This is a genomic window from Paraburkholderia sp. SECH2, assembly GCF_030464795.1.
GTDB lineage: Bacteria > Pseudomonadota > Gammaproteobacteria > Burkholderiales > Burkholderiaceae > Paraburkholderia > Paraburkholderia aspalathi.
The window spans coordinates 1-45,152 of sequence record NZ_JALPRH010000042.1 but is presented as its reverse complement, the minus strand read 5'-3'; the positions used below and the strand labels follow the sequence as shown (position 1 = coordinate 45,152).

Genomic DNA, 45,152 nt, shown 5'->3' with positions numbered 1-45,152 from the left:
TCGACGCGGGTAGTGCCGCGATCCAGGTCGGCTACGAAAGCGCCTCGCAGTTCAGCCGCGAGTACAGCCGTCTGTTCGGCGCGCCTCCCCAGCAGGACGTGAGGCGGCTGCGGCTGTCGTGATGCGCACGTAACGGCGACAGCTTTAATACGGTCTACGGAGTCGCGATATTGCCGCTTTCAGGCACGTGATCCCATGCCTGCTCGATTGCCTGGAGCGCGCTCAACACGATCGACCGGTTCAGCGCTGCTGCAAGCACCCCATCGCGCTCCGAATACGCCTCGCAAAGTCGCTGATGATCGGCGCATGAGCGCTGCAAACGTCCCGGCAACGACGTACTCAAACGACGCAACCGGTTGGTGCGCATGCGCATCGAGTCCAGCACTTCCTTGAAAATGCCGTTACCGCACACCCGGAGTTCCTCGTCGCGAAACGCGACGTTCGCCCAGAAATAGCCGTCTACATCGCCTCGCGCGGCAACTTCGGCGAGACGGCGATGAGCGTCCCAGAGCGATTGGATGTCGGCGTCGGTCGCGTGTTCGACAATCGCGGCCGACACCTGTGCGTAAAGAATCGCGCGCAATTGATAGATCTCGCGCACGTCCTTCAGCTTGACTGCCGACACGCGCGGGCGGTGGCGCGGCGACCAGTCGACCAGTCCTTCGCGGCTCAACACGAACAGCGCCTCGCGCACCGGTGTGCGACTGACGTTGAACCGTTTCGCGAGATCGACAGAGTTCAGATCGTCGCCGGGCAACAGTCGCCCCTCGATGATTCCGCGCGCCACCCAGTCGACGATCTCCGTGACCGGCGGCGATTCGGTGCCCTCTTCTATCCTGCTTCTGTCGACATTCTGGCTCATCACAACTCCTCATTCGATCGGGATGGCTGCCGCGCCACCAAACCAACTCTACCAAACGGTGCCGACTCGCCCCCTGCCTCAAGGACGGCAGGTCTTTCTCATCTCCATCAAAGTGAGCACAGTTGGCGTACGTTTTGCCAAAATCCAGCGTAATATTTGACTAGACCGCCAAAAGTGTCGACACTAAGGTCCCGACACAATGCCATAAAAAGCCACGGAGACGCCATGTTCATGGACGGAGACTTCATATCGGCACGTCGCCGGCTGCTGCGATCGGCGGGCGCGCTGGCGGCGCTATCGATCATGCCGCTGCGCGTCGCCAGCGCGGCAAACGAGGACGGCAATGAGGCCGCGAAAGGCGCCGATATCACCGGCCAGCTCGCGCGTTACATGGTGTCGACGCGCGATACGCCGCTGCCCGAGGCGGCGATGGTCGCCTGCAAGCAGCGCATCCTCGATACGTTCGGCGCAATGGTTTCTGGCGCGCGGATGCGGCCCGGCATGATGGCCTCGAACTACGTGCGCGAATTGGGTGGCGAACCGCAGGCATCGGTGATCGGCTCGTCGTTTCGCACGACGACCGTCAACGCAGCGCTGGCCAACGCCATGTGCGCACACTCCGACGAAACCGATGACTTCGAGCCGGTGACAAAGGCGCATCCCGGCAGTTCGGTGGTGCCGGCGGCCCTCGCGGTCGGCGAACATCAGGCACAAAGCGGCGAGGCAATGATCCGTGCTGTCGCACTCGGATACGATCTCGCCTGTCGGCTGTTGATGGCACTCGGGCCCGATCTCGTGAGAGGCTCGCATCGGAGTGCCGAGGGCACCGCTTCGACGTTCGGCTCGCTCGGTGCAGCGGCATCGATGGCGAGGCTCGACGAAACCCAGATGCGCTATGCACTTTCCTACTCGGCGCAACAGGTGTCGGGACTATGGAGCTGGGTCAAGGACAAGGACCACATCGAAAAGGCCTTCGATTTTGCCGGCATGGGTGCGCGCAACGGCGTGACGGCAGTCGGCATGGTTCGGTCGGGTATGACCGGCGTCTACGATGTGCTTGATGGCACGCACAACCTGTTCATCGCGCTATCGACGAAGCCGAACCCGCAAGCCATGCTCGACGGACTCGGCACCCGCTTCTACGTGACCGAAACGGCCATCAAGACTTACTCGGTCGGTTATCCGATCCAGTCGCCCCTCGACGCGTTGCTGAGCCTGCGCAAGCAGTACGGCCTGACGCCGGATAACGTGCGCAGCATCGTCGTCCGGATTCCGTCGGACGCGGAAGGCATCGTCGGCGACAGTGCGATGCCCGACGTCAACTGTCAGCACCTGGTGGCGCTCGCACTGGTCAAAGGCGCGGTGTCGTTTCGCGACAGTCACGATGTCGCGTTGATGCACGATCCAGTGATCGTCGCGCAGCGCGCGAAAGTCACCGTGCAACCTGACCAGTCGTTGATGGACCCCGCCGCGCCGCGCGGCGCCAAAGTAGAAGTCACGCTGACGGATGGCCGCACCGTAGACCACTTCACGCGCTTTCCGCCCGGCACGAAGGAGAACCCGCTGTCCACCGAGGCCGTCAACGCGAAAGCGCGCGATCTGATGGCGCCCGTACTCGGCGCGGCGAAAACCGCCAGGCTGATCGAGAGAATTAACCACCTGGAGACGCTTAAGGACATTCGCGAACTCAGGCCGTTGATCACGACATGACGTGTCCTTGCGCGAGCTCATCCAACATCCAACAAGCCTTGAAGGTGAAAACTGCCGTCCAGGCTATCGAATATCGAACCTGAAGGAGACAATTTTCATGTCTACGATCGACCGGCGTCATTTTCTGAAAACAGGTGCTGTGGGCGCCTTGGCATCGGCGGCCGCCAGCAAGGTGGTATTCGCTCAAGCGCCAGACGCAGCCAGTGCGCCCCCCGTGCCTGCGCCCACCAACGGCGACGCCGCACACCCGCCGAAAGTCACGCGCATCCTCGCGGAGTTTATTGTCAAGACTGGTTATCAGGACTTGCCCGCTCAGGTCCGTAAGGAGGGCGTGCGGACATTGATGAACTGGGTCGGAGTCGCTGTCGGTGGTTCGCATGACGAAACCGTGGATCGCGCAGTGGCGGCGCTCACACCGTTTTCCGGGGCGCCGCAGGCAAACCTGCTTGGCCGTACCGAGCGCTTCGACATCATGAACGCGGCGTTTATCAACGGCGTCAGCAGTCACATTTTCGATTACGACGATACCCATCTGAAGACGATTATTCATCCGGCTGGTCCAGTCGTATCCGCCATTCTGGCGTACTCACAGTATCGTCCAGTGTCGGGCAAAGACTTTCTGAATGCGCTCGTGCTCGGCGTGGAAACGGAATTGCGCATCGGCAATGCCGTATATCCGAACCACTACGATGTCGGCTGGCATATCACGGGCACGTGCGGTGTATTCGGTGCGGCGGCGGCGACCGGCAAACTCATGGGCTTGAGCGTTCAGCAAATGATCTGGGCACTGGGCCTCGCCGCGTCGCAGCCGGTCGGGCTGCGGGAATCTTTCGGCTCGATGAACAAGAGCTTCAACCCAGGACGCGCGGCCACCGATGGTATTTTCGCCGCGCTGCTGGCAGGCAAGGATTACACCAGTTCGGACGGCATGATCGAAGCGAAACGGGGATGGGCGAACACCATCAGCACCAAACAGGACTACCGCGAAATCACCGAGGGCTTAGGCTCCCATTACGAGTCGACGTTAAACACTTACAAGCCTTTTGCGTGCGGCATCGTGATCCACCCGGCGATCGACGCAGCAATCCAGCTTCGCAATCAATACCATCTGAAAGCTGAGCAGATCGACCGTATCGATTTGCGCGTGAATCCTCTCGTCATCGAACTAACCGGCAAGAAGACCCCGCAGATCGGCCTCGAGGGCAAGTTCAGCATCTATCACGCAGTGGCGATTGCCGTGATCGACGGAGCAGCGGGTGAAAAGCAGTTCAGCGACGCGAAAGTACGTGACCCGATGACGGTGGCACTGCGAGAGAAGGTAAATACCATCATCGACCCGGCGGTCAAACCGGAGCAGGTTGACATGACCATCACGCTAAAGGATGGGCGCAAGCTGCATAAATTCATCCAGCACGCGATCGGCAGCACCGAAGTGCCGATGACCGATCAGCAACTCGAGAAGAAATTCTCGGATCTGACCGAAGGCATTCTCTCGCCGGATCGAACACGCAAGCTGATCGACACGTGCTGGCAAGTCGAGCAGCTGAACAGCGCCGGCGAAATCGCCCTGTCCGCGCTACCGCAGTAACTGAAAAGGCAGCCAAAAGCGCTCAGCGACGCCAAATCCTTGGCACTCGTCGGGCGCCCGTTTCACCGCTCATCAAACCGCCGCACGATATCGCCCATCAGATTGCGCAACCAAACGTTGCCCTCGTCCTGATCGAAATGCTCGTGCCAATGCATCGTGACGGCCGCCATCGGCAACGTAACCGGCAACTCGTAGAGCTGAAACCCGCCATCACGATTGAAAATCTGCGCAAGACGCCGCGGCAGCGTCGCGAACAGATCGGTCACGGCCAGCACGCTCGGCAAGGCCACGAAATGCGGTAGCTCCAACGCAATATGCCGGCCCACACCTTGCGCACGAAACGCATCGTCGAGTGCATAGTGGCTGTGCTCGACCGACGTGATCTGCACGTGCGACGCGTCCAGAAACGTCTTCATGGCCAGTTCTTTCGTGCGTGGCAGGCCGCGCCGTTTGCGTGTCATGCAAACGTAAGTCTCTTCGAACAGGGCCTGATGACGCGTGCGCGCGGTCAAGGTCGGCAGATTGCCGATTGCAAAATCGAGCCGGCTGGCGCGCAACGCATCTTCGATTTCTTCCACCGGCAGCGGCTCGATGCGCAACTTCACGCGCGGCGCCTGCCGGTGCAACGCCTCGCAAATCGGCGGCAAGTACGCCAACTCGCCCGCATCGGACAGCGATAAGCGAAACGTGCGCGTACTCGCCGCAGGATCGAAATGCTCCGCGTAACGCAGCGCCTCACGCACCGTATCCAGCGCCCGCGCGACGATGCCCGACAGTTCGAGCGCGATCGGCGTGGGCTGCATACCGGCGCGCGTGCGAATAAACAGCGGATCGTCGAACAGGGTTCGCAAACGCCCCAGCGAGTAACTGATTGCCGGCTGCGACAGCGCAAGCCGCTGACCGGCCCGCGTGAGGCTGCGCTCCTCGACGATCGCCTGGAAAACGCGTAGCAGATTGAGGTCGACGTGGTCTAGCGAATTCATCTAGATATCCATGAGATTGATTTTATATTTTATTTTAGATCAATTTGACGCATATCAGTCGCTCAGCGAGACTTTGCTCCATCGACCACCCCACCTACACCACGATGAGCGATTCCTCATATCAGACCGTCGACGCGAGCGCCTTGTATCAGCGCGCGCAGTCCGACCGCGTCGCCCCCTCGCTGTACTACGACCCGGCGGTCTTCGAAACCGAACTCGAGCGCATTTTCTACAAGACGTGGATCTGGGTAGCGCACGAAAGCGAACTGCCGAATCCGGGCGACTTCCGCACCACCACGATCGGCCGTCAGCCGGTGATCGTGGTGCGCGACAAGAGCGGCGCCGTCAACGTGCTGCAGAACCGCTGCCGCCATCGCGGCGCGACGGTCTGCGAACAGCACAAGGGCAATGCGAAAGGCTTCACGTGCCCGTATCACAGCTGGACGTATGGCCTCGACGGCGCATTGCGCGCACTGCCCTATGGCGACGGCTATGAAGGCGTGATCGACAAGACCGAGTTGCCGCTCGCCAGCTTGCGCGTGGGGATCTATCAAGGTCTGATTTTCGCGAGCTTTAATCAGGAGATCGAGCCGCTCGAAGATTTCCTCGGCGGCGCCAAGCCGTGGATCGACCTCTTCATGAAGCAAGGCGCGGGCTATCCTATCAAAGCCAACGGCGAACATCGCTTCCGCTTTAACGGTAACTGGAAGATCCAGCTCGAAAACACCACCGACCTGTATCACTTCCCGGTCGTCCACAAGTCGTGGATGAAATCGATCGACGACGAAACCGCCGCGGCGATCACGAGCTTCATGACAAGCGACGAAGCCTTCTGCCGCTCACTCGGCAACGGCCATAGCCTCGCCGTGCTGGTGCCGGAACTCGTCGATCTCGACAAGGATGACGGCGCGCCCATTCCCGAACGCTTCCAGGAACTCGCCGCCACGCTTGGCGAAAAGCATACGCCCGACGAGGTGCGCCGCATCGTGCGCTCGCTGATGGGCGTCGGGTTCAACCTGAATCTGTTTCCGAACCTTGCACTCTCGATGGCGTTTTTCCGCGTGCTGCGGCCCATCTCCGCAAACGAGACGGAAATCCGTCACGTCGCCCTTGCCATGGACGGCGGCCCCGACGAAGCGAACCGCGTGCGTCTGCGTATTCACGAGCACTTCCAGGGCCCATTCGGTTTCGGCAGCCCGGACGACGCCGAAGCATGGGAACGCGTGCAGCGCGGCTCGCATGCCGGCCCCGATCTGCCGATCCTCGTGAACCGCGGCCTGAATCGCGAGAGCACCGCGCCGAACGGCGAAAAGACCGCCCACGCTACCGACGAAACCGGGATGCGGGAAGCGTACGCGCAATGGCGCACGATGATGGAGCAAGCATGATGGATGACAGGAACACGCTGTTCTCGCAGAAGACCTTTGCCGGCGCGATCGAACTGATCTGGCGGGAAGCCGAACTGCTGGACCGCAAGGACTATCACGCGTGGCTTTCGCTGTGGGACCCGGCAGGCTTCTACGTGGTGCCGATCGATCACGACACCACCGATTTCGCCGCCACGCTGAACTACGCATACGACGATCAGGACATGCGCGAAAAGCGCGTGCAACGCATGACGTCCGGCTATTCGGCCTCGGCGAGCGACGCCGCCCGCACCGTGCGCACGGTCTCGCGTTTCACGCTGTCGAGCGATACGAGCGACGAGGTCGAGGTGAGCTCGGCGCAGGTCATCGTCGCGTACAAACGCGGCAAGTCGACCCTGTTCGCGGCGGATCTCACGCATCGCATCAGTTTCGCGAGCGGCGAGCCACGCATCGTGCAGAAGGTGATCCGCCTGATCGATTCGACCGAGGCGCTCAGCGCGATCGGGTTCCTGCTGTGAACTCTCGAAACGCAAGCGAAGCAAAACAATGCCCACACTAGAGGTTTATCTACCGGCCGGCCACGCAGAAGCGCGTAAAGCGCAACTGATTGCCGGTCTCACTCAGGCCACTGTCGACGCGATCAGCGCACCCGCCGAATCGGTGCGAGTTCTGCTGAGTGAATTGCCGCCGCACGATTTCGGCATCGGCGGCTCGAGCGCAGCGGATCGTGCAGGCAGCCGCGCATCGCTGCTCGTGATCGTCGCGATCCTGATTGCGGGCCGCACGCCCGCGCAAAAGACCGCGCTGATCGCCATGCTCAGTGAAACGAGTGCTGCTGTGCTCGACTCGCCGCTCGACGCCACCCGCGTGATGATCAAAGACATTCCGAATACCGACTTCGGTATCGGCGGCCAGACCGCGAAGTCACTCGGGCGCTAGCGTCCCTTCCCCCCACAAGCGAACCAGCGAGCACGACGATGCCAAACGACACGCTTTCTCCCTCGGCCGTATCAGCCGCCACGCCAGCGGCGCCTGCGACCTCGCGGACACTGCGGCGGATCATCGTCGCCTCCGTGATCGGCAACGCGCTCGAGTGGTATGACTTTTTTCTGTACGGCACGGCCGCGGCCCTGATCTTCGGGCCGTTGTTCTTCCCGCTGCACGGCGACCCGCTGATGGGCACCCTCGCCGCGTTTGCGGGCTTCGCGATCGGCTTCCTGGCGCGGCCGCTAGGCGGCATCGTGTTCGGGCACATCGGCGACCGGCATGGCCGCAAACGCGCGCTCGTCGTGACGCTGATGATGATGGGCGTCGCGACCTTCGGCATTGGCCTGTTGCCGACGTTCTCGCAGATCGGTTTCCTCGCGCCTATCGCGCTCATCTGTTTGCGGGTCGTGCAAGGCATCGCATCCGGCGGCGAATGGGGCGGTGGCGTGCTGCTCATCAGCGAGAGCGCACCGGCGAATCGCCGTGGCTACTACGCATCGTTCAGTCAGTTGGGCGTGGCGGGAGGCTTCGTGCTGTCGGCGGCCGCGTTCTATCTGGTGCAGCGGCTGCCAGTAGAGAGCTTCATGTCGTGGGGCTGGCGCCTGCCGTTTCTCGCTAGCGTGCTGATCTTCGGCGTAGGTGTCTATATTCGCCGAAGCCTGCCCGAGAGCCGCGACTTTACCGCGGCCAAACCGAAGCACATGCCGGTGCTGACCGTGCTGCGCAATCACCCGAAGCAGGTATTGCAGGCCATGGGGCTGCGTATCGCCGAAAACGGCGGCACGTATATCTTCCTTTCGTTCGTGCTGGTGTACGGCAAGACGATCGGTGTGCCGGTCTCGGTGATGCTCGGCGGCGTGATGCTCGCGATGTTGCTCGAACTCGCCACGATCGTGCTGTGGGGGCGGCTATCGGATGTGATCGGCCGGCGGCCGGTGTATATGATCGGCGCGCTCGGCCTCGTCGTGATCGCGTTTCCCGCGTTCTGGCTGATCGATACGCATGAACCGTTGCTGGTGTTCCTCTCGCTCGCATTAGGTTTGCCCTTCTGCCACGCCGCGATGATCGGTACACAGCCCGCGCTGATGGGTGAACTCTTTCCCACCGAGGTCCGCTATTCGGGCATGGCGCTAGGCCATGAAATTGCCTCGGTGTTTTCCGGCGGACTCGCACCTCTCGTCGCTATCGCGCTGTATTCGAAGTTCCATGCGCCCTGGCCAGTCGCGTTGATGCTGATCGGCTTCGGCCTCATCACCGCGATCACACTCGTGACCATTCCGAAGAACATCAACACGGCGCATGACTGAAATGCGATCAGCCGGCGGGAGCGGCCACAATCGGCAGCGTGAAGCTGCATTGAAGCCCGCCCTGCCGCGCCGGTTTGGCCCAGATTTCGCCGCCATGCCGCGTGACGATGTTTTTGCACAGCGACAAACCGATGCCGTTGCCGCCCGCCTTCGACGAAGAAAACCCGTCGAACAGGCGGCCGTGCGCTTCAGCAGGCACGCCCGGGCCGTTGTCGATGACCTGTACGAGCGCGTATTTTCCGCGCAGGCTGGTGACGAGGCGCAATTCACCGCGCCGCGCAGCGGCATTCAGGCATTCAGTCAGCGCCTCGATCGCGTTGAAGGCCAGATTCAGCACCACCTGGCCAATCAGCACGCGCTCGCAATACACCGGCAAGACTTCCGGTGCCTGCTCGATCGTGACCGCAACGCCTGCGTCTCTCGCGCGCAATTCGATGAAGTATGCGACGTCCGCGACGACGTCTCGCAAGTCCGCCTGGGTCTCGCTCGGCTCCCGCTTGACAATGTAATCGCGCACGCTCTTGATGATCACCGCCGCGTGCTCGGCCTGGCGATCAGCGCTGCGCAGGCCCCACAATGCATCGTCGATGGGACCGGGTTGGCCGAGCCGCAGAATCGCGCCCTCGATGAAATTGCGCACCGCGGCGAGCGGCTGACTCAACTCGTGCGCGATGGCGGTCGCCATTTCGCCCATCGCGTTGTAGCGCCCCGCGTATTCCAGCAGCCGTGCCTCGTTACGGCGCGCCTCTTCGATAGCCACTTCGTCCGTGATGTCGCGAAAGTGCAGGAGGCGGCCGTTGAGGTCGTCTTCGATCTCGATTCGTCGGCAGGTGATGCGCAACCAGCCCGGCGTGCCGTCGCGGCGCGTGATGCGATAACGCTGCGGTGGCGAAGGCTGGATGCGCGGTGCGGTGGCGAGCTGTTCGAGCAGCCGGTCGCGATCCGGCTCGCTGCAATAGTCGAGCACGTCGCCCATCGGCGCGCCCTCTTCCAGACCCAGCACACGCCGTCCGGATTCGCTGACGAACTCCACTTCGCCCGCGGGCGTCAGTACGGCCACGCCCTCACCCAGATCCTGCATGAACTCGCGCAGCCGCGACTCATAGCGCCGCAGCGTTTGCTTGAGCGTGTCCTCGACGCTGATGTCGCGAAACTGCACCATCACCACCGCACGCTCCTGCAAAGGCACGTAGGTTGCAATGGCTTCGGACAGCATGTCGGCGCCCGTGCGCGAACGGTAACACCACTCGTAGACCTGCGGACCTTCCGTGATCGCACGGTCCATGGCCCCGACGCCGATCTCGCGCCGATACTTCGGTACCGGCCGGGTCATGTCTTTCGCCTTGAGCGGCAGCATTTCCTCAAGCGTGAAACCGAGCGCCTCGCAAGCTGCCCGATTGGCCCACACGATCGCCTTCGTTTCGGCGTCGTGCAGCAGCACGCACAGCGTCAGCGCGTCGAGCAGGCGGTGGAAATCTTCTTCGGCGGGGAAATTCATCGGGCGAGGCTGCACAAAAGTTCGATCGCGTACGTGGAGGAACATAACACCAGTCGGCATGATTCGCGTCTGAAGATTTCTTTAGATACCCCCGGCGCCGTACCTAAAAACACGTCTTGCGTCCCAATTGAAGCGTTCTTTTTGCATTTCTAGACTGGCTTCACCCTGCACGCGCCGTCGTCGGCGTCTTTGCCCGCGACCGAAACGTGCCTCGTGTTCCAGCCGATAACGAATCAAGGAGATGCCCCCGCCATGTCAGACACCGCCATCGACACTGTTGCCGCCGTCGCAGAAGCCAGCCGCGATGCAGCGCGCTTGCCGCTCGCCGACGTCATCGTCGAAATCGCCGCACGGCGCGAAGAGTTCGATCGCCTCTCGCATGTGCCGCGCGATGTCATCGCCAAACTCAAACGCGCGGGTGTGTATCGCGCGGCAACGCCTAAGCGTTTTGGCGGCGATGCGCTCGCGCCTACCGCGTTTCTTGACATGATCGAACGTATCGCGGTAGCGGACGGCTCAGCCGCCTGGGTCGCGAGCTTCGGCTCGGCGAACGTGTATCTCGCGGCCTTGCCGCTGGCCACTCAGGCGCAGATCTACGCCGACGGTCCCGATCAGGTGTTCGCAGGCGGTCTCTTCCCGGTACAAGCCGCTCAGCCTGCCGACGGCGGCTGGCGCGTGAACGGTACGTGGAAATTCGCGAGCGGCTGCAAGGGCGCGGATTGGCTTGGCGTGGGGATTGGCGCGGCCGGCCCAAGCGCTGGCGCGCCCGGCAAACCGCGCACCGCCGTGTTCCGCCCGCATCAGGTCGAGATCGTCGAGAACTGGGACGTGGTCGGCATGCAAGGCACCGGCAGTCACGACCTGCGCGTTACCGATCAGTTCGTCACCGACGACTGGACCTTCGTGCGGGGCGGCGAACCGTGCGTGGACGAACCGCTGTATCGCTATCCGACCATCGCCTACGCGGCGCAAGTGCTGGCCGTCGTCAACCTCGGCCTCGCACGCGCGGCGCTCAATGTCGCCAACCAGATGGCCGGCGGCCGCAAGACGACAACCGGCGCGCCACAACTCGCCGACCGCGCGTACTACCGGATCGAACTCGCGAAAGCCGAAGCCCAATTGCGTTCGGCCCGCGCATTCTTCTACGACACCACTGACGACGTCTGGCAATCGATCCTCGCCGGCAACCCCGTTACACCCGAGCAGACCAGCCTGCTGCGGCTCGCCGCGACGCAGATCGCTCGCGAAGGCGCCGACGTCGTGCAGCGCGCCTACCGGCTCGGTGGCACGATGGCGATCTATCGCTCGCATCCGCTGCAACGCCTGGTGCGCGACGCGATGGTGGTCACCCAGCACGCGTTCCTCGGCGAAGGTAACTTCGACGGCGCCGGTGCGGTGTTCGTCGGCGTGCCGCCGATTCCGGGCTACCTGTAAGCTATTTTCTGATTTTGTTGATTTTGCCGTTCAAACGATTTCATGGAGAACCACACAATGTCCGATAACCCGAACCTGCCCTTGCGCGTTCTGTTCTGCTGCGGCGTGACGCAGAATTTCTTCGACTTGCCGCGCGAGAAAATCGGCGAAGTCTGGCAGGCTTACGGCAAGATGCTGGCTGCCGTCGAATCGATGGACGGCGTCAACGTGCTCGGCATCATGGACGACGATCGCCTGACCGTCGGCAATGCCGACAACTCGCCGTGGACCTTCTACATCATGGCCGACGTGCGCGACTTCGATACCGCCGTGGCGGTGTGCAATCTGTATCGCACCACGCCGGTCGGCGAATACAACCTGTGGCGGTACGGCAAGATCGAAGCGCGCGTTGGCCGCGCGCTGCAAGTGCCGCCGCAACACGCCAACGCGGCTTGAACGCGCCGGAGCACGATGCGATGAACGAGAACCCGGATACGCTTGCCAAGTTGACCGAACGGCTTGCCGCGCTCGAAGCCGAATCCGCCGTGCGCCGCACGATGGCGCGCTATATGGCGCTCTGCGACGTGCCCTCGGGGGCGCTCGAGGGCGAGACGCTTGCGGCCCTCTTCGCTGCCGACGCGATCTGGGAAGGCATCGGCCCGCAGTACGCGAGCAAGTTCGGCCACCTCACAGGTCACGCGGAAATTCTCGCGATGCTCACGCGCTACTTGCCGCCATCGCCGCATTTCTCGGTCAACGTGCATTTCCTCACGTCGGAAACCATCGAGGTGCGGGGCGCAAGCGCGAAAGGCCGTTGGATCATGCTGCAAGCGTCCGGCTATGTCGACGCGCAAGCTGAGTTGATCTCGGCGCGCCTCGACGTGGATTTCGCACCCGCCGACAATGGCCACGATTGGCTCATCACGCACTTTCGCACCGAACGCCTTTTCGATGCGCCCTGGCAAGTCAACGCAAGGAAACCGAACCCATGAACGAGTTTATCCAGACTTTGTCGTTAGGCGGCACAGGCCCCAGCATCGCGATCAAGGACACGATCGATATCGACGGCTATGCGACCACGGCGGCGAGCCGTGCGTTGGCCGACGCACCACCCGCGCAGCAGCACGCGGAAGTCGTGGAGCGCTTGCTCGATGCCGGCTGGCACATCGTCGGCAAGGCGAATATGCACGAGCTCGCGTTCGGCATGACGGGTATCAACGATTACACCGGCACACCGCAAAATCCCCAGGACGCCTCGCGCATTCCTGGCGGCTCGTCGAGTGGATCGGCGGCGGCCGTTGGTTTGAAGCTTGCGGATGCCGCGCTTGGCACGGACACCGGTGGTTCGATTCGCGGCCCCGCCGCGTGTTGCGGCGTAATCGGTTTGAAGCCGACTTTTGGACGCGTCTCGCGGCGCGGCGTCGCACCGCGTGAATCGACGCTCGATTGCGTCGGGCCGTTCGCGCGCGAGATGCAAATGATCGTCGCCGCGATGCAGGCGATCACCGCCGACTTCGACACGCAGGCGGCCCAAGTTTCAGGAAGCGGCGCGTGGAACGTCGGTATCGTGCAGGTCGACGCAGCGCCGGAAATCCTTAAAGCCGTCACGCGCGCCGCGGACCAAGCCGATTGCACCGCTCGCACGCTGGAACTCGCAGGGCTTGCCGCAGCCTTCGAAGCAGGCCTCGCGATCATCAACGTAGAAACTTTTCATGCGTTCGGCCATCTCGTGGCAAGCGGCAAGCTCGGCGCCGATCTCGACGCACGGCTGCGCGCCGCTGCGAATACAACCGCGGCGCAATGCGAGGCGGCAGAGTCGGTGCGTCGGCAATTCACAGCCGCTGTCGATCACGCGCTTGAAAGCGTGGACGTATTGATTCTGCCCACACTTTCCGCGCTGCCGATCACGCTCGACGAGGCACGCGGCGGCACCTCCGTCATCGCCATGTCGTCGTTGATCCGGCCGTTCAATCTGAGTGGCCATCCGGCACTGAGCTTGCCCTTGCCTATCGATGGCTCGCCGCTCAAGGCCGGCTTGCAGATCGTCGGACGCAAAGGGGCGGATGAGCAGGTGTGCGCGATTGCGGCGCGATTTGAAGCCGCTCTTATCTCGGAGTAAAAAGCAATGCAGAAAAGAGTCGTACTCGTCACCGGCGCCGCGCGTGGTCTTGGCGCCGCGATTGCCACACGCTTTCATGCAGCGGGTTATGCGGTCGCCATCGGCGACATTGCGTTCGATGCCGCACAGGCCCTCGCCCGCGATCTGAGCGCGGACGGCTCGAGCGCCTTCGCACTGAATCTCGACGTCACCTCGAAGAGCGCATTCGAATCCGCACGCGATGCGATCCTGCAACGCTGGGGCCGCATCGACGCGTTGATCAACAACGCGGGCGCATCCAAAGTCGTATCCGTGATGGAGATCACCGCCGAGCAATTCGATCAGGTGATCAACGTGAACCTGCGTAGCGTGCTGTTCGGCTGCCAGGTGTTCGGCCAGTATTTCGCCGACGCCGGCGCGGGCCGCATCGTCAATATCGCCTCGCTGGCGGGACAGAACGGCGGATCGGCCACCGGCGCGCACTATGCCGCAGCAAAAGGCGGTGTCATTACATTGACCAAGGTGTTCGCACGTGACCTCGGCGCAGCGGGCGTGACCGTCAATGCAATTTCGCCTGGGCCGATGGATCTGCCGATCGTGCACGAGAGCGTCGCGGCCGACAAACTGAAGGCGGTGATCGCCAACATTCCGGCGGGACGTCTGGGCTCAGCGGACTATGTCGCCGATGTCGCGGTCATGCTGGCTGCTGAGAACGCTTACTTTGCAAACGGCGCATGCTGGGATGTGAACGGCGGCCTGTTCATGCGTTAGTGCTCGACGCGGCCGCCTCCTGATCCCACACCGCCATTACGTCGCGCACCAGCATCGCGATAGACGCCGCGCCAAGTTTGTCTTTGATGCTTGCGCGATGCACGTCGACGGTCTTCACACTGATGGACAGATCGGAGGCGATACGCTTGCTGCCCTTACCGTCGATCACGCCGCGCAGCACTTCTTTCTCGCGTGCCGTGAGCGACGCCAGGCGCTTGCGTAACTCGCGCTGCTTCTGATCGGCAGCATGACGTTGCGACGCGAGTTTCAACGCACGCTGCACGCGATCGAGCATCTGCTGCGAGTTATACGGCTTCTCGACGAAGTCAATTGCGCCATTCTGCAAAGCCCGCACCGACATCGGAATGTCGCCATGACCGCTGACGAAAATGATCGGCAGCGTCGCACCTCGACGGTTCAACTCCGCTTGCACGTCGAAGCCGCTTTGCTCCGGCATGCGCACATCGAGCACGAGGCACGCGGGCACGTTCGGATCAAACGCGCTCAGAAATTCACTAGCGTTAGCAAAGCCCGCCGACTTCACGCCGACCGACTCGAGCAGCCAGGCGAGCGAGGTACGCATGCCGTTATCGTCGTCGACGATATAGACGATCGGTGCGAGGGACGGAGCGGACTGAGGCTGCTGGGACATGGCGTCTGTGGAACGGTTCGGGATGGGTGCAATTCGAAGCGTCTTGCGGGTTCATGATAACCAGTGGAAAAAGCGCTGCAAAGCGATAATTACCCTGTGGCGGCGATAAAAATCGCTCATACGCTGCACCATGCAGACAGGCATTGGGGAAACCTTTAGACGGACTGGGAAAGAGGCCTCTACGCGCACCGCTCGCGCTGATTTTTTTCCGCGCGTGGATTGATTACGCTTGAATCCAGATCCCTACCGCGCCCCAGGAACCCAGAACATGACACCGACCTCGCAAGTAACGCAAACGACTCCCGCCGCCGATCCTGACCTGGCAGCCAGGCAGCAATTCCGTCAGGCCATGGCGCATCTGTCCGCGGCCGTGAACGTCATCACGACTGCTGGTCCGCATGGACGCTGCGGCGTCACCGCGAGCGCCGTGTGCTCGGTGACCGATACGCCGCCCACGCTGCTCGTTTGCCTGAACCGCTCGAGCGCGATGCACGCCACCTTCGAACGCAACCGGCATGTTTGCATCAACGTACTGCCCGGTGAGCATGAACTGCTCGCGCGTCACTTCGCCGGCATGACGCAGGTGCCGATGGAGGAACGCTTTGGCTGGCCGATCTGGGACGACGGCACGCACGGCGTGCCGGTTTTGCGCGACGCACTCGCGAGTCTGCAGGGCGAGATCGTCGATCTGAAGGAAGTGGGTTCGCACTCGGTCATGTTCGTCAAAACCACCTGCATCAGCGTGCGCACGGATGGCGATGGCTTGATCTATTTCGATCGCAATTTCCACCGCATCAAGCGCTCGGCGTCGCATTGAGGTGCGACGGGAACGATTGAAACCAGCCGCGGCGCGTGGCCTGCTTAAATTACGCCCGCGCTATCGGTATCGAACTGAAACTGCGGCGCCGCCGCGACGGCTTCAACGAAACAGTCGATCAGATTAAGGGAATGGGCCGTTGGCGCTGGGTGTGGGTTGTCTCGATGTCGCCAATCCGAATACTTTGTTCTTTGGCAGCACGGGTGGTCCTGCGGCACAAGTTCTGAATTCCTCTTTTGCCTGCGTGGCGCTCATTGTCAGTGTTCTTAGGGCTTTGGCCTTTCCTTGCATTGTTAGTGGTCTATTAGTGTTGCCCCTGTGCGGGGCGGCACCTACTTCTCTTTGCCGGCTGCAAAGAGAAGTAGGCAAGAGAAAGCAGCTTAAACCGCTAATTCTAAGTGGGGCCCGTGGTCTGCCATGGGTAGTGGTGCATCTGGAATCCGTGTTCTCGCACATTCCGCGTTAGTGACAAGGGGCTCATCAGCTCCCACTCCGCACTGCGTGCGTCGCGGACGGGTCTGCATGGGAAACCACAGGCTTCGGTTCAAGTCTGCAGGGGGCCGTCGGCTTCGCCTCGGCGACGCGCTCCTGCATTCGCCCGAGAACCCCCGACGTCGGTGCCCCTCAATCACGGTCACAGCTGCGGCGGTGCAAGGGCGAGCCACGGCCCGGTGGCGAGGCGTAGACGTTAAAACGTAGCGGGTGGTTTTATGAACTGCTCTTCGGCGCGCGCAGCGCCGCCGGAAGTATGACGCCCTTGTCACTGGCGTATGCAGGGGCACGAACCCAGATTCCAGATGCACCACTACCCGCAGCAGACCACGGTGCCCACTTAGCATTAGCGGTTTGAGCTGCTTTCTCTTGCCTACTTCTCTTTGCAGCCGGCAAAGAGAAGTAGGTGCCGCCCCGCACAGGGGCAACGCTAATAGACCACTAACAAAACAAGGAAAGGCCAAAGCCCCAAGAACACTGACAAAAGCGCCGAGCAGGCACAAAAACCCCTACCGCATCGCCCGAAGCCACGCATACCAAGTCTCCATCCCTTCGCCGCTCTGCGCCGACACCTGCAGAATCTCAATCCCAGGATTGACCTTCCGGGCATAGCCAATACACTTCTCGACATCAAACCGCAAATACGGCAACAGATCGATCTTGTTCAACAACAACAACGAACAAGCCCGAAACATATGCGGATACTTGATCGGCTTATCCTCACCCTCCGTGACGGAAAGAATCAACACCTTGGCCCCTTCGCCAAGATCGAACAACGCGGGACACACCAGGTTGCCGACATTCTCGATCACCACAACCGAATGCATCGGCGGATCGAGTTGCGTCAGCGCCCGCGACGCCATCTCCGCATCCAGATGACACCCCGTGCCGGTATTGATCTGAACCACACGTGCCCCCGTGGCGCGAATGCGCTCGGCGTCGTTAAGCGTCGCCTGGTCGCCTTCAATCACCGTGAGCGGCAACGTCTCGCCAAGATCGCGGATCGTGCGCTCGAGCAAAGTAGTCTTGCCCGCGCCCGGTGAACTCATCAGATTCAGCGCGAGAATCGATCGCCCCGCCAGCCAGCCGCGATTGCGTTCGGCCAGCAACTGGTTCTTCGCCAGAATGTCCTGCTCCAAGGTGATTGACGTGACGTGCTCGCTCCCGTGGTTATGCGGGTGATCATGTGCATGGCTATGATCGTGCGAGTGGTCGCCGTCATGTGAATGCTCATGGGGATGGGAATGCGCGTGGACACCGTCGTGCGAATGCTCATGCTCGTGATGGTGCGGATACTGCGAGTCGTGTGAATGTGGCTGGCCGCGCACGTGCGAATGGCTCTGCGGATGCAGGTGCGCATGCCCCTGCTCATTGTCAGTCACTCGTCGATACGACGGTTCACGCGCGCCGGCTGCGGCGCCTTCTCGCTTAGCTTGCGATTGCGATTGCGCGTCCACCTGCGTCTGCGCCGCCTCCTCCGCATCCAGATCGGTCACCGCCGCGCCCTGCGTATTCGAGCATCCGCATGTCGTACACATCACACCACCTCCATCTGCCGGATCTTCAACTGCTGCCCCGAAATCAGTTCGAGATTGTCGCTCCCGCATTCGCACTGCCCAAACGGCACATCGACGTCGAGCGTCTCGCCGCACGCGAGGCAACGTGCCTGCCCAGGCATCTCGATGATTTCCAGAGTCGCGCCCTCCACGGCTGTATCTTTCGCGCAGACGTCGAAGCAAAACCGGATCGCGTCCGGCATCACCGCCGACAATCGCCCGATCTCCAGCGTCACCCTTCGCACGCGCGCGCCGTTGGCCTGTTCCGCACAAATCTCGACGACGCTGTTGGCAATGCTCAACTCATGCATGGCGCGCTCCTCCAGCGGTCAGCAGATGCGCGGCAGTTGCTCGCCCACCAGCATGTCGACGATGCGTTGTCCACCGAACGCGGTCTGCATGACGACAAGACCACCCGCGCCCGCCTCGCTCATCTCCACCGTACCGATTGCCGCCGCCTCGCGCCCCGCCGGATGCGCGCGCATGGCCGCGAGCACCCGCCCGGCTGCATCGGCGGGCACGACGGCCACCAGCTTGCCTTCGTTAGCCAGATACAGCGGATCGAGGCCGAGAATCTCGCACGCGCCTTTGACCTCCTCCCGCAACGGCAGGTCCGCTTCGCGCAGCCGTATCGTCACGTTCGAACTCTGTGCGAACTCGTTCAACACCGTCGCGACGCCGCCGCGGGTCGCATCGCGCAAACAATGAATCTGCGGACACGCATCGAGCATTGCCGCAATCAGGCCGTTGAGGGGGCAACAATCGCTTTCCACATCGGCTTCCAGGGCAAGCTGCTGACGTGCGACCAGAATCGCCGCGCCATGATCGCCGAGATAACCGTTGACGATCACGACGTCGCCGGGGCGTGCGTTGCGGGCTGAAATCGACACGTCGTGGCGCACCACGCCGATGCCGGCGGTGTTGATAAAGAGCTTGTCCGCGCAACCACGTTCGACCACCTTCGTATCACCCGTCACGATCGCGACGCCCGCTTCGAGCGCGACTCGCTGCATGCTCGCGGCAACACGCCGCAAGATATCGACGGCAAGACCTTCTTCGATCACCACCGCGCACGAGAGATATAACGGTGTCGCTCCGCACACGGCAAGATCGTTGACCGTTCCCGATACAGCCAGCGTACCGATGTCGCCACCTGGAAAGAACAGCGGATCGACTACGTAGCTATCGGTCGTAAACGCGAGACGGTCTCCATGCGTAGCAAGATCGGCGAGTGCGAAGACGGCCTGATCTTCCAGCGCCGCGAGCGTGGGATTGTCGAAGGTCGAGACGAATACGTCTTCGATCAGATCCCGCATCGCGCGGCCACCGCCGCCATGTGCGAGATTGACGGAAGCGTCGTGTATGCGGGCGACGCGGCGAGGCGCCGTGGGCTGTAGAGGGTCGGGCACGCGGTCGTTCATGAATGGCCTCGCGTGGCCGCCGTAGTGATCGTATCGTCAATCAGCGCAGGCGCATCAGGCACAACGGCCAAGCCGCTTGCGCCAAGGCACGCCTGGGCTGTCGCATCGGTTGATTTCGCGCTTTGCCGAGCAACGCGCCGCTCATCGATCCGCGATGTATCGATACGTCCATAGTTGTAGTAAGCTGCGCAGGCACCTTCGCTCGACACCATCAACGAGCCGAGCGGCGACTCCGGTGTGCAGGCGGTGCCGAACACCTTGCATTGATGCGGTTTGATGACACCCTTCAACACCTCGCCGCATTGACATGCTTTCGGATCGGCGATCTTCAGGTTCGGCACGTCGAACTTGCGCTCCGCGTCGAAACGGGCAAACGTCTCACGAACCCTGACGCCCGAGTGATCGATCGAACCCAGTCCACGCCATTCGAAGAACTCGCGCGTCTCGAACACGCGCATCACCGCCGACAAAGCCTGCGCATTGCCGCCCTCGGTCACGATCCGGCCATACTGGTTCTCCACCTCGCAGCGCCCTGCTTCGATCTGCCGCAACACCATCCACATCGATTGCAATATATCGAGCGGTTCGAATCCCGCCACCGTGATCGGCTTGCGATAGTGCCGCGCGATGAAATCATAGGGCCGTGTGCCGATCACCATGCTGACGTGCCCCGGGCCAAGAAAGCCATCGAGATGCAAGTCGGGCGAATCGAGAATCGCCTTGATGGTCGGAATGATCGTGATGTGATTGCAGAACAGCGAGAAATTGTGGACCTTTTGCGCGTGAGCCTGCAGGACCGTCATCGCGGTGCTGGGCATGGTCGTCTCGAAGCCCAGGCCGAAGAAAATCACCTCCCGGTCCGGGTTTTGTTGCGCGATCTTCAAAGCGTCGAGCGGCGAATAGACCATCCGCACGTCCGCGCCGTCGGCTTTCGCTTTCAGCAGGCTCTTCTTCGAACCCGGCACACGCATCGCATCGCCGAAGGTCGTAAAGATCACTTCCGGGCGCTCGGCCAACGCAACGCAATCGTCGACGCGGCCCATCGGCAGCACACACACCGGGCAACCGGGACCATGCACGAACTCCACCGCATCGGGCAGCATTTGCTGAATACCGTAGCGGAAAATCGTATGGGTATGGCCGCCACACACTTCCATGATCTGCAGCGGCCGTTGTTTGGCGCGCTCAATGCGGGACACCAGCGCGCGGATCTCCTTCTCCAGCGTTTTCGCCTTGTGTGGGTCGCGAAACTCATCGACATATTTCATGGCGCACCTCCCTCCGCCGAGCTGGCCAGTCCAGCCGAACCGGCGAGGCCGCCGCGGTCGTCGGCGAGCAGCGTATGCACGAGGTCCCACAGAATGTGATAAATCGCGACGTGAGTCTCCTGCACGCGATGAATACTGTCGCTTTTCACCACGAGACAGTGATCGACCGCCGCACTGGCAGCCATGCGTCCGCCGTCGTGGCCTGACAGACCGATGGTCAGCAGGCCCATCTCCTTCGCTTTCGCAAAGGCAGTCAGCAGGTTTTCGGAATTTCCGCTGGTCGACACGCCGATCAGCGCGTCGCCACGCCGGCCTTGCGCCACCAGTTGCCGCACGAAAATATGGCTGAAACCGACATCGTTGCCGACAGCGGTCATCATGGCCGTGTCAGCTACGAGGTTGATGGCGGTGAGTGCCGGGCGACCCGTGGTCACCGGATGCAGAAATTCGACGGCAATATGCGAGGCGTCGCAGCTCGAACCGCCGTTGCCCATGGTGAAGAGCCTGCCGTCGCGGCGGTACATCTCCGCAATCGCGCGAGCGATCCGCACTACTGCCGGGCCGTTTTCGTCGAAGAAGCGTTGTTTGGTGTCGACGCTGTCCTGCGCCTTCAGACGCACTGACTCGAGCAACGCCGCGTCGAGCTTGTCCGCGTCCTGGCGTGCGCCGTGCAGGAACGGATACAACGCCTGCAGGGATTCATGTTCGGGCATGGCGGTCTCCGTTGGCTTCCGATCGGACGCTTAAGGCGCGCTGCGCAATTCTTCGCGCAGTTCGTCCTGCAGTTCGCCCACCTTGGCCATGTCGTCCATCTCGCCCTGCGCGACGCCCAGTTCGTGCAATAACGCGAGCGTGCGCGCCGCTTCCTGCTCGTCGAGCCGGCTCATCGCGAAGCCCACGTGCACCAGCACCCATTCGCCGACGCACGAGTTCGCCGTCCGTCCCTCACCGATCACGAAGGCAATGTTGATCACGCGCCGCACACCGCCGACATTGACGAGCGCGAGATCGCTCGCCGCGTCGGTCACTTCGACGATCTGTCCCGGGATGCCCAAACACATGGTGTTCTCCCTTTAACCCGCTTGTGCGCCGCTACTTCCGCACTGCTACTTCCGCGCCACTACCGCTACACCGCAGCCTCAGCACCGAGCTCAAAACCCGTCGCGCCCCTTGGCCGCCGCCACGACCGCCTGCCCCAGCGACAATCCGCCGTCGTTGGCCGGCACCTGCCGATGGGTCAACACTCGGAAACCGGCTGCGCCGAGCCGCCCGGCTACCTGTTCGAACAGGATGCGATTCTGGAAAACACCGCCGGACAGCGCCACACTGCGTGCATCGACGGGTCCTGTCAGCAGGTCGGCCAGGCATTCGACCATTCGGACGATCGCAATGGCCAACCCCTTGTGAAACCGCGCTGCGACCACCGGCACGGATGTGCCGCGCAACAGGTCGTCCAGCAAGGTCTCCCACATCGGCTGCGGCTCGATGCACCGCAGACCGTCCGGCATGGTGCTGATGATTTCAAATGGGTAAGCGTGGGCGTCGCTGTCGTTTCGCAGCGCGTGCAGATCGACCAGCGCCTCGAGCTCGATAGCCGCCTGCCCTTCATAAAGCACGCGCTCCCGGCACACGCCGAGTGTCGCCGCCACGGCGTCGAACAGACGCCCCACAGAGCTTGCCAGCGGACTATTGACGCGTTTCGCGATCATCGTATCGAGCGCGTCGCGCGGACGGCTGCTGAGGAACTGCTGTATGTCGAGTCCCGCGTATTGCCGCGTGAAGCCGCGCCAATCGAAAGCCGCCAGCAGATGCGCGTAAGCGTTGCGCCACGGTTCGTCTACGGCACGTGTGCCGCCGGGCATCGCAACCGGTTTGAATCTGCCGAGACGCGTGAAGCCGCGATAATCCGCCAGCATGAACTCTCCGCCCCACAGCGTGCCGTCGTCGCCATAACCGAGACCGTCGAGTGCGACGCCGAGCATCGGCAGCGCATCGAGCGCCACGCCGTTTTCCGCCATGCACGCGGCGAGATGCGCGTGATGGTGCTGCACTTCGACCGCCGGGACCTGCCATGTTTGTGCGAGGTCATAGCCGATCTTGCGCGATAGGTACTCGGGATGAAAGTCAAGCGCCACTGCCTGCGGTTCATGTTCGAACAGGCGCAGATACTGCGCCACCGAGCGACGATAGTCCGCATAGGTCAGCGCGTCTTCCAGATCGCCGAGATGGTGCGAGACGATTGCCTGCGCATTGCCCGCAAGGCAGAAGGTGTTCTTGAGTTCGCCGCCCATTGCCAGCACCGCCGGCGTTTCGGCGAAGCCCGCCGGCAACCGCAACGGAGCGGGCGCATAGCCACGCGCGCGACGCAGCACACGCGGTTCGCCCTGCACCACGCGGGCCACCGAATCGTCGACCCGGCGTGCGATATCGCGATCGTGCATCAGGAAAACATCGGCAATGCGACCGAGGCGCGCTCGGGCATCCGCGTTGTCGATGCACGGCGGCTCGTCGCTCGTGTTGCCGCTTGTCACCACGAGTGCCGTGTCGATCGACTCCATCAGCAACCGATGCAACGGCGTGGACGGCAGCATGAAACCGAGCGTGCCCACACCCGGCGCGACGCCAGATGCGACGCACTCCGCGCCGTCGGCGCGCAGGATGACGATGGGTCCTGCCGCGCTCTGCAGCAGGGCGAGCTCTGTCTCGTCGGGTTTGCAATAGCGGCGTACGGCCTGCAGGTCGCGCGCCATCAGTGCAAACGGTTTGCGCTCGCGCCGTTTCAATTGACGCAAACGGGCGACCGCGGCTTCATCGCACGCGTCGCAGGCAAGCTGAAAGCCGCCTAGGCCTTTAATCGCGACAATCGAACCATGCCGCAACAGCAGGCTTGCCGCACGACAGGGATCGTCGCCATCAGCCCGTGCGCCGTGCCGGGTTTCCAGCCAGACACGCGGGCCGCACACAGGACACGCAACCGGTTGCGCGTGAAAGCGCCGGTCGGCGGGATTCTCATACTCGGCGCGGCACGCATCGCACAGGCAGAAGTCGGCCATGGTTGTGTTGGCGCGATCGTAGGGAATGGCCTGAACGATCGAAAGACGTGGTCCGCAATGCGTGCAGTTCGTAAACGGATAACGGTAACGGCGATTCGCCGGGTCGGCGATCTCCGCTGCACAGTCCGCACAGATCACTGCGTCAGGCGTGACGCCGGTCTGCACATGGCCGGCCTCGCTCGCCACGATACGGAAATCGCTGGCCTCGGCCGCTTCACTCAGTTGATGCCGCTCGATGGCGTCGATGCGTGCGAGCGGCGGACACTCCGCACTCAGGCTTTCGATGAAGCGCTGCAGTGTCCACGCATCGCCCCACGCATGAATCAGCACGCCGTCGCTATCGTTACGCACGTCGCCGACCACACCGCACGCATGCGCAAGCCGCCATACGGTCGGGCGAAAGCCGACGCCTTGCACCAGTCCGCGCACACGGATTTCCTCGCCGACCGGTCCGTGAACCATCGGGTGTGGAGGTGAAGACTGTCCTGCAGGCTGTGAATGCGTGCTCATGGCCACCTCCCCGACTGTTGTCGCCTACATGTTGCGGATACGGATATAGCGCTTGATGTCCTTCATATTCGCCATCACGCCGAGCACCAACGCCGGCAACAAGAGGTATTTCAGAAAGCCTTTCATGACGCCTCCCACTTCAGTTATTTCACACCGTATCCGTGACGGCCTACCGCTTAGCCGCCTCGCAACCCGAGCGCTCAGGCGGCTCGTGCGGGCAACCGCTCCATCCTTGCCATCACAAGCGTCACAGCCAGTTCGACCGCCTGCTCGACGACCGCCGCCACCGTGCCGCTCAACCCCATTCTTCCTTCCTCACCATGCTCGAACCCGAAGTCTTGCGGCTCGCAACCGAGCACGACAATGTCCTCGCAGCCACCGCCCAGCATCCGCACCGTTTGCAGCACTTTGGCCGGATCCATTTCGTGCGGCGACATCAGAATCGGCGCCGCATACAGATCGCCCGGCTCATCGCCGGCGGCATTTTCCACGGACGGCTCGATCACATACAGCGTGCCCGGCGCACCGCCGCGCTGCGTCGTGTCGATCAGAATCGCGCTGTCCACACCGTCGAGCAGCGCATAGCAGAGATCGATGCCGCGAATACCGAAGTCCGCCACGCTCACGCCGTCAGCGAACGCCGGTAATTCCCCGGCCGCCAGTTTCTCCCGCAGACGGCGCACCACTTCGACGCCGAAACCATCGTCGCCGAGAAACACATTGCCGATGCCCGCCACCAGAATCGCGCTCATGCGTGCCCTCCTTTACGACTCGGTTGACTGAACGAGCCGAATGGCCTGGACGGGCCGGCGCCACTGACCAGGGGCTCGATCTCGTCCGGGCCGAAGAAGAAGCGATGGCCGGGCATGCGCTGCAGGCCGAAGTCTTTGCCGGGATCGTCGTCGACCGTCACGGCAACGTGCACGTGATCGTCGAAATCGCGCTCGATCGATTCGATCGTGGCAACCATGCCGCTCAGTGCGATATCGAAGATGTCCGCGCGACCGCGTGGACGCAAACGCACCTGATCGCCGATCCGGATCTCGACGCCCGCCACCCGCACGCAAGCCAGATGCGGCCGCGCGTCGAGCTCCGCCCATGGCGACACCGGCATGGCGGGTGTTTCCAGCGGTGAAAATCCGCCGACACTCGCGCCGTCGAGTACGCGCACCTGCCGTAACGTGCCATGCAACTTTTCCATCTGCTCGGCACCGAGACTTTCAGTACGTGCAAGCAAGGCACGCGCACGCTCGTCCGTGGCGATCATTTCGCGCTTTTCGTCGTCGGTCATGGTGAGAATGCGCAGCGTGAGGATTTCGTCGATCTCCGTGGAGTCGAATAGATCGCCGGCGCTTTCAGGCGCAATCTGCGGGAAGTCGTACAGAATGATCGGCGAGGCGAGCATCGTGTCGGGCTGTTGTTCGTCACCCACGAGAACGGGCCACACGCCGATATTGCGGCTCGCGGCAGCCGCCGCGGCCAGCTCCGTGGGCGGATCGATGGAAGAAATCCACGTGCCGCCCTCGACGGTCAGCACCGTATGACAGGACACCAGCGCGTATAGGGAAGCCGCATCGCGCTTCAATTCGTGGGCATTGTCGAGCGGGGTCTCGTTGACGATACGCACCGTCAAACGATAAACGCCGGCGGCTACACTCGCGGCGCTCAATTCGACATGGCCTTGCAGCGAAGCGCGGATACGGCGCAGAGCGCCACGCAGCGTGCCTTGCCTGTCAGCGAGCGGTTCGAGATCGCTGGCGGCGTCGAACGAAAAGGCGATCTGCAGCGGTACGTCAAGCAGTTCGTCCATCACCAGAACCGGTACGGCGATGTGCCGCTCGGCCGCTTCCTGCCATGGGGTGTAGCGCCGCTCGTCGATATCGAGCACGGGCACAGTGCGCCAGGCCGGCTCGCCCGACTCCGGCCGCGCGGCGGAACCCTGGTCCACGTCGAGCACCGTTCGCTCGATCACCTGCAGAAAACCGGGCCGCACGGCCACGCGGGTGTGCTCGTCGCCGCGCAGCAGACACTCGGTTTGCGTCACCCACGGATCGCTACCCGACGCCTCGGCATAGGCGCGCGGATACACGCCGCCGAAGGTCCAGCGTTGCCGGTTCTTTACCGAAGTCGGCCGGTATGGATACAGCATGTAGCCTTCGTACAGCACCGCCTGAACCACGCTCTCGATCGCATTCACGATATGTCCTCCTCGACGCCGTCGAGCAGGCTCGACACCGCCTGCTCCCAGCTCGTGAGACCCCGCCTGCTTTTGTAATGCGAGAGGCGATCGAAGACGTCCCGATGCAAACACAGCCAGGCGCCGTTCGGGTAGTAGCGGGTCATCATGTCGCGCCATAGCGCGACGGGTAGCCGGTACGCCGCTTCCTTGTGCCAGGGAATCGGCGCGGCCTGCAACGCGCCGTCGTCTTCGCGATAGAACACCGTGCCGCTGAATTGCAGCATCAGTGGAATCTCGCCTTCTTCAAGGCCGTGAAAATATTTGGTTGCGGCCACATTGAAGTCGTAGCTGCATGGCACCGGCAAATCGAGCGTGCATTCGCCGGTAAACGGTGGCGCGACTATCGACGTATGCGCCCATAGCAGCGTACGCAGCGTCTCGCCCCAACGCGGCGGCGCCCCGAACAGGTCCTCGAGTCCGTACTGCTCGGCGGGCGCGTAGCGGCGCTGCGTTGCTTCGATCTGGATCTGGCATTGCAACGTGATGCTGGCGATCTCTTCCAGCGCCGGGGTATTGGCGATACGCAGCCTGAACGTCAGCAGCGGCGCTGCGGCGAACGGCACGACTTCCGCCGACTCGACAGTGAACCCGAGATCAGGCATGGAGCAGGCCCTCCGGCACCCGGCCATGGGCCTTCAGCGCGGCGAAGAAACGATGAATCGAATCCCACGCCTCCCTGCCGCCGGACAGTCCGCGCCAGCGCGCGCGAATCACGCCGGTTAGCGCGTAGCACTGGTCAATCGGCACACGGTAGTAATCGCGCGCGCCTTCGCTGCGATTGACCAGCAGCGCTTCGACGTCGGGTTGCAGTTGCGCGAGCAACGGGTTTTCCGCGACCAGTTCGTCCCACGCCCGCAGTTCCAGGAGCGATTGCGTGCCGCCGGCCGGTCCGGGATACAACGCCACGACGCGTTGTGCCGCGCTGTCATGAAAGAAGAACGCGATATCGATGGGAATCGCCAGCGCGTCCCATTGCGCATCGCTCATGCGAAAACCGTTGAGATAGTGTGCGTCGCGCGGCACCGGACGATAGCGCGCATTCTGCTGACTGCCGAACAGTAGCGCGCACGCGCGGCAACAGCAAAAGAGCTTTCGTTTGGCGGTTTCGAACAGATGCGGATGATCGGGCAGTAGCGGCAGGCCGCACAACTCGCACTGGATGTCGTCGGCGTTGCGCACGAATTGGCGCAGCCGCGCGATCCAGCCGCGTGCCGGAGCGGCGGGCGTCATTGCGCGCCGGCCTCGGTCCGGCTTGCTACCTCATTTGCTACCTGATTTGTCACGTCCTTTGCTACGTCATCCGCCGCATCGGTGTGATGCGGCACAAAGCGCAGCTCGTGCACATTGACGTCCGTCAGACCTGCAATCTCGACACGCATCGCTTCCGGCGCTGCTTCGAAAATCGCACGTTCGATTTCCTGCTGCAATTCGCCCACTGAGTTGTGCTTGCCCTGCAGACGGCCGGCCACGCGCACACGCACGGCCTCCTCCGCGGCGTCGAGCAACTCGATCTGGATGCCCTGTACGCCAAGCAACGGCCGCATCTTCTCGACTGCACGCGACACGCGCGTCGGCAGATCCTGCGGATGCAAGCCGTGCAACAGCAGCAACGCGGACACACCAGCGTCGCGCTCGAACGCTTCGATCATGGCGTCGTCCATCACGCCCGCCTCCGACACGATCTCCATCAACCGTGCGAGCCCATTCGTATGCAGATCGAGAACGACCCGCAGCAGTTCTTTGGCCGGCTCTCTTGCGCGCGGATCGTCGAGCGCTTCCAGCGCCGCAATCAATTCGTCGATGCGGCGTTGCTGGGCGACGACCGCGCTCTCGTTGCTCACGTGTGCGCTCCCTGCATCACGCCAAAGGTCGGCGAATGCGACGTATCGATCGTCTTGCCGTTGCCGACGTACATATGCACGCCGCACGGCAGGCACGGGTCGAAGCTGCGCACCGCGCGCATGATGTCGATGCCCTTGAACTTGTCCGGCCCGTTCTCTTCGAAGATCGGCGTGTTCTGCACCGCGTCTTCATAGGGCCCAGGCGTACCGTAGATATCGCGCGGATTGGCGTTCCACGGTGTGGGCGGATACGGATGATAGTTGGCGATCTTGCCGTCGCGGATCACGAGGTGATGCGAGAGCACGCCGCGCACTGCTTCATGGAAACCGCAACCGATCCCCTCTTCCGGCACCGTGAAGTCGCTGAACGTGCGAGTGCGTCCCGCGTGCAATTCGGCCAGCGCCTGCTCGGCAAAGTACAAGGCCGCAGCCGCGGAATACGCCTGAAAATACGTGCGGGCGCGATCGCGTTCGATCGCATTGCTCCACTTCGGAATCTTCCATTCGAATTCGACTTCGGGCTTGAGCGCGGTCTTCGGCAAATAGATCTTCACGCTGTGACCCGTCGCCTTGATATAGCCGATATCGACCAGACCCGCCAACGCGGTGGCCCACAAGCGCGCGATCGGTCCACCGCCGGTATCGAGCGCAAGGTGATCGCCAGTGCGCTTGTCGAGCCAGCGCGGCGACATCACCCACGTGTAGTTGCCGTCGAATTTGCGCTTCTGCGGGTGCGGCAGCGTGGTCTGATTCCACGGATGCTTACGGTCCACCGGATTGCCGAGCGGATCGTTCTTGACGAAGGTCTCTTCGTGATCCCAGTCGTCGTAATAGGAACTGCCCAGCAGGATGCGGATGTTCAGGTTGATATCCACGAGATCGGTCGTCACCAGTTCGCCGTCCACCACCACGCCCGGCGTGACGAACATGCCACGGCCCCATTGCGTCATCGTGTTGTAGTTGTAGTCGCATACGTTCGGGTCCTGGAACGACCCCCAGCAACCGAGCAGAATGCGACGGCGGCCGACTTCTTCGTAACCCGGCAACGCTTCATAGAAGAAGTCGAACAGATCGTCATGCAACGGCACGACTTTCTTCATGAACTCGACGTACTTCATCAAGCGTGTGATGTAGTCCGTGAACAACTGAATGGTCGGCACCGTACCCACACCACCGGGATAAAGCGTCGACGGATGCACGTGACGTCCTTCCATCAGGCAGAACATCTCGCGTGTATAGCGGCTGACCATCAAGGTCTCGCGATAGAACTCGCCGGTGAACGGATTGAGCGCGGTCATGATGTCCGCGATGGTTTTATAGCCGTGCTTGTCCGCGTGCGGCGCAGGTGTTTTCTGTGCCTTGTCCCACACGCCGGGATTGGTCTCCTTGACCATCCTCTCGCAGAAATCCACGCCTACGAGGTTGTCCTGGAAGATGTTGTGGTCGAACATGTATTCGGCCGCTTCGCCCAGATTGACGATCCATTCGGCAATTGCCGGCGGCTTCACACCGTAGGCCATGTTCTGCGCGTACACCGAACAGGTCGCGTGATTGTCGCCGCAGATTCCGCAGATGCGGCTCGTGATGAAGTGCGCGTCGCGCGGGTCTTTGCCCTTCATGAAAATGCTGTAGCCACGAAAGATCGACGACGTGCTGTAGCACTCCGCCACGCGGCGGTTCGCAAAATCGATCTTGGTGTAAATCCCCAGACTGCCGACGATCCGCGTAATCGGATCCCAGTTCATGTCGACCAGCTTGCCCGGCGCTGCCTGGGTACTGGTGGTCGCTTCAGGTGCGGTACTAACGGCCATGACCTTCTCCCTGCTGACAAGTCGAATTCCGCCAACTAAGCCGCCAGATCAGCGACGATAGCCGGTAGTGAGTTTCGAACCGTTGTGACGCCATTTCGGCTCGTCGTTGAGCGTGTTCCTGGTCAGCTTGCGCAGACTGCGAATCAGCGGCCCATAACTCTTGATGAGATTCGACGACAGCACCGCTCCCGGCGGCTCATCCATGAACGGCATGAACTTGTCGGGAAAGCCTGGCATCGTGCAGCCAATGCAAATCCCCCCTACATTCGGACAGCCGCCAATGCCGGCCATCCAGCCGCGTTTGGGCACGTTGCATTGCACGACCGGCCCCCAGCAACCGAGCTTGACGATGCAATTCGGGCTGCCGTATTCGGTGGCGAAGATCGCCTGCTCGTAGGAGCCCGCGCGATCGCAACCGTCGTGAACCGTGCGTGTAAACAACCACCTCGGCCGCAGCGCTTCGTCGAGCGGAATCATCGGCGCGAGGCCTGCCAGTTGATAGAGCAGATAGAGCAACGTCTCCATGAAGTTGTCCGGCTGCACCGGACAACCCGGCACGTTGACGATCGGCAAGCCCGCTTTCGACTTCCAGTCCCAGCCGAGATAGTCGGCGAGGCCCATGCAGCCGGTCGGATTACCTTCCATCGCGTGAATGCCGCCGTAGGTCGCACAGGTGCCCGCGCCCACCACCGCCAGAGCACGCGGCGCAAGCCGGTCGAGCCATTGCGGAATCGTGATCGGTTCCTGCGTATCGGGGTCGGTGCCCAACGCGGCCCAATATCCTTCGCGATTAATACGTTCGTTTGGAATCGACCCTTCCATTACCAGCACGAAGTTCTCAAGCTCGCCACGCGCGGCCTGATGAAACGGCTTGAGAAACTCGTCGCCGTTTTCATACGCCAATACGGGGTTATGCAAATGCACCTTTGGTAGACCGGGAATAGCACCAAGAATTACATCCTCGATGCTCGGCTGAGTCGCCGCGGTAATTGATACCGAATCACCGTCGCAGCCGAGGCCCGCGGTAATCCAGATGATGTGCACTTCCTTGAGAGCCGGCGCATGCTGAGTCTTGCGCCCATAGGGGACGTTGTCTGCTTCTGCCATGATGAGTGTCTCCACTGCGAACCACGTTCTTTTCAGGTCAGGCAAAGATACGTGGCGAGTGCCGCACGGCAGTCACGTGTCCAGCAATCGATCGATAAGTATTCCGCGCGATGCGGTTAAAAGGATCGGATTTGCTGCATGTATTGTTGGGGATAGGTGCCCACCGTGATGAGCCCGAAAAACTTTTTTGAGTATAGTTCAGCGATACGAAATAACCCAATTTCCGTAACAAACTCACTAAACTACGCGCAGCGTATTGGACCGATAAGGACTCGGCAGGCGTGCCTTTTGTAATTCTCTGACGATAGCCCTTAAGGGTTTAGCTCAATGCCGCGTAAGCGTCATCAATCGCGACCGTTGATCTGCCGCCACGCTCACGAGTGGATCTCGAGTTCTTCGAATCGCATCCATTTGTAAACCGCAACCGACAATAGCCAGCTCGCCAGAAATACGCCGATGATCGCATAGCCGATCATGCCGAAGTTCTCATTCAGACTGCCCACCACCTGCCAGAATCCGCCATTCAGATGCAGCTTGTCGGCCAGTAATCCGAGGCCTTCTATGCCGCCGACAAGAAGCGCGACAAGCACCGAGATCGTCGTGATGGTGACGTTGTAGTAGAGCTTGCGGACCGGCTTCACGAAGGCCCATCCATAGGCGCCCAGCATCAGGATGCTGTCGGTCGTATCGATCAGCGTCATGCCGGCCATGAACAGCACCGGAAACACCAGGATCGACCAGATCGACATGCCTTGCGCGGCGCCGGCAGCGGATATGCCGAGCAGCCCGACTTCGGTTGCCGTATCGAAACCCAGCCCGAACAGAAAGCCGAGCGGGTACATGTGCCAGCTCCTGCTGATCAGACGGAACAACGGCCGGAAAATACGCGCGAGCAAGCCGCGATTCGCAAGCAGCATGTCGAGATCTTCATCGACATAAGGCTCACCTCGGCGCACGCGCCGAAAAGCGCGCAGCACCGAACGCAGCACGATCAGATTCAGAAGTGCAATGGCAAACAGAAAGAACGTCGACACTAGCGTGCCGATCATCGCACCCGTTTCCTTGAAGCCACTTATACGGCTTTGCAACGCCATGGCGGTCGCCGCAATGCCGATGGTTGCGAGAACGACGATGGTGGCGTGGCCGAGCGAGAACATCAGTCCGACCGTCACCGGACGCTGGCCGGACTGCATCAGTTTGCGCGTGACGTTGTCGATGGCCGCGATATGATCCGCATCCACCGCATGCCTCAGACCAAATGAGTAAGCCAGCAGGCAGGAGCCCATGAGCAGCGGATAGCCGCGGAACGCCACGAAGGCCGCGACCCATGCCGCGATATTGAAAGTCAGTAGTAACGCGTACAGCCATGCGATCTGCCGGCGCTGATGGCCGTTTTCCTCGCCGAGGAGCGCCTTCACAAACTCCACCATGGGTTCTCTCCCGGGAGGCCAAGGCCGGCTGCGTTGCACAGCCAGGCGCTTAACGCCTGCATTCGATAATAGTACTTTTCAGGCGCATCCGATCCCGCGCGAACTCGGACACGCCGCGCCACCATTGCGATGACGCAGTGCGGCACGGTTTCAGTGCTACTTCACGTCGAATGCATAGTCGCCATGCGTGCGATGCCCATCTGAGGCCACCGCCACCCAATGCACGGTGTAGTGACCCGCCGCGAGCGGCGGCAGCGGCACGGCGATCGCCGCCGCTTGATGGGCGTCGACTGCGGACTTCTCCGTGTTGACTTGCTTGCCGCTTGCGTCGGTCACCGTCAGCGAACTGAATGACGGCTCGAGCGGCCCGTCGAATATCACGCGGACCTGAGCGGGCGACGCCACCGTCGCGCCCGCACCCGGCTCCTGCTTCTGCGGAAATACATGGGCGAAAGCGGCGCTCGCGAATGCGAGCCCGGCAATCAGCAAGGGCACCTTCGCTGCGGCGCGCAGCCAGTCATGTCGATCGTTGTTCATCGCTTGCTCCTGCGTTACGGTGTTCATACGTTACTGTTACTGGAAGAGAGGCTTGCCGATCGTAGTGGGCGCGACATCGTCGAAGAAGATATGCGCCTGAACGAGAATGCCCACATGCGAGCCGCTTGCGTGATTGATCGGGATTTGCGCTTCAACGCCGAACTGGCCATAACGGTTGATCCAGATGAAGCCCGGATTGACCGTGCCGGTTGTCTGCCCCTGGCTTCTCGAGAGCGGAACTTCCACCAGCGGAATCACGTTCGCCAACGGCTGCGGCAAGCCGATGTCGTGCACGTGCTGCTGCAGATACGGCAAGCTGTATTGCACCGTGAAGCCGTAGTTGAACGCGTTCGGCTGCCCTGCCCCGGTTGTCAGCGCCGGGCCGGCTTCACCCGTGATCGCGATCGGCCGCAAATACGCCAGAGATGCGGGAAGATCGCCCATGCCCTTGCCGGCGTAAATCGTCGGCGAGATCGTCGAAAAGTTATCCGCAATCGCTCGGCTTCCCGTGCCGCCGAGTTCAGCGTTCACACCGACCGAGGTCATGAACTCGTGTTCATCGTTGACGTAGAGCAGGTACTTCAGACCGACACCGAAGTTGTCGAAGCCACGCGCTTTGGGATTGTTCTGCATCGCGTAGGTGCCGTCCACCGAGACCGCCAGCCGCGGTGTGATCAGCTTGTCGTACTCGAAGTCGAAGGTATTGATGCTTTGATCGCCGGCGTCGCCGGGTACGCGCTGATGGCCGTACTCGAGGTTGGCTTCGTCGCCGACACCGGGATCGTCGACGGCCATTGTCGACGGAAAGACGCGATTACCTGCAATCGCGTGAGCACTGGCGAAGGAAGGAGCGAAGAGAAATACGCTGGCGGTCGCCGCAACGAGCGACGCCGCGCGCAGCGGTAGCGCGCTGCGCGTTGCCTGGGTTTGCATGGTTCATCCTGTTCATGGGTCGTGACAATGCCGGCGCGCGCGTCAACTAACGGACGTGCGGCGGCATCGCGATGCGCTCATGGCATCGCAACGGTATGACTCGAATCAGGATGCGGACGGAGGGGCGCGGGGCTGCGCGAAGGTGAGCGGCTCGACGCGGCGAACGCGTTCGAAGCGGGTCGCGACGGTGTGCTGGACAGCACGGACGGTGACGAAAAACAGCGCCTCGACGCTGGGCACCGCCGGCATGTGAGCGAGCAGACTGCAATAGCCGCAGGCGTCGCCATCGGACATGGCAGCGTGTTGAGCTTGTTTGCTGCCGGGGTCGTCCGAGGCCTGATCGTGCATGGAGGACATGGAGGGCATCGACGACATGGCGCCCATGTCCGGCATGGAAGCCATCGACGGCATCGAGCAATGCTCGCCTCCCATTCCGGCTTCACCGCCATTGCGTGCGGCGAGCGAATGGGAGATCGTTGGCGCGAGCGTAGCCATCAGGATCGCAAACAATCCTAGCCAACTGCCGATCTTCCGATGGAAACGACTCAACATGCGCCCGGCGACACGATAAGAAGCTGTCGCAGATTATGCCATGGCCTAACGCGTGTCCTGGCCGCCAAGGCGCCGGTTATGCCGAACATTTGGCCGATACGCAGCAGACAGTGGACAATGCCTCATCCCGGCTACCGGCACGGAGTGCCCATGAAAGCGTATCGCCCGCGTCCCCCGCATTTTCCCGGCGATCAGTCGCACGCCGAGTGGCGGGATCACACCTTGCCTTACATCGTCGTGGCCGCGCTGATCGTGCTGATCATCACGCTGATCGTCTGGGTGGTCGATCCGGCGCCGCCGAAGACCATCACCATCAGCGCGGGTCCGCACGATAGTTCGTTCCTCGTCACCGCGAATCAGTACAAGAAGATCCTCGCCCGCAACGGCATCACGCTGAAGGTGCTGGAGTCCGATGGCTCGGTGCAGAATCTGAGCCGTCTGCTGGACCCGAAGCAGCACGTCGATCTCGCGCTCGTGCAAGGCGGTGTGGCCGATGGGCTCGATACTTCGTCGCTGATGTCGCTCGGCAGCGTTTTCTATATTCCGGTGGTGGTGTTCTATCGCGGCTCGGGTATCAGCGAGCTTTCAGAACTGGAGGGCAAACGGATTGCAATCGGCCGCGAAGGCAGCGGCACGCGCCTCCTCTCGCTCAAACTGCTGGAAGCAAACGGCATCCAACCAGGCGGCAACACCGTGCTGGTGCCGAGCGACGGCATGCAGGCCGCCACGCAACTCGTGGCAGGCGACGTCGACGCGGCGATCCTCAACGGCGACTCCGCGACACGCGGCCTGATGCTGCGGCTCCTGAAAGTGCCCGGCATCTCGGTGATGGATTTCGATGAAGCGAGCGCCTATACGCGTCTCTTTCCCTACCTCGACGAGATCGACCTGCCGCCCGGCGTGCTGGATCTCAGGCGCAGAATTCCGCCCGACACCATCCATCTGATCAGCCCGACGGTCGAGCTCGTGGCCCGGACCGGTCTGCATCCGGCGATTTCCGACTTATTGATCGAGGCCGCCCAGGAGGTGCACGGCATGCCGGGGCTGTTGCAGCGCGCGGGGGAGTTTCCGAGTCCGGTCGCCCATGAATATCAGATCAGCGAAGACGCGCAGCGCTACTACAAGACCGGCAAGAGTTTTCTATACCGCACGCTGCCGTTCTGGCTCGCGAGCATCGGCGATCGCACGCTCGTTCTGCTGCTGCCGATGGCGGTGTTGTTGTTTCCGGCGATGCGCCTGATCCCGGCGCTGTACCGGTGGCGCGTGCGCTCGCGTATCTATCGCTATTACGGGGCGCTGATTGCGATCGAACGTGGCGCACTGGCCGATTCGACCGAGGAGGAACGCAAGCAGCTGTTCGCGGAGCTCGATCATATCGAGGCCTCGCTGAGCCGCTTGCGTATGCCGCTCGCATACGCCGACGCGTTCTATGTGCTGCGCGAGCACGTCGGCTTCGTGAGGGTCCGGCTGGCGGCGCAAGGCAGCCGCCTTTAACCGGGCGGCGGGCCTTTTCTTTACGCTTTACGCTTCGGCGGTGGCCGACGGTGCTGCCGGCGGTGTAGCCGATTCAGCGTCGGGGGTGTCCGTCGAAGCGACTTGCGGCTGGCTCCCTGCCTCGGCTTGCGGAGTGGCCGACGCAGCAGAAGCATTGGCGGACGAATCAGCCGACGAAGCCGCTGCTTTCGCCGCGCCCCTGCCCGCACGATGCGCCTGCAGACGCTGCGCGCCGGCCGCTTCCTGCGCCGTCACCTTGCCTGCTTCGCCACCCGTCAGATCGACGCGCGCGGCGCCTTCAACCAGGCATTTCCAGTAGCGGCTGCCACGGCACCAGGTTTTGATCGCGTCGCGCAACTCGGCTTCGCTCAGCGACAGCTCCTTCGCATGAACCACGAGGTCCTCGAAGATGCCAACCTTCAGCGGCAGCTTGGGCGCCGGATTCTTCGGGAAAACATTCGGGAAGCGCTTTTGCAGTCTCCCGATCGATTTCACCACCGGGTCCACCGGCTTCGCGTCGGCCGCAGGCCTGGCGTCAGCCGCCGGCTTGGCGTCTGTCGCTGGCTTGTGACCAGGCGCGGCACGACGCGGCGGCGACGGCTTGCGCGCGGGCTTCGCACCGGGCTTGGCGACCGGCTTGGCCGCAGGCGCAGCTTCGGCGCGTGCCGCGGCCAGTTGCTTCTTTAATTCAGCAAGTTGTTCGAAACCCATAGCGCACAATCAATCGAGAAAGACAGGATTGTAGCAGCGTGTTGAAACATGCTCGTGAGAGGCGGTGGGACGCCGTGCGCCAGCGGTGGCTAACGTTCTGCTATGGCACGATTAAACTCGATACTTTCCGCCCCGCTTGCCGCGTTCGCATTTCATCGAGCGCGAATAAAGCCCGTATTTCATTGCGCTTTTCGAAGGATGGAGTTGAAGATCTTGTTTTTTGCCACCAAGGTAAAAACAGAGGGAAAAATTAGCTTTTGACCGCCACAGGCACCGTCACCTCAACCGCCGTCAGGCCAAAAACCGACACGCACAAGCCGGGCCGGCCGGCGTTGTTGCGCAGGGAAAGCTGCAGTTGATGCCGTGCGGCGATCCGGGCCACAATCGCCAGCCCAAGTCCGCTGCCGTCGCCCTGGGCTTCCTCCCCGCGATAGAAGCGGTCGAAAACCCGCTCGATCTCAGCCTCCGGGATCCCGGACCCGCTGTCCACGACATTGAACCCCACGCGCTCGCCCGACCGTTTCAGAATCACGTCGACACGCCCACCCCGCGGCGTATGCCGGATCGCATTGTTGATCAGGTTCCCCAACAGGACACTCATCCCGTGCGGTTCAGCCAGCACCGTGTAGACATCGTAGTTCGCGCGCGCGTCTTCACACTCAAGCCCGAGATCGATCTCCCTCGTCTCCGCGAGCAGCGAAAAATCGCCGACGACCTGCTCGCCGATCCGGCGCAGACTCACCGGCACCATCGACGTCACCGGATGCGCATCCTCACGCGCCAGCGTCAACAACTGCTGCACCAGGTGAATGATCCGGTTGACCCGTCCCTCGACGCGCTCCAGCGTTTGCCCCTCGCCCTTTAGCGAGCCGTCACGGGAAGCCGCCTGCAATTGCAGCTTCAGCGCCGCAAGCGGCGAGCGCAGCTCATGTGCGGCGTCGGCGATAAACGTGCGCTGCGCCTGCGATGCAACGTTCAGACGTTGCAGAAGATCGTTGAGCGCTTGTACCAGCGGCTTGATTTCGACCGGCACGCTGCCGTCCAAATGCAATGGCTCCAGCGAATCGAGCGAACGGGTCGTCAGCGCGCGCGTCAGGCCGCCGATCGGCGCCAGCCCCCTTGCCACCACCAGCAACACCAGCACGATCGTCACCGGCACGAGCACGCCGAGCGGCCAGAGCGTATGCAGCGCCAGTTTCAACGCGAGGTCTTCGCGCACGGAGATCGGCTGCGCAACCTGGACATAACGGTCGCGCTGTTCCACCCCGAACGTGCGCCAGTGATTCTCGCCGCGCTCGACCGTGCTGAAACCGGCAGGCAAACGCGAGAATACCGGCGCCTGCCTCGAGTGATAGATGAGATTGCCGGAGCGGTCCCAGATTTCGATCACGACGCGGTCGTCAGCCAGGTCGCCCAGGTCGGGATTGCGATGCTCGCCGTCGCCAGCGCCGGCCAGATTCGACGGCAACGACAGCGCCACGGTACGCAGTTCGTAGTCGAACAGTTCGCCCGCTTCTTCGCGTGCAGTGTGAAAAATGCCGAAGCCGGCCGCGCCCGAGGCCGCGGCCAGACCGAAAATCAGCCAGCCCAGCAGCCAGCGGCGAATCGACGTCATCAGCACCTCTTCAGACGGTAGCCCACGCCGCGCACGGTCACCACCTGCTCCGCGCCGATCTTGCGCCGCAAGCTGTGCACGTGCACTTCGATGGTGTTGCTGCCCACCTCCTCGCCCCAGCCGTAGAGCTTCTCTTCCAGCTCAGGTTTGGTGAACACGCGCGTAGGCTCTTCGATCAATGCCTGCAGCAAGGCGAACTCGCGCGGCACGAGCGGTAGCAATTCGCCGCCTTTGGTGACTTCGTGCGCCGCGGGATCGAGTGTGAGATCGCCGTGCGCATAGACGGGTTGCTTCTGGCCAGTGCGCCGCCGCAAGAGCGCGCGCACGCGCGCGGCCAGCTCGTCGAGGTCGAATGGTTTGATCAGGTAATCGTCGGCGCCCGCATCGAGGCCGCGAATCCGCTCATCGACCGCGTCGCGCGCGGTCAGGATGATCACCGGCGCGGCGCCTCCGTTCTTGCGGTACGCATTGAGCACGTCGATGCCGTCCTTCTTCGGCAGGCCGAGATCGAGCAGCACGAGGTCATACACGCCGTTACCCAGCGACAGTTCCGCCGCGCGGCCGTCTTCAGCCCAGTCGATTGCGTAGCCCGAGCGGCGCATCGCGCCCAGCACCGTCTCCGCAATCATGTCGTCGTCTTCGACCAGTAGCAGACGCATGGCCTCTCCTCTCTCCAGTTTGCCCGCATTGTCCGGCCCGTTAGCTTAACGCTTCCTTATGCGTCCCTTAGGAAACGCTTAGGGGACGCTTAGGCGAGGCTTAATGTCCGTTAAGCGTTCCTTAAGCACCCCGTCAGCAGAATCGGCACCTGTTTGGCGACAGCCGTTCGCGGCCGTCTCACCTTTTGTTCAGGAGCCGGATTTTGCCCGTTTTCAACACCGCCACAGCGGCGCGGTTGCGCGTGCTCGTGCCGATCTGCGCGATGCTGCTCGGCGGCTGCACGTGGTATCACCGCGAGCCGCTCGCAGCGCAGGATACGTCGACCTCGGCCCGTTCGCTCGAACGCATCCAGATCGATCCGTCCACCATGCCGCTGCCTGAACTGGCCGCGCATCGCTTCGATCCGTCCGATGGGCTCGACATCGACGAAGTCGCGATGCTCGCAGTGGCGAACAATCCCGACCTGAAGCTGGCCCGCGACGATCTCGGCATTGCCCGAGCGCAGGCCTATTCAGCCGGATTGCTGCCCGACCCGCAACTGAGCGTATCGAGCGATTACCCGGGCGCGGCCGGCGCCACGCGCGCGTTCAATTATGGTTTGAGCATCGACGTGATGGCGATCGTGCTACGCAGCGCGAACAAACAATCCGCCGACGCGACGGTCGCCAAAACAGACCTCGGGCTGCTGTGGCAGGAATGGCAGATCGTCGCCCAGGCGCGGCAATTGTTCATCAAGACGCGCTTCCAGCAGGACACGTTGCCGCTGCTGCAACAGCAGCGCGACCTCGCGCGCACGCGCTATGAGCGCATGGCCGAAGCGCACCGCGACGGCAATCTCACCGACGACACGCTGACAGCCGCACTCACCGCCTACAGCGACGCACGCAAGCAATACACAGACGCCGAACGCGCCGCGGAACAGACGCATCATGATCTGAACGCGCTACTCGGCCTTTCGCCGGAGGTGCAGTTGTCACTCACCAGCAGCGAAGACGCGACCGAACTTTCCGACGCGACGCTCGACGCAGCGCTGGCCAAACTCGCGCAACGCCGCCCCGATCTGATCGCGCTGCAGGCAGGCTATGAAGCGCAGGAGCAGAAATACCGCGCGGCAATTCTCAGCCAGTTTCCGAGCCTTTCCGTGGGTTTCGTGCGCGCGCGCGACACCTCGAACATCTACACCAGCGGCTTCCAGATCAATCTGAGTTTGCCGATCTTCAACCGCAATCAAGGCAACGTCGCGATCGAAAAAGCGACGCGTCAGCGCCTGCGCGACGAGTATCAGTCGCGCCTGAACCAGGCGTATGCCGATGTGGCCCATCTACGCGCGGACAGCGTAATTCTCACGCGACAGTTGCAGCAGACCGAAGCCGCGCTGCCCGACGTCGATCTCACCGCGCAGCATGCGGCCGCTGCCTACGCGCAGCACGAACTCGTGCTCGGTGCCTACACCGATGCAGAAAGCGCCGCGCTCACCAAACGTGTCGACGTCGCCACGCTGCGCGAATCGCTCGCCGAACAACGCGTCGGCTTGCAGGCGTTGCTCGGCAGCGCGATCCCCGACGCCTTTACCTCCGCTCAGACCTTCACCGAAACTCATGCGAAATAGCCCACTAGCAGCGCGGCGGCCGCGCATCGCCGCGTATGCGATTTCTCTCGCCTGCGCTGCACTGATGAGCATCGGCGTGCATGCGGCCGATGCGGCTAGCGCGTCCGCTGGCGACGATGCGGCCGACCAGGCCGTCGTATCCGTGCAAACCGTACGGGTGCAGCGCGCCGTCATCGCGCAACCGGTCCGCGCGTATGGCATCGTGGCCGCGTCCGCGTCGAATCTGACCACGGTTAACCTGCCTTACCTCGCGCGTATCGTGCAGATGCGCGTGCAAGCCGGACAGAGCGTGACGCGCGGCGCGCCGCTTTTCGTCGTGCAGGCCGACCCTGCCGCAGTACTGGCCGCCACTCAGGCGAAGAGCGCGGTGACACTGGCGCAAGGCGAACTGGCGCGCACGCAATCGCTGTACGACAAAGGGCTCGCCACGCAATCGCAAGTCGCCACGGCCCGCAAGGCCGCCGAGGACGCGCAGCAGGCGCTCGCGGCGCAAAGCCAGACGGGCGTCGCGAGCGGCAACAAGATCGTCACGGCGCCGATCGACGGCGTGGTTTTGCAGATAACGGCGGCACAGGGCGATCAGATGCAGCCCGGCGCGGCGATCCTGCAGCTGGCAGGCGGTAACGGCAAGGATGCGCGCGCGAATGTGATGCTTGGCGTCGAACCATCGGACGTCCCTGCTATCCATGCCGGCGACATGGTCACGCTGCACGGCCTGTCCACCTCGCTCGCCAAGGCCGCGGCGGACGGCCACGTTGTGCTGGTCGGGGCATCGATCGATCAGCAAAGCCAGCTCGTCAACGTCGGCGCGAACGTCCCGCTCGGACAGAGCGCATTCATTCCAGGTACGCGTGTCAGCGCCGATATCGCGACGCGCAGCGGCACGCATTGGGTTGTGCCGCGTGCCGCCGTGCTGAAAGACGACAAAGGCGCGTACGTATTCCAGATCACGCCGCAAAACAAGGCGCGCCGCGTGGCCGTGGTCACGCAGGTCGAGAACGGCGACCGCTACGGCGTGGACGGTCCGATCGACGCGGCTGAAGGGCTCGTCGTCAGCGGCAACTATGAATTGAAGGACGGCATGGCGGTGCGGGCTGGCGGAGGCGCGCCGCGATGAATTTCGGTCAATGGATGCAGAAGCACCGGCGCTCGCTGCTGTTCGTGATCGCGCTGCTGGCGATCGCGGGCGCACTCACCGCGTTCCGCCTGCCGATCTCGCTGTTCCCGAACGTCGCGTTTCCACGCGCCGTCGTCTCGCTCGACGCGGGCGACCGCCCTGCTGAACAGATGGCCACACTCGTCACGATGCCCGTCGAAGAGGCGCTGCGACGCGTGCCGAACGTTCGCGATGTCGAATCGACCACGAGCCGCGGCGCCGCGGAAATCTCGATCAATTTCGACTGGGGCACCGACATGGCTCAGGCCACGTTACAGGCGCAGTCGGCCATCAGCGAGATCCTCGCGACGCTGCCGCAAGGGACCTCGATGCAGGTCCGGCGCATGGACCCGACCGTGTTCCCGGTGCTCGCGTATAGCTTGACGTCGAAACAGCAATCGCTGTCGGCGCTGCGTGATCTCGCGCAGTTTCAGATGCGCCCGTTGCTGTCGTCAGTAGAGGGCGTGGCGCGCGTCGAAGTGACGGGTGGCGCGCAGGACGAATTCGAAGTCGCGATCGATCCGGCGCGCCTTGCCGCCTACAAGATCTCGCTCCCGGATGTATCGAAAGCGATCGGTGCGAGCAACGTACTGATGGCCACGGGCCGCATCGAGGATCATTACAAGCTGTACCTCGTGATTGCCAACACCACGATCACGCAACTCGACGAACTGCGCAACGTGGTGGTGTCGGCCAACGGCGCGACACAGATCCGCCTCGGCGACATCGCAACGGTTCGCCAGGGTGTCGTGCCGCAATGGATGCGCGTCACTGCCGACGGCCAGGACGCCGTGCTGCTCAACGTCTATCAGCAGCCGGGCGCGAACAGCGTGGCGATGGCCAAGGCGATCCGCGCCAAGCTCGCTGACTTCCAGCATCAGATGCCGGCGGGCGTGCATCTCTCGAACTGGTACGACCAGAGCGAACTGGTGATCGCCTCGGCGACCAGCGTGCGCGACGCGATCATGATCGGCGTCGTGCTGGCTGCCTTCACACTGTTTGCCTTTCTGCGCAACTGGAAGATCACCGCGATCGCGGTCGCGCTCGTGCCGGTCGTGATGGCCGCGACGATCCTGCTGCTCGACGTGTTCGGCATGGGCTTCAACATCATGACGCTCGGCGGCATGGCGGCCGCGGTCGGCCTCGTGATCGACGACGCCATCGTGATGATCGAACACATCGTGCGACGCATGCGTGAAGGCGGTGCGCACAAGTTCCATGGCCGCGTGATGGCGGCGGCGCTTGAATTCACGCGGCCGCTTGCCGGCTCGTCGGCGGCGACGCTGATCATTTTCGTGCCGCTCGCGTTTTTGTCGGGCGTGACGGGTGCGTTTTTCAAAGCGCTCTCGGTGACGATGGCAAGCGCCCTGTTCATTTCGTTTCTCGTCACGTGGCTTGCGGTACCGATTCTGTGCGACCGCTGGCTGAAACCGAAGGACGCCGAGGAACACAAGGAAACCCGCTTCGCTTCGTGGATGAACCGCCGCTACGGCTTTGTGATCGAGCACGTCACGGCACGCCCGGTTCTCGTACTGCTCGGCCTGGTGCCGCTGATCGTGGTGGCCGCGTTCGCATTCACGCGCGTGGGCAGCGGCTTCATGCCGAGCATGGACGAAGGCGGCTTCGTGCTCGACTATCACACCGAGCCGGGCACGTCCGTCACGGAAACCGACCGCTTGATGAAGCAGATCGAGGGCATCATCCGCGCGAATCCGAACGTTGCAACTTACTCGCGCCGCACCGGCGCCGGACTCGGCGGCGACCTGAACGAGCCCAACAAGGGCGACTTCTTCGTGCGGTTGAAATCGACTGGCCGCGAGCCGATCGAAACGGTGATGGAAGAAATCCGCTCGAAGATCGAAACGCAGGTGCCCGGCGTGAACATCGAACTCGCGCAACTGATGGAAGACCTGATCGGCGACCTGACCGCGGTGCCCCAGCCGGTGCAGATAAAAATCTATTCCGACGACCAGAACACACTCGACACCACCGCACGCAAGGTCGCCGCGCAGATCGGCAAGATTCAGGGCGTGGTGGACGTGAACGACGGCATCAATCCGGCGGGCGACGCGCTCGAATTGCACATCCGCCCTGAGGCGGCAGCCGCCGAGGGCATGGACCCGCAGTCGATTGCGCAGGCCGTGTCCGACATGGTGGAAGGCAACGTTGCGACGCAATTCCAGACCGGACCGAAGACGGTGGGCGTGCGGGTGCGCGTGGCGGGCGCACTGAAGCTCACCGATACGCAACTGGGACTGCTGCAGATTCGCGCACCGGACGGCCATCTGTTCGCGTTGAACCGTGTTGCCGATCAGGTGCCGGTGACGGGCCAACCGGAGATCAGCCGAGACAATCTCAAGCGGATGGTGGCGGTGACGGCGCGCATCGACGGCCGCGATCTGGGCTCGACGATCTCGGATGTGCAGAAGGCGTTAAGTGACAAGAGCTTGTTGCCGACCGGCGTGTATTACGAACTGGGCGGTTTGTACCAGCAACAGCAGATTGCTTTCAAGGGTTTGTTGAGCGTGTTCGGTGCTGCGATTGCGTTGGTGTTTGGATTGCTGCTGTTTCTGTACGAGCGTTTCCGGATTGCGCTGGCGGTGATGGCGATGCCGTTGCTCGCGGCGGGCGCTGTGTTTATTGGGTTGTGGATTACCGGTATCGAGTTGAACATCTCCGCGATGATGGGGATGACGATGATTATCGGTATCGTGACCGAGGTGGCGATTTTTTATGTATCGGAGTTGCAGGGGTTGGTGCGGGATGAAGGTATTGCGGTTGAGGAGGCGCTAATCGCGGCGGGGAGGAATCGGTTGCGGCCGATTGCCATGACCACTATTGCGGCTATTTTGGCGCTGCTGCCGCTTGCTTTTGCCCTTGGGCAGGGGGCTGCTATGCAGCAGCCTTTGGCGGTTGCTATTATTTCTGGGTTGATTGTGCAGTTGCCGTTGGTGTTGGTTTTGTTGCCGGTTTTGTTGAAGTTGTTGATGAAGGAGGGGCCTATTTAATGGGCTGGGGTTTTGCCTGCGCGGCGCTTATTGTTCGTGGCTCTGGCCTTGGTGCCTTTCCTTGCTTTGTTAGTGGTCTATTAGCGTTCCCCCTGT

At 62.4% G+C, this 45,152-nt stretch carries 41 protein-coding genes and 1 pseudogene; 17 read left to right on the top strand and 25 right to left on the bottom strand.

Annotation, left to right across the window (positions count from 1 at the left end):
* Window positions 1-122: pseudogene (locus tag M0D66_RS36315) on the top strand (AraC family transcriptional regulator); the annotation flags it as partial.
* A 32-nt stretch (window positions 123-154) separates the two neighbouring features.
* On the opposite strand, the gene M0D66_RS36310 reads toward M0D66_RS36315, so the two are convergent.
* Complete coding sequence (locus tag M0D66_RS36310; RefSeq protein WP_266212777.1) at window positions 155-862, bottom strand: GntR family transcriptional regulator; 708 nt, start codon at window positions 860-862, stop codon at window positions 155-157.
* 225 nt (window positions 863-1,087) lie between these two features.
* Here M0D66_RS36310 and M0D66_RS36305 point away from each other — a divergent pair, with 225 nt between their 5' ends.
* Complete coding sequence (locus tag M0D66_RS36305) at window positions 1,088-2,572, top strand: MmgE/PrpD family protein (RefSeq protein WP_266212776.1); 1,485 nt, start codon at window positions 1,088-1,090, stop codon at window positions 2,570-2,572.
* Window positions 2,573-2,669: 97 nt separating this feature from the next.
* Window positions 2,670-4,160: an MmgE/PrpD family protein gene (locus M0D66_RS36300; RefSeq protein WP_266212775.1), complete on the top strand. Its 1,491-nt coding sequence runs from the start codon at window positions 2,670-2,672 to the stop codon at window positions 4,158-4,160.
* Window positions 4,161-4,222: 62 nt separating this feature from the next.
* Here the strand turns inward: M0D66_RS36300 and M0D66_RS36295 are convergent, their stop codons facing one another.
* On the bottom strand, window positions 4,223-5,143 hold the full coding sequence (locus M0D66_RS36295; RefSeq protein WP_211707208.1) for a LysR family transcriptional regulator: 921 nt from the start codon (window positions 5,141-5,143) through the stop codon (window positions 4,223-4,225).
* A gap of 104 nt (window positions 5,144-5,247) precedes the next feature.
* Between M0D66_RS36295 and M0D66_RS36290 the strand changes: the two genes are divergently transcribed.
* Genes M0D66_RS36290 through M0D66_RS36275 form a run of 4 tightly spaced genes read left to right on the top strand, consistent with a single transcriptional unit; the run spans window position 5,248 to window position 8,804 of the window.
* Window positions 5,248-6,531, top strand: a complete 1,284-nt coding sequence (locus M0D66_RS36290) for a Rieske 2Fe-2S domain-containing protein (RefSeq protein ID WP_093642801.1) — start codon at window positions 5,248-5,250, stop codon at window positions 6,529-6,531.
* Complete coding sequence (locus M0D66_RS36285; protein WP_266212774.1) at window positions 6,528-7,028, top strand: aromatic-ring-hydroxylating dioxygenase subunit beta; 501 nt, start codon at window positions 6,528-6,530, stop codon at window positions 7,026-7,028. The genes M0D66_RS36290 and M0D66_RS36285 overlap by 4 nt, the downstream gene beginning before the upstream one ends.
* A gap of 28 nt (window positions 7,029-7,056) precedes the next feature.
* A complete protein-coding gene (locus M0D66_RS36280) occupies window positions 7,057-7,449 on the top strand; it encodes a tautomerase family protein (RefSeq protein WP_266212773.1) in 393 nt (130 codons plus the stop codon).
* A gap of 38 nt (window positions 7,450-7,487) precedes the next feature.
* Window positions 7,488-8,804, top strand: a complete 1,317-nt coding sequence (locus M0D66_RS36275) for an MFS transporter (protein WP_093642810.1) — start codon at window positions 7,488-7,490, stop codon at window positions 8,802-8,804.
* 7 nt (window positions 8,805-8,811) lie between these two features.
* On the opposite strand, the gene M0D66_RS36270 is transcribed toward M0D66_RS36275, so the two are convergent.
* Complete coding sequence (locus M0D66_RS36270) at window positions 8,812-10,302, bottom strand: ATP-binding protein (RefSeq protein ID WP_211707209.1); 1,491 nt, start codon at window positions 10,300-10,302, stop codon at window positions 8,812-8,814.
* 252 nt (window positions 10,303-10,554) lie between these two features.
* On the opposite strand from M0D66_RS36270, the gene M0D66_RS36265 reads away from it, so the two are divergent.
* Genes M0D66_RS36265 through M0D66_RS36245 form a run of 5 tightly spaced genes read left to right on the top strand, consistent with a single transcriptional unit; the run spans window position 10,555 to window position 14,584 of the window.
* Entirely contained in the window at window positions 10,555-11,736 is a 1,182-nt protein-coding gene (locus tag M0D66_RS36265; protein WP_266212772.1) for an acyl-CoA dehydrogenase family protein, read from the top strand.
* A 57-nt stretch (window positions 11,737-11,793) separates the two neighbouring features.
* The gene (locus M0D66_RS36260) at window positions 11,794-12,171 is read left to right on the top strand and encodes a hypothetical protein (RefSeq protein WP_200619362.1); all 378 of its coding nucleotides are present in this window, start codon (window positions 11,794-11,796) and stop codon (window positions 12,169-12,171) included.
* A gap of 20 nt (window positions 12,172-12,191) precedes the next feature.
* Window positions 12,192-12,707, top strand: coding sequence for a nuclear transport factor 2 family protein (locus M0D66_RS36255; protein ID WP_266212771.1), 516 nt, complete (start codon window positions 12,192-12,194; stop codon window positions 12,705-12,707).
* Window positions 12,704-13,834, top strand: coding sequence for an amidase (locus M0D66_RS36250; protein ID WP_266212770.1), 1,131 nt, complete (start codon window positions 12,704-12,706; stop codon window positions 13,832-13,834). The genes M0D66_RS36255 and M0D66_RS36250 overlap by 4 nt, the downstream gene beginning before the upstream one ends.
* Before the next feature lie 6 nt (window positions 13,835-13,840).
* Window positions 13,841-14,584 carry an SDR family NAD(P)-dependent oxidoreductase gene (locus tag M0D66_RS36245; protein ID WP_266212769.1) on the top strand — a complete coding sequence of 248 codons (744 nt, stop codon included), beginning with the start codon at window positions 13,841-13,843 and terminating at the stop codon, window positions 14,582-14,584.
* Here M0D66_RS36245 and M0D66_RS36240 read toward each other — a convergent pair.
* Complete coding sequence (locus tag M0D66_RS36240) at window positions 14,574-15,236, bottom strand: response regulator transcription factor (RefSeq protein ID WP_256455024.1); 663 nt, start codon at window positions 15,234-15,236, stop codon at window positions 14,574-14,576. The genes M0D66_RS36245 and M0D66_RS36240 overlap by 11 nt on opposite strands.
* A 268-nt stretch (window positions 15,237-15,504) precedes the next feature.
* On the opposite strand from M0D66_RS36240, the gene hpaC reads away from it, so the two are divergent.
* Entirely contained in the window at window positions 15,505-16,053 is a 549-nt protein-coding gene (gene hpaC / locus M0D66_RS36235; protein WP_093642831.1) for a 4-hydroxyphenylacetate 3-monooxygenase, reductase component, read from the top strand.
* A 1,001-nt stretch (window positions 16,054-17,054) separates the two neighbouring features.
* Here hpaC and hypB read toward each other — a convergent pair.
* The 18 genes from hypB to M0D66_RS36145 form a co-directional block, all read right to left on the bottom strand.
* Entirely contained in the window at window positions 17,055-18,083 is a 1,029-nt protein-coding gene (gene hypB, locus M0D66_RS36230; RefSeq protein ID WP_308112733.1) for a hydrogenase nickel incorporation protein HypB, read from the bottom strand.
* A complete protein-coding gene (gene hypA / locus M0D66_RS36225) occupies window positions 18,083-18,412 on the bottom strand; it encodes a hydrogenase maturation nickel metallochaperone HypA (protein ID WP_093642837.1) in 330 nt (109 codons plus the stop codon). Before hypA ends, hypB begins: the two co-directional genes overlap by 1 nt.
* Window positions 18,413-18,430: 18 nt before the next feature.
* A complete protein-coding gene (gene hypE / locus M0D66_RS36220) occupies window positions 18,431-19,522 on the bottom strand; it encodes a hydrogenase expression/formation protein HypE (RefSeq protein ID WP_266212768.1) in 1,092 nt (363 codons plus the stop codon).
* The gene (hypD, locus tag M0D66_RS36215; protein WP_266212767.1) at window positions 19,519-20,790 is read right to left on the bottom strand and encodes a hydrogenase formation protein HypD; all 1,272 of its coding nucleotides are present in this window, start codon (window positions 20,788-20,790) and stop codon (window positions 19,519-19,521) included. The genes hypE and hypD overlap by 4 nt, the downstream gene beginning before the upstream one ends.
* A complete protein-coding gene (locus tag M0D66_RS36210) occupies window positions 20,787-21,503 on the bottom strand; it encodes an SIS domain-containing protein (RefSeq protein ID WP_093642847.1) in 717 nt (238 codons plus the stop codon). Before M0D66_RS36210 ends, hypD begins: the two co-directional genes overlap by 4 nt.
* A gap of 30 nt (window positions 21,504-21,533) precedes the next feature.
* Complete coding sequence (locus M0D66_RS36205) at window positions 21,534-21,851, bottom strand: HypC/HybG/HupF family hydrogenase formation chaperone (RefSeq protein ID WP_200655036.1); 318 nt, start codon at window positions 21,849-21,851, stop codon at window positions 21,534-21,536.
* Window positions 21,852-21,941: 90 nt separating this feature from the next.
* Window positions 21,942-24,353 carry a carbamoyltransferase HypF gene (gene hypF, locus M0D66_RS36200; protein ID WP_266212766.1) on the bottom strand — a complete coding sequence of 804 codons (2,412 nt, stop codon included), beginning with the start codon at window positions 24,351-24,353 and terminating at the stop codon, window positions 21,942-21,944.
* A gap of 200 nt (window positions 24,354-24,553) precedes the next feature.
* Window positions 24,554-25,105: a hydrogenase maturation protease gene (locus tag M0D66_RS36195; protein WP_200655035.1), complete on the bottom strand. Its 552-nt coding sequence runs from the start codon at window positions 25,103-25,105 to the stop codon at window positions 24,554-24,556.
* Complete coding sequence (locus tag M0D66_RS36190; protein WP_266212765.1) at window positions 25,102-26,550, bottom strand: hypothetical protein; 1,449 nt, start codon at window positions 26,548-26,550, stop codon at window positions 25,102-25,104. The genes M0D66_RS36195 and M0D66_RS36190 overlap by 4 nt, the downstream gene beginning before the upstream one ends.
* A complete protein-coding gene (locus tag M0D66_RS36185) occupies window positions 26,547-27,194 on the bottom strand; it encodes a DUF6084 family protein (protein ID WP_266212764.1) in 648 nt (215 codons plus the stop codon). Before M0D66_RS36185 ends, M0D66_RS36190 begins: the two co-directional genes overlap by 4 nt.
* Window positions 27,187-27,822, bottom strand: a complete 636-nt coding sequence (locus tag M0D66_RS36180) for a DUF5947 family protein (protein WP_266212763.1) — start codon at window positions 27,820-27,822, stop codon at window positions 27,187-27,189. Before M0D66_RS36180 ends, M0D66_RS36185 begins: the two co-directional genes overlap by 8 nt.
* A complete protein-coding gene (locus tag M0D66_RS36175; RefSeq protein ID WP_266212762.1) occupies window positions 27,819-28,433 on the bottom strand; it encodes a NifU family protein in 615 nt (204 codons plus the stop codon). Before M0D66_RS36175 ends, M0D66_RS36180 begins: the two co-directional genes overlap by 4 nt.
* Window positions 28,430-30,244 (bottom strand): nickel-dependent hydrogenase large subunit, encoded by a 1,815-nt coding sequence (locus tag M0D66_RS36170; RefSeq protein ID WP_211707222.1) that lies wholly within the window; start codon window positions 30,242-30,244, stop codon window positions 28,430-28,432. Before M0D66_RS36170 ends, M0D66_RS36175 begins: the two co-directional genes overlap by 4 nt.
* A 48-nt stretch (window positions 30,245-30,292) precedes the next feature.
* Complete coding sequence (locus M0D66_RS36165; protein WP_054043013.1) at window positions 30,293-31,351, bottom strand: hydrogenase expression protein HypE; 1,059 nt, start codon at window positions 31,349-31,351, stop codon at window positions 30,293-30,295.
* Window positions 31,352-31,725: 374 nt separating this feature from the next.
* Window positions 31,726-32,781: a HoxN/HupN/NixA family nickel/cobalt transporter gene (locus M0D66_RS36160; RefSeq protein ID WP_200619376.1), complete on the bottom strand. Its 1,056-nt coding sequence runs from the start codon at window positions 32,779-32,781 to the stop codon at window positions 31,726-31,728.
* Window positions 32,782-32,937: 156 nt separating this feature from the next.
* The gene (locus tag M0D66_RS36155; RefSeq protein WP_266212761.1) at window positions 32,938-33,318 is read right to left on the bottom strand and encodes a copper resistance protein CopC; all 381 of its coding nucleotides are present in this window, start codon (window positions 33,316-33,318) and stop codon (window positions 32,938-32,940) included.
* Window positions 33,319-33,354: 36 nt separating this feature from the next.
* Window positions 33,355-34,251 (bottom strand): hypothetical protein, encoded by an 897-nt coding sequence (locus tag M0D66_RS36150; RefSeq protein WP_266212760.1) that lies wholly within the window; start codon window positions 34,249-34,251, stop codon window positions 33,355-33,357.
* Between the two features lie 105 nt (window positions 34,252-34,356).
* Window positions 34,357-34,803, bottom strand: coding sequence for a DUF2946 domain-containing protein (locus M0D66_RS36145; protein ID WP_266212759.1), 447 nt, complete (start codon window positions 34,801-34,803; stop codon window positions 34,357-34,359).
* A gap of 150 nt (window positions 34,804-34,953) precedes the next feature.
* Between M0D66_RS36145 and M0D66_RS36140 the strand changes: the two genes are divergently transcribed.
* Window positions 34,954-36,297, top strand: coding sequence for a TAXI family TRAP transporter solute-binding subunit (locus tag M0D66_RS36140; RefSeq protein WP_211707225.1), 1,344 nt, complete (start codon window positions 34,954-34,956; stop codon window positions 36,295-36,297).
* 27 nt (window positions 36,298-36,324) lie between these two features.
* On the opposite strand, the gene M0D66_RS36135 is transcribed toward M0D66_RS36140, so the two are convergent.
* The 3 genes from M0D66_RS36135 to M0D66_RS36125 all read right to left on the bottom strand — a co-directional run bounded on the left by M0D66_RS36135 (window position 36,325) and on the right by M0D66_RS36125 (window position 39,282).
* Entirely contained in the window at window positions 36,325-37,008 is a 684-nt protein-coding gene (locus tag M0D66_RS36135) for a ProQ/FinO family protein (RefSeq protein ID WP_266212758.1), read from the bottom strand.
* A 250-nt stretch (window positions 37,009-37,258) separates the two neighbouring features.
* Window positions 37,259-38,623: a HAMP domain-containing sensor histidine kinase gene (locus tag M0D66_RS36130; RefSeq protein WP_211701354.1), complete on the bottom strand. Its 1,365-nt coding sequence runs from the start codon at window positions 38,621-38,623 to the stop codon at window positions 37,259-37,261.
* Entirely contained in the window at window positions 38,623-39,282 is a 660-nt protein-coding gene (locus M0D66_RS36125; protein WP_093642898.1) for a response regulator, read from the bottom strand. Before M0D66_RS36125 ends, M0D66_RS36130 begins: the two co-directional genes overlap by 1 nt.
* 203 nt (window positions 39,283-39,485) lie before the next feature.
* Between M0D66_RS36125 and M0D66_RS36120 the strand changes: the two genes are divergently transcribed.
* From M0D66_RS36120 to M0D66_RS36110, 3 genes are read left to right on the top strand one after another with little or no spacing between them, the layout of a single operon-like run.
* The gene (locus M0D66_RS36120; RefSeq protein ID WP_266212757.1) at window positions 39,486-40,892 is read left to right on the top strand and encodes a TolC family protein; all 1,407 of its coding nucleotides are present in this window, start codon (window positions 39,486-39,488) and stop codon (window positions 40,890-40,892) included.
* Window positions 40,882-42,009: an efflux RND transporter periplasmic adaptor subunit gene (locus M0D66_RS36115; RefSeq protein ID WP_266212756.1), complete on the top strand. Its 1,128-nt coding sequence runs from the start codon at window positions 40,882-40,884 to the stop codon at window positions 42,007-42,009. The genes M0D66_RS36120 and M0D66_RS36115 overlap by 11 nt, the downstream gene beginning before the upstream one ends.
* Window positions 42,006-45,056 (top strand): efflux RND transporter permease subunit, encoded by a 3,051-nt coding sequence (locus M0D66_RS36110; protein ID WP_266212755.1) that lies wholly within the window; start codon window positions 42,006-42,008, stop codon window positions 45,054-45,056. The genes M0D66_RS36115 and M0D66_RS36110 overlap by 4 nt, the downstream gene beginning before the upstream one ends.
* Window positions 45,057-45,152 lie beyond the last annotated feature (96 nt).

Coding starts and splice junctions, on each gene's coding strand:
- M0D66_RS36310 (WP_266212777.1), bottom strand. CDS start 862: ATGAGCCAGAATGTCGACAGAAGCAGGATAGAAGAGGGCACCGAATCG.
- M0D66_RS36305 (WP_266212776.1), top strand. CDS start 1,088: ATGTTCATGGACGGAGACTTCATATCGGCACGTCGCCGGCTGCTGCGA.
- M0D66_RS36300 (WP_266212775.1), top strand. CDS start 2,670: ATGTCTACGATCGACCGGCGTCATTTTCTGAAAACAGGTGCTGTGGGC.
- M0D66_RS36295 (WP_211707208.1), bottom strand. CDS start 5,143: ATGAATTCGCTAGACCACGTCGACCTCAATCTGCTACGCGTTTTCCAG.
- M0D66_RS36290 (WP_093642801.1), top strand. CDS start 5,248: ATGAGCGATTCCTCATATCAGACCGTCGACGCGAGCGCCTTGTATCAG.
- M0D66_RS36285 (WP_266212774.1), top strand. CDS start 6,528: ATGATGGATGACAGGAACACGCTGTTCTCGCAGAAGACCTTTGCCGGC.
- M0D66_RS36280 (WP_266212773.1), top strand. CDS start 7,057: ATGCCCACACTAGAGGTTTATCTACCGGCCGGCCACGCAGAAGCGCGT.
- M0D66_RS36275 (WP_093642810.1), top strand. CDS start 7,488: ATGCCAAACGACACGCTTTCTCCCTCGGCCGTATCAGCCGCCACGCCA.
- M0D66_RS36270 (WP_211707209.1), bottom strand. CDS start 10,302: ATGAATTTCCCCGCCGAAGAAGATTTCCACCGCCTGCTCGACGCGCTG.
- M0D66_RS36265 (WP_266212772.1), top strand. CDS start 10,555: ATGTCAGACACCGCCATCGACACTGTTGCCGCCGTCGCAGAAGCCAGC.
- M0D66_RS36260 (WP_200619362.1), top strand. CDS start 11,794: ATGTCCGATAACCCGAACCTGCCCTTGCGCGTTCTGTTCTGCTGCGGC.
- M0D66_RS36255 (WP_266212771.1), top strand. CDS start 12,192: ATGAACGAGAACCCGGATACGCTTGCCAAGTTGACCGAACGGCTTGCC.
- M0D66_RS36250 (WP_266212770.1), top strand. CDS start 12,704: ATGAACGAGTTTATCCAGACTTTGTCGTTAGGCGGCACAGGCCCCAGC.
- M0D66_RS36245 (WP_266212769.1), top strand. CDS start 13,841: ATGCAGAAAAGAGTCGTACTCGTCACCGGCGCCGCGCGTGGTCTTGGC.
- M0D66_RS36240 (WP_256455024.1), bottom strand. CDS start 15,236: ATGTCCCAGCAGCCTCAGTCCGCTCCGTCCCTCGCACCGATCGTCTAT.
- hpaC (WP_093642831.1), top strand. CDS start 15,505: ATGACACCGACCTCGCAAGTAACGCAAACGACTCCCGCCGCCGATCCT.
- hypB (WP_308112733.1), bottom strand. CDS start 18,083: ATGTGTACGACATGCGGATGCTCGAATACGCAGGGCGCGGCGGTGACC.
- hypA (WP_093642837.1), bottom strand. CDS start 18,412: ATGCATGAGTTGAGCATTGCCAACAGCGTCGTCGAGATTTGTGCGGAA.
- hypE (WP_266212768.1), bottom strand. CDS start 19,522: ATGAACGACCGCGTGCCCGACCCTCTACAGCCCACGGCGCCTCGCCGC.
- hypD (WP_266212767.1), bottom strand. CDS start 20,790: ATGAAATATGTCGATGAGTTTCGCGACCCACACAAGGCGAAAACGCTG.
- M0D66_RS36210 (WP_093642847.1), bottom strand. CDS start 21,503: ATGCCCGAACATGAATCCCTGCAGGCGTTGTATCCGTTCCTGCACGGC.
- M0D66_RS36205 (WP_200655036.1), bottom strand. CDS start 21,851: ATGTGTTTGGGCATCCCGGGACAGATCGTCGAAGTGACCGACGCGGCG.
- hypF (WP_266212766.1), bottom strand. CDS start 24,353: ATGAGCACGCATTCACAGCCTGCAGGACAGTCTTCACCTCCACACCCG.
- M0D66_RS36195 (WP_200655035.1), bottom strand. CDS start 25,105: ATGAGCGCGATTCTGGTGGCGGGCATCGGCAATGTGTTTCTCGGCGAC.
- M0D66_RS36185 (WP_266212764.1), bottom strand. CDS start 27,194: ATGCCTGATCTCGGGTTCACTGTCGAGTCGGCGGAAGTCGTGCCGTTC.
- M0D66_RS36180 (WP_266212763.1), bottom strand. CDS start 27,822: ATGACGCCCGCCGCTCCGGCACGCGGCTGGATCGCGCGGCTGCGCCAA.
- M0D66_RS36170 (WP_211707222.1), bottom strand. CDS start 30,244: ATGGCCGTTAGTACCGCACCTGAAGCGACCACCAGTACCCAGGCAGCG.
- M0D66_RS36165 (WP_054043013.1), bottom strand. CDS start 31,351: ATGGCAGAAGCAGACAACGTCCCCTATGGGCGCAAGACTCAGCATGCG.
- M0D66_RS36160 (WP_200619376.1), bottom strand. CDS start 32,781: ATGGTGGAGTTTGTGAAGGCGCTCCTCGGCGAGGAAAACGGCCATCAG.
- M0D66_RS36155 (WP_266212761.1), bottom strand. CDS start 33,318: ATGAACAACGATCGACATGACTGGCTGCGCGCCGCAGCGAAGGTGCCC.
- M0D66_RS36150 (WP_266212760.1), bottom strand. CDS start 34,251: ATGCAAACCCAGGCAACGCGCAGCGCGCTACCGCTGCGCGCGGCGTCG.
- M0D66_RS36145 (WP_266212759.1), bottom strand. CDS start 34,803: ATGTTGAGTCGTTTCCATCGGAAGATCGGCAGTTGGCTAGGATTGTTT.
- M0D66_RS36140 (WP_211707225.1), top strand. CDS start 34,954: ATGAAAGCGTATCGCCCGCGTCCCCCGCATTTTCCCGGCGATCAGTCG.
- M0D66_RS36135 (WP_266212758.1), bottom strand. CDS start 37,008: ATGGGTTTCGAACAACTTGCTGAATTAAAGAAGCAACTGGCCGCGGCA.
- M0D66_RS36130 (WP_211701354.1), bottom strand. CDS start 38,623: ATGACGTCGATTCGCCGCTGGCTGCTGGGCTGGCTGATTTTCGGTCTG.
- M0D66_RS36125 (WP_093642898.1), bottom strand. CDS start 39,282: ATGCGTCTGCTACTGGTCGAAGACGACGACATGATTGCGGAGACGGTG.
- M0D66_RS36115 (WP_266212756.1), top strand. CDS start 40,882: ATGCGAAATAGCCCACTAGCAGCGCGGCGGCCGCGCATCGCCGCGTAT.
- M0D66_RS36110 (WP_266212755.1), top strand. CDS start 42,006: ATGAATTTCGGTCAATGGATGCAGAAGCACCGGCGCTCGCTGCTGTTC.